The 54,197-nt window shown below is 44.0% G+C and carries 30 protein-coding genes (1 of these 30 cut by a window edge); 19 read left to right on the top strand and 11 right to left on the bottom strand.

All coding sequences use genetic code 11. The features are described 5' to 3' along the window. Positions 1-192: 192 nt before the first annotated feature. Together ACGHVY_RS19825 and ACGHVY_RS19820 are read left to right on the top strand one after the other, a co-directional pair. On the top strand, positions 193-3,324 hold the full coding sequence (locus tag ACGHVY_RS19825) for a SusC/RagA family TonB-linked outer membrane protein (RefSeq protein WP_390600937.1): 3,132 nt from the start codon (positions 193-195) through the stop codon (positions 3,322-3,324). A gap of 24 nt (positions 3,325-3,348) precedes the next feature. Beyond that, the gene (locus tag ACGHVY_RS19820; protein WP_390600935.1) at positions 3,349-5,427 is read left to right on the top strand and encodes a RagB/SusD family nutrient uptake outer membrane protein; all 2,079 of its coding nucleotides are present in this window, start codon (positions 3,349-3,351) and stop codon (positions 5,425-5,427) included. A 935-nt stretch (positions 5,428-6,362) separates the two neighbouring features. Here the strand turns inward: ACGHVY_RS19820 and ACGHVY_RS19815 are convergent. Both ACGHVY_RS19815 and ACGHVY_RS19810 read right to left on the bottom strand, forming a co-directional pair. Continuing rightward, a complete protein-coding gene (locus ACGHVY_RS19815; RefSeq protein WP_390600933.1) occupies positions 6,363-8,453 on the bottom strand; it encodes a beta-galactosidase in 2,091 nt (696 codons plus the stop codon). Positions 8,454-8,603: 150 nt separating this feature from the next. After that, positions 8,604-11,009 (bottom strand): family 43 glycosylhydrolase, encoded by a 2,406-nt coding sequence (locus ACGHVY_RS19810; protein ID WP_390600931.1) that lies wholly within the window; start codon positions 11,007-11,009, stop codon positions 8,604-8,606. Between the two features lie 242 nt (positions 11,010-11,251). On the opposite strand from ACGHVY_RS19810, the gene ACGHVY_RS19805 reads away from it, so the two are divergent. The 6 genes from ACGHVY_RS19805 to ACGHVY_RS19780 all read left to right on the top strand — a co-directional run bounded on the left by ACGHVY_RS19805 (position 11,252) and on the right by ACGHVY_RS19780 (position 21,743). Beyond that, the gene (locus tag ACGHVY_RS19805) at positions 11,252-14,128 is read left to right on the top strand and encodes a sugar-binding domain-containing protein (protein WP_390600928.1); all 2,877 of its coding nucleotides are present in this window, start codon (positions 11,252-11,254) and stop codon (positions 14,126-14,128) included. A gap of 134 nt (positions 14,129-14,262) precedes the next feature. Continuing rightward, a complete protein-coding gene (locus tag ACGHVY_RS19800) occupies positions 14,263-15,507 on the top strand; it encodes a rhamnogalacturonan acetylesterase (RefSeq protein WP_390600926.1) in 1,245 nt (414 codons plus the stop codon). 21 nt (positions 15,508-15,528) lie between these two features. Then, on the top strand, positions 15,529-17,052 hold the full coding sequence (locus ACGHVY_RS19795; protein ID WP_390600924.1) for a glycoside hydrolase family 28 protein: 1,524 nt from the start codon (positions 15,529-15,531) through the stop codon (positions 17,050-17,052). Beyond that, on the top strand, positions 17,003-17,578 hold the full coding sequence (locus ACGHVY_RS19790; RefSeq protein ID WP_390600922.1) for a DUF4450 domain-containing protein: 576 nt from the start codon (positions 17,003-17,005) through the stop codon (positions 17,576-17,578). The genes ACGHVY_RS19795 and ACGHVY_RS19790 overlap by 50 nt, the downstream gene beginning before the upstream one ends. Further along, a complete protein-coding gene (locus ACGHVY_RS19785; protein ID WP_390600920.1) occupies positions 17,575-18,978 on the top strand; it encodes a glycoside hydrolase family 28 protein in 1,404 nt (467 codons plus the stop codon). Before ACGHVY_RS19790 ends, ACGHVY_RS19785 begins: the two co-directional genes overlap by 4 nt. Beyond that, on the top strand, positions 18,978-21,743 hold the full coding sequence (locus tag ACGHVY_RS19780; protein WP_390600990.1) for a glycosyl hydrolase: 2,766 nt from the start codon (positions 18,978-18,980) through the stop codon (positions 21,741-21,743). The genes ACGHVY_RS19785 and ACGHVY_RS19780 overlap by 1 nt, the downstream gene beginning before the upstream one ends. 331 nt (positions 21,744-22,074) lie before the next feature. On the opposite strand, the gene ACGHVY_RS19775 is transcribed toward ACGHVY_RS19780, so the two are convergent. Beyond that, positions 22,075-23,247, bottom strand: coding sequence for a MalY/PatB family protein (locus tag ACGHVY_RS19775; RefSeq protein ID WP_390600918.1), 1,173 nt, complete (start codon positions 23,245-23,247; stop codon positions 22,075-22,077). A 68-nt stretch (positions 23,248-23,315) separates the two neighbouring features. Between ACGHVY_RS19775 and ACGHVY_RS19770 the strand changes: the two genes are divergently transcribed. From ACGHVY_RS19770 to ACGHVY_RS19750, 5 genes are all read left to right on the top strand, one after another. Continuing rightward, positions 23,316-24,104, top strand: a complete 789-nt coding sequence (locus ACGHVY_RS19770; protein ID WP_390600916.1) for a Cof-type HAD-IIB family hydrolase — start codon at positions 23,316-23,318, stop codon at positions 24,102-24,104. Between the two features lie 23 nt (positions 24,105-24,127). After that, positions 24,128-26,125 (top strand): tetratricopeptide repeat protein, encoded by a 1,998-nt coding sequence (locus ACGHVY_RS19765; RefSeq protein WP_390600913.1) that lies wholly within the window; start codon positions 24,128-24,130, stop codon positions 26,123-26,125. A 13-nt stretch (positions 26,126-26,138) separates the two neighbouring features. Then, a complete protein-coding gene (locus ACGHVY_RS19760) occupies positions 26,139-26,324 on the top strand; it encodes a hypothetical protein (protein ID WP_390600910.1) in 186 nt (61 codons plus the stop codon). Between the two features lie 170 nt (positions 26,325-26,494). Next, positions 26,495-29,020 (top strand): AsmA-like C-terminal region-containing protein, encoded by a 2,526-nt coding sequence (locus ACGHVY_RS19755; protein WP_390600908.1) that lies wholly within the window; start codon positions 26,495-26,497, stop codon positions 29,018-29,020. Positions 29,021-29,044: 24 nt separating this feature from the next. Continuing rightward, positions 29,045-29,659 (top strand): L-threonylcarbamoyladenylate synthase, encoded by a 615-nt coding sequence (locus tag ACGHVY_RS19750; RefSeq protein ID WP_390600906.1) that lies wholly within the window; start codon positions 29,045-29,047, stop codon positions 29,657-29,659. 93 nt (positions 29,660-29,752) lie between these two features. On the opposite strand, the gene nagB is transcribed toward ACGHVY_RS19750, so the two are convergent. From nagB to ACGHVY_RS19725, 5 genes are all read right to left on the bottom strand, one after another. Beyond that, positions 29,753-30,565 (bottom strand): glucosamine-6-phosphate deaminase, encoded by an 813-nt coding sequence (gene nagB / locus ACGHVY_RS19745; protein ID WP_175631196.1) that lies wholly within the window; start codon positions 30,563-30,565, stop codon positions 29,753-29,755. Positions 30,566-30,616: 51 nt separating this feature from the next. Beyond that, entirely contained in the window at positions 30,617-31,813 is a 1,197-nt protein-coding gene (locus ACGHVY_RS19740; RefSeq protein WP_308746629.1) for an FprA family A-type flavoprotein, read from the bottom strand. A gap of 58 nt (positions 31,814-31,871) precedes the next feature. Further along, entirely contained in the window at positions 31,872-32,849 is a 978-nt protein-coding gene (locus tag ACGHVY_RS19735; protein WP_308746630.1) for a TIGR01212 family radical SAM protein, read from the bottom strand. Positions 32,850-33,226: 377 nt separating this feature from the next. Further along, entirely contained in the window at positions 33,227-34,039 is an 813-nt protein-coding gene (locus ACGHVY_RS19730) for a LytTR family DNA-binding domain-containing protein (RefSeq protein WP_390600902.1), read from the bottom strand. A 3-nt stretch (positions 34,040-34,042) separates the two neighbouring features. Further along, positions 34,043-34,843, bottom strand: a complete 801-nt coding sequence (locus tag ACGHVY_RS19725) for a LiaF transmembrane domain-containing protein (RefSeq protein ID WP_390600900.1) — start codon at positions 34,841-34,843, stop codon at positions 34,043-34,045. Between the two features lie 363 nt (positions 34,844-35,206). On the opposite strand from ACGHVY_RS19725, the gene ACGHVY_RS19720 reads away from it, so the two are divergent. The 6 genes from ACGHVY_RS19720 to ACGHVY_RS19695 all read left to right on the top strand — a co-directional run bounded on the left by ACGHVY_RS19720 (position 35,207) and on the right by ACGHVY_RS19695 (position 47,061). Continuing rightward, positions 35,207-38,461: a TonB-dependent receptor gene (locus ACGHVY_RS19720; protein ID WP_308744655.1), complete on the top strand. Its 3,255-nt coding sequence runs from the start codon at positions 35,207-35,209 to the stop codon at positions 38,459-38,461. Between the two features lie 21 nt (positions 38,462-38,482). Continuing rightward, complete coding sequence (locus ACGHVY_RS19715) at positions 38,483-40,426, top strand: RagB/SusD family nutrient uptake outer membrane protein (RefSeq protein ID WP_308744656.1); 1,944 nt, start codon at positions 38,483-38,485, stop codon at positions 40,424-40,426. 15 nt (positions 40,427-40,441) lie between these two features. After that, on the top strand, positions 40,442-42,262 hold the full coding sequence (locus ACGHVY_RS19710; RefSeq protein WP_390600897.1) for a DUF5123 domain-containing protein: 1,821 nt from the start codon (positions 40,442-40,444) through the stop codon (positions 42,260-42,262). A gap of 107 nt (positions 42,263-42,369) precedes the next feature. Next, the gene (locus ACGHVY_RS19705; RefSeq protein ID WP_390600895.1) at positions 42,370-43,899 is read left to right on the top strand and encodes a pectate lyase; all 1,530 of its coding nucleotides are present in this window, start codon (positions 42,370-42,372) and stop codon (positions 43,897-43,899) included. 130 nt (positions 43,900-44,029) lie between these two features. Beyond that, positions 44,030-45,577 carry a pectate lyase gene (locus tag ACGHVY_RS19700; protein WP_308744659.1) on the top strand — a complete coding sequence of 516 codons (1,548 nt, stop codon included), beginning with the start codon at positions 44,030-44,032 and terminating at the stop codon, positions 45,575-45,577. A gap of 8 nt (positions 45,578-45,585) precedes the next feature. Continuing rightward, the gene (locus ACGHVY_RS19695; protein ID WP_390600892.1) at positions 45,586-47,061 is read left to right on the top strand and encodes a pectate lyase; all 1,476 of its coding nucleotides are present in this window, start codon (positions 45,586-45,588) and stop codon (positions 47,059-47,061) included. 66 nt (positions 47,062-47,127) lie between these two features. Here the strand turns inward: ACGHVY_RS19695 and ACGHVY_RS19690 are convergent, their stop codons facing one another. The 3 genes from ACGHVY_RS19690 to ACGHVY_RS19680 form a co-directional block, all read right to left on the bottom strand. Then, positions 47,128-51,732, bottom strand: a complete 4,605-nt coding sequence (locus tag ACGHVY_RS19690) for a two-component regulator propeller domain-containing protein (protein ID WP_390600889.1) — start codon at positions 51,730-51,732, stop codon at positions 47,128-47,130. Between the two features lie 108 nt (positions 51,733-51,840). Beyond that, positions 51,841-52,293, bottom strand: coding sequence for a hypothetical protein (locus tag ACGHVY_RS19685; protein ID WP_390600886.1), 453 nt, complete (start codon positions 52,291-52,293; stop codon positions 51,841-51,843). Positions 52,294-52,947: 654 nt separating this feature from the next. Next, positions 52,948-54,197, bottom strand: partial view of a pectinesterase family protein gene (locus ACGHVY_RS19680; protein ID WP_390600884.1) — the 3' portion only. The gene runs 499 nt beyond the window's last position; the window shows 1,250 of its 1,749 coding nt (coding positions 500-1,749); its start codon lies beyond the right edge, outside the window; the stop codon is at positions 52,948-52,950.

Genomic DNA, 54,197 nt, shown 5'->3' with positions numbered 1-54,197 from the left:
ATTTATACACAATGTAAATATATAGATATCCAATACATCATTATGTCATAAAACTTCTCCAAAGTCCTACATTTCAAGGACTTTTCATCTTAAAAACAAAGAGAAAAAATCGGAAGTCTTCAAAAAAAGACAGAAAGAAAATAAACAAGAAAGGATTTGCAAATCAATAAATTATAACTTAATAATTAAAGTATGAAAAGCAACAAAAAAGGTAACCACCTGTACGCCTGTAAGGATACTATCCGACGGCTATTTTTCTTCACTTTGTTCTCCCTTTTAATAGTTGGAGCCTATGCCCAGAATAAAACGGTCACAGGTACAGTTATTGACTTTACAGGAGAACCGGTCATTGGTGCCAGTGTATTGGTCAATGGCACTACAAATGGTACGATAACAGATTTGAATGGTAAATTTACTCTCTCTAATGTACCGGCTAAAGGTACGATAACAGTTACTTATATAGGATATAAGAAACAAGAAATTTCTGTCGCAGGAAATACCAATTTCAAGATTACGCTTCAAGAAGATTCGGAAACGTTGGATGAAGTAGTAGTTGTGGGATATGGCGTTCAGAAAAAAAGCGATGTAACCGGTGCCATGGCACGAGTCGGTGAAAAAGAACTGAAAGCAATGCCTGTCAAGAATGCCTTGGAAGGAATGCAAGGAAAAACAGCAGGTGTGGATATCACTTCCAGTCAACGCCCCGGTGAAGTAGGAAATATCAATATTCGCGGACAACGCTCTATCAATGCCGAACAAGGGCCGTTGTATGTTGTTGACGGCATGGTTATCCAAAACGGCGGTATTGAAAATATCAACCCTTCCGATATTGAAGCTATTGATATTCTGAAAGATGCTTCGGCTACGGCTATCTATGGTTCGCGTGGTGCAAACGGTGTAATTCTTGTCACTACTAAAAAAGGGAAACAAGGGAAAGTAACTTTGAACTATTCCGGTACTGTTACTTTTGAGACATTGCATGACGTAACAGAAATGATGTCTGCATCCGAATGGCTGGACTATGCCCGTATAGCTAAATACAATGCAGGTTCCTATGCATCCGCTACTCCGACCTACGAAGCTGACAAAGCAGCCTTCGGCAGTGTAGCCGCTTCCTGGAAAAATATCGAACAGGCATGGTCAAACGGTAATTACGACCCTTCAAAAGTAGGTTCTTACGACTGGGCTTCCCACGGCAAACAAACCGGAATTACCCATGAACATACATTAAGCGCATCCGGCGGTTCGGATAAATTCCAAGGGTATGCTTCATTCGGCTATATGGATCAGAAAGGTACACAACCCGGCCAGGCTTATGAACGTTATACCTTAAAGACTTCATTTGACTCAAACCCGGTGGAGTGGTTCAAAATGGGAACTTCCATTAACGCTTCCTACTCTACCCAAGACTACGGTTATAGCTTCTCTAAATCCGTAACCGGTTCCGGTGATTTCTACAGCGCATTGAGAAGCATGATTCCATGGACAATGCCTTATGATGAAAACAATGAATACATCCGCTATCCGAATGGTGATGTCAATATCATCAATCCTATTCGCGAACTGGATTATAACACCAATCAGCGTCGTACCTTCCGTGCATCAGCCAGCATGTACTCACAAATTGACTTCGGCAAAATATGGAAACCGTTGGAAGGCTTGTCCTACCGTATCCAGTTCGGTCCTGAATTCCAGTTCTATACATTGGGAATTGCCAACGCAGCCGACGGTATCAATGGCGATGGAAACAACGGCGCACAATATAAAAACGAACAGAAACGTGCATGGACATTAGACAACCTGATCTATTACAACAAGACATTAGGCCAGCATAATCTAGGGTTGACATTGATGCAATCCGCATCGGCTTACCATTACGAAATGGGAGATATGAGAGCTACCAATGTTGCGTCGGCAGATGAACTGTGGTATAATATGGGCTCTGCCGGTACACTGAATTCTTTCGGTACGGGTCTGACAGAGACTCAAATGGCATCTTATATGATTCGTCTGAACTATGGTTATAAAGACAAATACTTATTAACAGCATCTATGCGTTGGGACGGTGCTTCGCAATTGGCCGAAGGACACAAATGGGCGAGCTTCCCTTCTGCTGCCCTTGCATGGAGAATGGACCAGGAAGATTTCCTGAAAGATGTCAGTTGGCTTAATCAGTTGAAACTCCGTGTAGGTGTCGGTGTCACAGGTAATGCAGCTATCAAAGCCTATGCTACCAAAGGAGCAATCACCGGCCTATATTACAACTGGGGACAAAATGATTCTTCATTAGGTTATGTGCCTTCGGATCCATCACAGAAAACACCGGCTAAAATGGCGAACCCGACTTTAGGCTGGGAAAGAACGACCCAATACAATGTCGGTGTTGATTATGGCTTCTTTAACAACCGTCTTAGCGGTAGCATTGACGCATACAAGACCAAGACGAACGATTTGCTGTTGGAAATGACCATTCCTTCATTGACCGGTTACGTTTCCACTTATTCGAATGTAGGTAAGACATCCGGTTGGGGTATTGACCTGCAAATAAACGCAATCCCGGTACAACTTAAAGATTTCTCATGGAGTACAACCCTGACATGGTCTATGGATAGAAACCGGATTGACCAGCTATCTAACGGCAGAACGGAAGATGTAAACAACAAATGGTTTGTAGGAGAAGAAATCGGTGTTTACTATGACTGGGTATATGACGGCATATGGAAAACGGAAGAGGCTGAAGAAGCAGCCAAGTACGGACGTAAGCCGGGACAAATCAAAGTGAAAAATTTGAATAATGACGATAAGATAGATGCTAATGACGATAAAAAGGTTGTAGGTCATGTACGCCCTCGCTGGACAGGCGGTTGGAGCAACACTTTCAATTACAAGAACTTTGAATTATCTTTCTTCATTCTGTCACGCTGGGGATTCACCGTACCCCAAGGTGCTGTCACACTTGACGGCCGTTATATGCAACGCAAGGTTGATTACTGGGTAGCAGGAACAAATGAAAATGCAAGATACTACTCACCGGGCTCTAACGGTGAAGGGGCAGACACTTACAACAGTGCCATGAATTACCAGGACGGTTCGTATATCAAAGTGCGTAACATTTCATTAGGTTACAACTTTACTCCGAAACAATTGGGCAAACTGGGTATCAATAACCTGAAATTATATGTTCAGGCAATGAATCCATTCAATATCTATAAGGCATGTGATTTTCTGGATACCGATTTAGTGAACTATGACAACAATACCAAAACGTTCGGTTCACCCACTACTTTAAAGAGTTTTGTCATTGGTGTCAATATCGGATTCTAATAAACAATTAAAAGTAAGAACATTATGAAAATAAATAAATTATTATTCGCAGCTATACTAACCAGCGTTATGGGCGGTTCGTTCACTTCGTGCAGCGAATCATTCCTTGACGAAGAATTAAAGACCCAATATAGCACCGACCGTTTCAAGACACAGGAAGGTCTTGACGAGTTAGTAACCGGAGCTTATCAAAAGTTGAAATTCAAATTCAATTATATCTGGGGAATCCAATGTTATAACATGGGAGTGGACGAATTTACCGATGCCAACAATGTGATACCGGCATGGAATCATTACAGCCAGGACTTGAATTCTTCAGAAAATGCTGCTAACCAACCGATATGGGATAACTATTACGGATTGGTTGAACCGGCCAATATACTTCTCCAGAACTTGCCGCAGTATTACAATACAAGTTCGCCTACCTATAACACCCGTTTGGGAGAAGCCTATTTCCTCAGAGCTTATGCCTATTTCGAACTGGTGAAACAATTCGGCGGTGTACCCTTGAAACTGGAACCTTCTACAAGTGCGGAAACTTACTTCACCCGCAACTCGGAAGAGGAAATATACACTCAGGTAATATCCGACTTTGGAGAAGCATACCGATTGCTGCCGGAACAAGGAGAATCTGTCGGACGTATCAATAAATACGCAGCCGCCCATTTCCTGGCAAAAGCACATCTGTTCCGTGCTTCCGAATTATATAGCGGTTGGAACGGGAATTATGTATCTTCCGATTTGGACGCAGTTATCCAGTATGGTTCAGAAGTGGTAGACGCACATCCACTGTGTAAGGACTATGTGGAATTATGGGATTACCAGCAGCCGAACGGCGCAAACGAAAAAGTCAGCGAAGTAATTCTGGCTGCCCAATTCTCCAATGACGAATCAACATGGGGACGTTATGGAAACCAAATGCATCTTTATTATCCGTCTGTATATCAAGACCTCAGTGGTTGTAAGCGTGACATTTCCGGCGGACGTGAGTTCTCGTATGTCAGTGCTACAGAATATACCATGCAAGTGTTCGACCGTGTCAACGACTCCCGTTTCTGGAAATCATTCATCACTTGTTACGGAGCCAACGAAACAAAAAGTGCCCCGGAATGGACAGAAGAAGATATGCCTTATGCTCCGGCAGGTGTCAACAAGGGTGAAAAACGTTTCAAAGGCGGTGAGCTAGGTATAAAATACATCGTCAACAATCCGGGTGACAACCGATATGAAGAATATCCTAACGCTCCGGCATATACAGTATTGAAAGACGGAAAGATGTGTAACACATATACATATGTACGTTATTTCAAAGGACAATCCCATAGCTGGAACCTAAATGAAAAGACCGGCAACTATTACAATATTATCCCGCACAAGCGTTCGGTCGCTTTGTCTAAATTCCGTGACGGTTACCGTGTTTCTATCGCTTCACAATTTGGTACTCGCGACGCTATCATTGCCCGTTCGGCTGATGATGTGTTAATGGTTGCCGAGGCTTATATCCGCAAAGGTGAAGCTAGTTATGATAAAGCTATCGAGTGGATTAATAAGTTACGCGACCGTGCCGGCTATGCTGACAAAGAAGACCGCAGCAAGAATGTAGACGGCGGACAAGCCTATAAAAACAATCCTTACTGTTCAGGAAAAGGTGGCGGTCACTCTGACGAAGGTGCTATTTATTGGGACAAAAACACATACTATGAATCCAATAATATGGAAGATGCAGAGACTACGGCTTCAACCAAATCAGCAATGAAACTGAATAGCGTAGCAGACGTTTATAATTCTACAGTTGACACTCCTATTTATAATGAATTAGGCTGTACGTCCAATGCAGAAAAGATGATGTGTTTCTTATTAAACGAACGTACCCGCGAACTTTGCGGTGAATTACAACGTTGGGAAGACTTGGCCCGTACCAAATCATTGGATACCCGCTGGCATAAATTCAACGACGGTGCTACCCGGGGGATTGGCGAATTCAATCCAAGCAAACATTATTATCGCCCAATCCCACAGGCATTCTTAGACGGTATTACAAATGCAAGCGGCTCTGCCTTGACTAACGATGAAAAGAAAGCAATGCAGAATCCTGGATATTAATCTTAAATAGATATTGTCGATATTGCCACTTATGCTTCTTGAATATAAAGGCTTATTCAAGAAATATAAGTGGCAATTCTTTTTATTTGTAATCAACAATAGTTTGTATTACTAATAAACACTTTTGTTGATTTCTAATAAAAGCAATAGCATCCTACAAAATAGAATCAAATCTTCAATTATCTGTATCTAAACTAGCCAAAACTCTCTTACTGAATTTTTATGCAATAATCCGGTTTCAGCCGTTTCAGTTTTATTCGCAAACGCCTTGGCAGAAGGTGATAGCGGCTGAAAGCGAAAAAAAACATCCCCTGCGAGAATAGGTTGTAGCCAGGGGGGAGTGCTTTCAGCGCATTCAGCTTTTTCAGACTTGACGGTAGATCTATATATTCACCGTGGTAGGTATATATACTCACCGTACTGGATCTATATGCCCACCACGCGGGATATATAGATTCATCACCCGGGCAAAAGTGGGTGGCACGTGGGCTGAGGGCTGCTTACCTGTGGGCTGGAAATTATCGGCACGTGGGCTGGACAAAACAGAGCCTCTGTCTTGATGAAACAAAGGCTCTATTTGAGTGAAACAGAGGCTTCGTTTTGTTACAACAGAGCCTCTGTTGAAAGTAATTATAGCAAAAAGAAGGTAAAGTTATACACTTTTGCATTCAGGGGTGACTTCAGCCAAAAACGCCGATGAAAAGGGACTTTTTTGAAGAACTGAAAGCTGAAGGCGGTTTTTTACTTTTTATATTTGGTAGGAGATTTAGCTGTAACAAGTAGGAAACTTGACTGTAGCAAGTACTACACTCAATGAAATGATATAGGAGACTTGAGTAAGTCAAGTACATGGCTCGGCTTACTTCAGTACTGCTTTGATTCATCCCCGCATGGAAAAAACTATTCAAAGATAAGAATTATATGTTATTCTATATTCATATTGAAAAAACCAAAACGCCCGCCGTAGGAATTTCCGGGGTTCCTATCAATACTTTGCTACCTTTTGGCAAGTCGAAAGTATAAGGCTGGTCTGAATAGTTCAGAACAATTCCAAAGCCATTGCGGTATTCAAGGGTTACGCCATAAGGCAAATCCATTACCGGAATATCGAGTTGTGCATATAGTTTCTTCAACAGGTCTTTTTCCAATGCACCGTTGTGGCTATCCACTCCGACATAAGTAATCGTTCCTTTTCCCAATTTACGGAAAGTCACCGCAGGACTTCCTTCGTAAAATTCATTGGTATATGTCGCCCATACTTGTGCATCGGCCGGGGGATTCAGGATTTCTCCCCAGGTATTCCAGGAATACTCCTTTCCGTTCATGATAACAGTGCTGGGGTCTTCGGGAAGAAGCAAGTCATAGAAATTCATTTCGTTTCCTGTCAGCGGGGTAATCATAGAGCCGAAAGGGGCTTCCGGCAGACGGCCGTAACGGTCTTTCTGTGCAGTGCGACAGGTCAGGACGAGATTTCCGCCATTCTTCACATAAGCAATCCATTTATCTACCAGTTCTTTATCAGCTAATTGATAAGCCGGAGCGATGACAATCGGGTAATCCGACAGATTCTTGGCTTCTGAGATAAAATCGACAGGTGCTCCGAAGGATTTTAAAGTACGGTAATACTTTTCGATGTGTGCAAAAGTATCCCATGTGCGGTTCTGTTTCTGGCGTTCGATGCTCCAGAAGTTTTCATGGTTGAAAAGAATAGCCGTACGACGTGCGGTGTATGCGGCGGGTTTCGTTTCGCGGGGAGAATAGTGCTTGCGGAGTTCGCGAATCTCTTTTATAAAGGTTTCATATTCTCTCCCGCCGGGAGTTACGGTCACTCCGTCCGTACCTACTATCCCGTAATGATATTGCTCTGTGCCGTAGAGAGGCTGACGATAACGGTAGGTGCAGATAAAATCACTTCCACCGGCAAAGACACTCCACATCCACAGGCGGACTGCTCCCGGAAGCGGTTGGGGATTGATGCTGCCCCAGTTTACCTGTCCCGGCTGAAGTTCCATTACGCCGTAAGTTCCCTGTATCGGACGGAAGAAATCATTTGCCCACGCGATACGCAACGGATTGCCGACACGATACCCCCGACGGCCGATACCTTCATTATCTCCATATACCATATAGCGGGTGTAACTCTGAAAGTCAAGGGAAGGGCTGCCGCCGATATGCCCTTCGTCATAGTTCGGTATATAGTTGGTAGTTACCCATTGGTTCTTGGCGTATTTCTTGATTAGCAGGCATTGTTCATTCAGGAAATCATTGGTCTGTGTTGCCGCAAAACGACGGTAGTCCAGGATTTGATGATGATTCATAAACATCTGTACACGCTTGGGAAGGGTTATTTCATCAAAAGACGAATAGGCTTCGCTCCAAAAAGCCGTTCCCCATGCATCGTTCAATTGCTGTATGTTATTGTGGTATTTGGCACGAAGGAAATCGCGGAAGGCAAGTTCCGCTTTCAGGTTATAGTCGAATTGTACGGCAGGCTCGTTATCGAGTTGCCAGCCGATAATACGGGAGTCATTTCCATAATGCTGTGCCAGTTTCTCTATCATTTTATAAGATAGTTCCCTATACAGGGGGGAAGCAAATGATGCGTGCTGGCGGGCGCCGTGGTCGAGGATAGTGCCGTCTTCGTTCTTCAGCAGGATTTCGGGATATTTCCGGCTCATCCATACAGGCGGTGTGGCGGTAGAAGTACACATGATTACTTTCAAATCATATTTGGCAGCTAAAGCTACGGCTCTGTCGAGCCAGGCAAAGTCGTAACGCCCCTCTTCGGGTTCCAGTTGCGCCCAGGCAAACTCGGCAAAATGGGTAAACTCAAATCCCAGTTCATGCATTTTCTTAAAGTCACGCTCCCATTGGCTTTCATTCCAGTGTTCGGGATAATAATAGACACCTGTCAATGTCAAGTCCTTGTCATTAAACCAGGAAGAGGTCTGTGCTGTGGCTGAAAGGGTCAGCAGGCAGGCGGCACAAAAAGCTGCCAGCATTTTACTTTTTATCATATATTTCATAAATTCGATGAGGTTATCGGTGTGATTATTAGTTCAATATTAGTTTTATAAATGGAGAATTAGGCACGGATTACACGGATTTCACGGTTTTTCCTAAATATGTGTGCATATTGCAACAGCGTAATCCGTGTAATCCGTGCCTAAAAATCATCATTTCTCATAGATTTTCCATTCCCATAATCCGGCATCTCCCCTGCGGATATGAAGGCGAAGATAACGGGATTTGCCAATGCCGTCAGCTATATGAGGAGAGCGTACCTGTACTTTTCCTTGTTCGGCACACGTCTGCCAATGCTTTCCGTCCATTGATTTCTCCAGTCTCCACGTATGTCCTTCGGTGGGGCGGGTAAAGTAGAACTGACATTCACTGATGTTGCGGATTTCTTTCAAGTCCGCCGTGATATAGGGACTGCTGTCCGTATCGGCAGCCATCCAGCGGGTTCCATTTGATTCGTCAGCTACAGATGCAGCTTGATAAGTATGTGTACGCGTATAGCTTTTCACCGAGCCTTTATCCGGCAAAGGTTGGTTGGGCCGGGTTTCGATATTGACAACGGAAGTTCGGGGAGCTTTCTCGCTGGAAGCATAGAAATGAGCCTGCAAGGCGAGGTTCTTCCGTGCCTCTTGCGGAGTTGTCAGGTAGCCGACACCACGGATATCGGGGATTAAAGTCTTAATCGTTCCGTCGTCATTAAACTCCATGCGGTTGGCGTACACCTGGCGGGTAGTTCCGCCGTCCCCATATTCAAGATAGAGGAAGATATATTCATCCGTTCCCTCGTCATAGAACACATTGCCGTGTCCCGGTCCCCATACCTGGTTCTCGGGAGAAGAAAATAAAAAGATGTCGTTGCCTTCCGGCTTTACGAAGCCGGTAAGAGGGGATTCACGGCTCATCATATAGGCATTTGCATAATTCTGATGTCCGCTCAACGTATAAATATAATAATAGATGCCTTTGCGCTTGAACAGAACAGGGCCTTCGGAATATCCCTGACGGGGTGTTTTCAATGTCACCGGTTCACCTTCCAAATGAAGCCTGTCCGCGGAAAGGCGTGCCGCGTTCCGGCGACGCCAGTAAATATATCCTGTACCATCATCGTCAATAAAAGGTTCTCCGTCAATATCATCAATGAGAGCCGGGCTGTCGATACCGCCTTCTCCGGCGGAAGCTAAGAGTCCCTTACTGTCAGCCAAGAGCCCCTTACCGGGAGCAAAAAGCCCCTTACCGTCGGCAAAACGGAAAGGCCCGTCCGGACGGTCTGCCACGAGCACATATGTTCCCATTTTCTCGTCCGGCTTCACGAATGTAGTGTACAGATAATATTTGCCGTCCTGTTCAATCACTCTTCCGGGAGCCCAGTAACGGAAATACCCTTTCTTCTTTTCACCTTTATCATTCGTATATTCATATTCCTTCGACCAGTCGAATCCGCTAATATGGGAACCTTCAAAGCTCCAGTTCACAAAGTCCTTCGATTTCCATACGACAGGTGTTCCGGCACGGTTCAGACCGTAATCCAAATCGGTCGTTCCATACAGATAATATGTATCACCGAACTTGGCTACGGAAGGGTCTGCCACATTATCGGGAATCAAAGGGTTGTAGTTGCGGTTGGCTTTCAGCGCTTCCACTACGGAAATATCGACCGCAAAAGCTGTTCCGTGGCGGATACCCCGGGGAAAGGAAACCTGTTCGGAAACATCTTCCCACGTCTCGCCGTAATCCAGCGAACGGACAGCGCCATAACGGTGGTCACGGTATTTATCGAAATAGACATAGAGTGTATCGCCTACAAAAAGAGGAGCCGGGCCTTCCGCCCAGTATTTTCCTGTAATGGGTGCAGATACTTTGGTAGGGAATCCTTTCGCTATCTTCTTCGTGCGTGTAACACGCAGATTCTTTTCCGGCGGATTGGAATTTTCGTTCTTCACTACCATTATCAGGTCTTCATGCTTCGGGTCTTTCACAATGGCAGCGTCAATTACGCTGAAATCAGGATTGAAGAACATCTTTGTCTTTGAGAAAGTACGGAAGTCTTTTGTCGTCACATAATAAATGCGATGATTCAGTCCCTTCTCGCTTTCGCTGGTCGGCACTTCTTTGTGACGGCCGGGGATGGTGGTAGCCCAAAAGATATAGTAAGTCTGCGAAGGTTCGTCATAGAACAGTTCGGGCGCCCAACAATTATGGGCTTCCGGCTCATGCATCATCACCGGAATGGCTTGCTGTTCACTCCAGTGAATCAGGTCGCGGGAAGAGGCATATCCGATAATCCGGTCTGTCCAACTGGAAGTCCATACCATATGGAACGTTCCGTCCGGAGCCTGACAAATGCTCGGGTCACGCATTAATTTATCTTTACCGACAGAGGGTGTCAGATAAGAGCGCCCGCCATTCAGGGGCAGCCAGTTTAATCCGTCGTAACTGTATGCCAAATGCAGTCCGTCCTTACTGTCATTGATAAAAAAAGAAAAGAGATAGGCTTTCTCACCGGCAAAGATTGTCATTATCGACCAAAGACTGAGAGCTATCCAGACAAATACTTTTTTCATGGTTCCTTTTAAGATTAAAAAGTTTACTTCGCAAATATAGGGCATCCCGCAAACTCCTCAAAGACAAAGGGCATGGACAATATTTCAAATACATGTAGTTTTGTACACCAACCACCCGATAAGCCCATTTTGATACAATATTCTATGTATCTGTACATCTTTCTATTTACCAAACCTTTAAAAAGCCCTACTTTAGCGGCAGATTTTCAGAAGAAATGAAAAACATATCAATCCTATATATCATGAAACGACTTTTAGTAAGTATTGCTATCGTATTTGCCGCTATACTGACCGCAGTGGGGCAAAATCATTCTTTCAGCTTATCCGGCAAGTGGAACTTCCAGATAGACCGGGAAGATATCGGCGTCAGGGAACAATGGTTCAAAAAATCCCTCGACGACTCTATCAACCTGCCCGGCTCCATGCCCGAAAAGCTAAAGGGGGATGAAGTGACCGCCCGCACCCAATGGACGGGAAGCCTCTACGACAGTTCTTACTACTTCAACCCATATATGGAAAAATACAGGATAGAGGGACAAGTGAAACTCCCCTTCTTCCTGACTCCCGACAAACATTATGTAGGCGTAGCCTGGTATCAAAAGAAAGTTACAATTCCTTCCAACTGGAAAGGGGAAAGAATCTCCCTTTTCCTGGAACGTCCGCATATCGAAACCACCGTTTGGGTAAACCAAAAGGAACTCGGCATGCAGAACAGCCTTTGTGTTCCTCACGTCTATGACCTGACTTCTGCAGTCGCCCCCGGAAAGACGTGCCTGATTACTATCCGCATTGACAACCGCATCAAGGAAATCAACGTAGGCCCCGACTCCCACAGTATCACCGACCAGACGCAAGGCAACTGGAACGGTATCGTCGGACGAATCGAATTGCAAGCTACACCGAAAATACACTTTGAGAACATTCAGGTATATCCCGATTTGAGCAATCAGAAAGCGCTGGTGCGTATGAATGTACAGTCCGCTTCTTCCGCCAAAGGAGAAATCATGCTTTCTGCCGAGAGTTTCAACACGGACATCCGGCACAAAGTTGCTCCCGTACAGCAAAGTTTCAGTATCCGTCCGGGAGACAATGCGGTCGAGATGGAACTTCCGATGGGAAAGGATTTCCTGACATGGGATGAATTCAGCCCTGCACTCTATAAACTGACAGCCACGTTGAGCAACGGCAAACAGACGGATACAAGGCAGGTGCAGTTCGGTATGCGCGACTTCAAGATAAAAGGAAAATGGTTCTACGTGAACGGCAGAAAGACAATGCTTCGCGGCACGGTAGAAAACTGTGATTTCCCGTTGACGGGCTATGCGCCGATGGATGCAGCTTCCTGGGAACGGGTATTCCGCATTTGCCGCAGCTACGGGTTGAACCATATGCGTTTCCACTCTTTCTGTCCGCCGGAAGCCGCTTTTATCGCTGCCGACCTTGTAGGGTTCTACCTGCAACCGGAAGGGCCGAGCTGGCCGAATCATGGGCCGAAGCTGGGCAACGGACAGCCGATTGACAAGTACTTGATGGATGAAACGATTGCTTTGACGAAAGAATATGGGAATTATGCTTCTTATTGTATGCTGGCCTGCGGCAATGAGCCTTCCGGTCGTTGGGTGGCATGGGTAAGCAAGTTTGTGGATTATTGGAAAGCGACCGACCCGCGTCATGTATATACGGGAGCTTCCGTAGGAAATAGCTGGCAGTGGCAGCCTCACAATGAATTTCATGTGAAAGCCGGAGCACGAGGATTGAGTTGGGCAGGTGCGCGCCCGGAAAGTATGTCGGACTATCGCGCCAGGATAGATACGGTAAAACAGCCGTATGTTTCGCATGAGACGGGGCAATGGTGCGTATTCCCGAATTTCAATGAAATCCGCAAGTACACCGGAGTCAACAAAGCGAAGAATTTTGAAATCTTCCGGGATATTCTGAATGACAACCACATGGGAAGCCAAAGTTATGACTTTATGATGGCTTCGGGCAAACTTCAGGCTCTCTGCTACAAGCATGAGATTGAAAAGACATTGCGCACTCCCGATTATGCCGGATTCCAGTTGTTGGCTCTCAATGATTATTCCGGTCAGGGAACTGCATTGGTCGGTGTGTTGGACGTATTCTTTGAAGAAAAAGGATATATCAACGCAGAACAGTTCAGACGTTTTTGCAGTCCGACTGTGCCATTGGCGCGTATCCCGAAATTTGTATATGCCAATAACGAAACATTCCATGCCGACATCGAAGTGTCTCATTTCGGGGCAGCTCCTTTGCAGGAAGCAAAAACGGTTTATATCATTAAGGATAAGTTTGGGAAAGTATATGCTCATGGAAGTGTAGGTACTCACAATATACCTATCGGTAATCTCTGTTCTTTGGGTAGTGTAGATATGGATTTAGCAGAAGTCACTACTCCGCAGAAACTTAATCTGGAAATACGCATCGAAGGCAGTGACGCCGTGAACGACTGGGATTTTTGGGTATATCCCGCGCAAGTGGAATTGACGCAAGGTGATGTTTATACCACAGATACGCTGGATGCAAAGGCTTTATCAGTATTGCAGGAAGGTGGAAACGTTCTGATTACGGCAGCCGGAAAGATTCAATACGGCAAAGAAGTCAAACAATATTTTACTCCGGTATTCTGGAACACTTCCTGGTTCAAGATGCGCCCGCCGCACACGACGGGTATCTTCGTGAACGAATATCATCCGCTTTTCCGCCAATTCCCGACGGAATATCACAGCAACCTGCAATGGTGGGAACTGCTGAATAAAGCACAGGTGATGCAGTTCACCGATTTTCCGGCAGAGTTCCAACCGACTATACAGAGCATTGATACGTGGTTTATCAGTCGGAAAATAGGAATGTTGTTTGAGGCAAAGGTATTGAACGGAAAGTTACTGATGACCAGTATGGATATTACTTCACAACCGGAAAAAAGAATCGTTGCCCGGCAGATGCACAAAGCAATCCTGGATTATATGAATTCGGATGCTTTCCGCCCGTCAACGGTAATAACACCGGAGCAGATACAAACGCTGTTTACTAAAGTAGCGGGAGATGTGAAGTCTTACACCAAAGACTCGCCCGACGAACTGAAACCGAAGATTAACTAAACGGAAATTATCAGGCACGGATTACACGGATTACGCTGTTGCTTTACGTAAAGCATAATTCTGAAAACCGTGAAATCCGTGTAATCCGTGCCTAATATTATCCAATAAACCAATATACATTAATTTATATTATAATGAAAACTACTATCATAGGCTTACTACTTCTGGCAACGATAACTGCCAATGCCCAAGAAGGAGAAGAAGTCCGAACCTACCAACTGTCGGACGCACCACGATATAGCGAGGAGACGGGATACGGATACGACCTCGTCGCCACCCCCGAAAAAGGAAATAAAGCGCCTTTCTTTTTCTCTGTCCGCGTACCGGACGGAAACTATAAAGTGACGGTACGTCTCGGAAGCAAGAAGCAGGCAGGAGTGACAACTGTACGGGGAGAATCCCGTCGCCTGTTCGTTGAGAATCTGCCGACAAAGAAAGGCCAGTTCATAGACGAGACGTTTATCATCAACAAGCGGAATCCCCGCATCTCCGAGAAAGAATCCGTGCGCATCAAACCACGCGAGAAAACCAAATTGAACTGGGATGATAAATTGACACTGGAATTCAACGGTGATGCACCCGTATGCCAGAGTATCAATATAGAACCTGCCGACCCATCGGTTATCACTGTTTTTCTATGCGGTAACAGTACGGTAGTAGACCAGGATAACGAACCGTGGGCCAGTTGGGGACAGATGATTCCCCATTTCTTCGGAACAGATGTCTGCATTGCCAATTATGCGGAATCCGGCGAATCAGCCAATACCTTTATCGGAGCAGGACGCCTGAAAAAAGCATTAAGCCAAATGAAGAAAGGCGATTATCTCTTTATGGAGTTCGGACATAACGACCAGAAACAGAAAGGGCCCGGCAAAGGAGCGTATTACTCTTTTATGACCAGCCTGAAAACATTCATTGACGAAGCCCGTGCACGTGGAGCACACCCCGTACTGGTCACTCCCACCCAACGCCGGAGTTTTGACGCAACCGGACATATCCGCGACACGCACGAAGACTACCCGGAAGCCATGCGCTGGCTTGCCGCCAAGGAGAACGTGCCATTGATTGACCTCAACGAAATGACCCGCACGCTCTATGAAGCCCTCGGCCCCGAAACGTCCAAACGTGCTTTCGTACATTATCCGGCAGGCACTTATCCGGGACAGACCAAGGATTTTGCCGACAACACCCACTTCAATCCTTACGGGGCTTATCAGATAGCCCAATGTGTGATTGAAGGAATGAAGAAAGCCGTTCCCGAACTGGCGAAATATCTGAAAATCGACCCGGCATACAATCCGGCACACCCGGATGATGTGAATACTTTCCACTGGAACGAATCACCTTTCACAGAAATAGAGAAACCGGACGGAAATTAAAGAATCCCAATATTGACCAATATGAAAAGTAAAAGCATCTTTCCCCTACTTCTAGCAGGCACGTTTTTTATAGCATGTACTCCAGCCAAACAGGCAGGAAGCAACAGCTTCGAATGGGGACAGGTTCCGCAGCAACCGGATTTGTCGTGGGCGGACAGCGTAGGAAGCCGACAAACTCCCGGAAACAACCATCTTTTATCCGCCAATTCTTTTGGCGCAGTAGCAGACAGCACAGTGCTCAGCACGGAAGCTATCCAGAAAGCAATCGACAGTTGTGCCGTCTCCGGCGGGGGAACCGTCACTCTCCAGCCCGGATATTATCAGACCGGTGCACTGTTCATTAAAAGCGGTGTCAACCTGCAACTGGACAAAGGCGTCACCCTACTCGCCAGCCCCCATATCCAGCATTATCCCGAATTCCGCTCACGAATTGCGGGTATCGAGATGACATGGCCGGCAGCAGTAATAAACATTGTCAACGAGAAGAACGCCGCTGTCAGCGGAGAAGGGACTTTGGACTGCCGGGGAAAAGTCTTTTGGGACAAATATTGGGAAATGCGCAAAGAATACGAAACGAAAGGGTTGCGCTGGATTGTAGATTACGACTGCAAACGTGTGCGGGGTATTCTTGTGGAACGCAGTTCGGATGTCACCTTAAAAGGATTCACCCTGATGCGTACCGGCTTTTGGGGATGTCAGATTCTTTATTCCAACTATTGCACCATAGACGGACTGACGATTAATAATAATATAGGCGGTCACGGCCCGAGCACGGACGGCATCGACATAGATTCTTCCTGCAACATTCTGATAGAGAACTGCGATGTAGACTGTAACGACGACAATATCTGTATCAAATCGGGACGGGACGCGGACGGTTTGCGGGTGAATCTTCCTACGGAGAACGTGGTGATTCGCAATTGCATTGCCCGCAAGGGCGCCGGACTTATCACCTGCGGCAGCGAAACTTCCGGCAGTATCCGGAATGTATTGGGCTATAACCTCGAAGCTGCCGGCACTTCCGCCGTGCTCCGTCTGAAAAGCGCCATGAACCGCGGTGGGACAATCGAAAACATTTACATGACTAACGTAAAAGCCGAAAACGTCCGCCACGTACTGGCAGCAGACTTGAACTGGAACCCCAGTTACAGTTACAGCACTCTTCCCAAAGAGTATGAAGGCCAGGAAATCCCGGAACACTGGAAAGTTATGCTGACTCCGGTAGTACCCCCCGAAAAGGGATACCCACGCTTCCGCAACGTATATGTATCGCGGATTAAAGCCGAGAACGTAGACGAATTTATCTCTGCTTCGGGATGGAACGACTCTTTGCGTCTGGAAAATTTCTATCTTTACGCCATCGAAGCACAGGCTAGGAAACCGGGTAAAATCTGCTATACGAAGAATTTCAACCTGTCGGAGATTACATTGGACGTAACAGAGAAAGACGCTATCGAACTAAAGGAAAATGAACAAAGTAATATCAAATTCAACTATGCTGAAACAACTCCTGACCATCGTACTGCTGGGAATCTTGCTCATTGATGCGCAAGCACAGTCTCTGACGCCGCCTGCCGGTACTTTCAAGCTGGGAATATCGAAAGGAAACGAAAGCCACTGGCTGCAACCTAAGGAAAAGACACCGGGGATTACTTTCCAATGGAAAGCCTTGCCCGATACCCGTGGATTTATACTGGAAATAGAGGTAGCTTCCTCTCCCAAGGCCGATGCTTTATTCTGGAGCTTCGGCGATTGCCGGCCGGATTCGGACGTGAATGTGTTTAGTGTGGAAGGACAGGCTTTTACCTGCTATTACGGAGAAAGCATGAAATTACGGACTGTACAGGCGGTCACTCCTACCGACGATATCCGCCTGAGCAACGGGCACAAGGACGAAACTCCCCTGATGCTTTATGAATCGGGAAAACGAACCGACCGCCCCGTACTGGCGGGACGTTGCCCGCTCGTTCCCGGCAGCAGGATTTATTTCTGCTTCTATGAGCAGAATGAGAAGGCGGATTATAACTACTATATGTTACCGGATATTTTTGCCCAAACCGACAAAAAATGAAAAAGATATATTTACTATTCAGTCTCTTAGTGGGTTGCATCTACAGCCATGCAGCCATCTACAACGTGAAGGATTTCGGAGCCAAAGCGAATGGAAAAACAATTGATTCCCCCGCCATCAACAGCGCGATTGAAGCAGCCGCACAAGCCGGTGGCGGTACTGTTTACCTGCCTGCCGGAGAATATGCCTGTTATTCTATCCGACTGAAAAGCAACATTCACCTCTATCTGGAACAAGGCGCACGCATTGTTGCCGCCTTTCCCGGGAAAGAGGAAGGATATGATATCGCTGAAGCGAATGAACATAATAAGTACCAGGATTTCGGTCACAGCCATTGGAAGAATTCCTTGATTTGGGGAATCGGACTGGAGAATATAACCATCAGCGGTTCCGGACTTATCTACGGTAAAGGCTTGACCCGTGAAGAAAGCCGGCTGCCGGGTGTAGGCAACAAGGCTATCAGCCTGAAAGATTGCCGGAATGTGACGCTCAAGGATTTGTCCATGCTTCACTGCGGACATTTCGCCCTGCTCGCCACCGGAGTAGACCATCTGACTATCTTGAATCTGAAAGTAGATACCAACCGCGACGGATTCGATATTGACTGCTGCCGGAATGTGCGTATCAGCCAATGTACGGTAAATTCTCCCTGGGACGATGCCATTGTGCTGAAAGCCTCTTACGGGTTAGGACGTTTTCAGGATACGGAGAATGTGACTATCAGTGATTGTTATGTAAGCGGTTTTGACCAGGGAAGCGTAATGGACGGAACCTGGCAACTGGACGAACCGCAGGCTCCCGACCATGGTTACCGTACCGGACGCATCAAGTTAGGTACTGAAAGCAGCGGCGGATTCCGTAATATTGCCATCACTAATTGTATCTTTGAACATTGCAGGGGTCTGGCATTGGAAACCGTAGACGGGGGACGTCTGGAAGATATTGTTATCAGTAATATCACGATGAGGAATATTGTCAATGCTCCTATTTTCCTAAGACTGGGCGCACGTATGCGTAGTCCCGAAGGCACGCCCGTAGGCACAATGAAACGTATCCTTATCAGTGATATCAATGTGTGGAATGCCGACAGCCGATATGCTTCCATTATCAGCGGTGTGCCGGGTGCTTGTATCGAGGATGTCACTCTCCGTAATATTCACCTATATTATAAAGGTGGATACAGCGCGGAAGACGGTAAACGTGTTCCGCCCGAACAGGAGAAAGTATATCCCGAACCGTGGATGTTCGGCACTATTCCCGCCAAAGGATTTTACGTCCGCCATGCACGGAACATAACTTTCGACGGTATCCGCTTCCATTTTGAACAGCCGGACGGACGACCGCTCTTTGTAACCGATGATGTAGAAAAGATAGAATATTATAATACGCCGAAAGAATGATGAATAAGAAACAATTGATATTCCTCTGCCTGCTTGCAACAGGCGGAGTCATACAAGCGCAACAGTGGCCGAACGTTCCAGCAGAAGCGCGTCCCGGCACCCGATGGTGGTGGCTGGGAAGTGCCGTAGACGAAAAGAACCTGACATACAATCTGGAAGAATATGCACGTGCCGGCATGGGTGCGGTGGAAATCACACCTATCTACGGCGTGCAAGGGAATGACGCAAACGAGATACAGTTCCTCTCTCCCCGCTGGATGGAAGTGCTCAAGCATACACAGGCGGAAGGTAAACGCACAGGTGTTGAAATCGACATGAATACCGGTACCGGATGGCCTTTTGGCGGGCCGGAAGTCAGCATTGAAGACGCAGCGACCAAGGCAATCTTCCAAACCTACGAAATAGAGGGCGGCAAAGAGATTGTACAGGATATTAATGTGACTGACCCTAAGCAACAACTTTATTCCGTATTAAGCCGGGTGATGGCTTATAATGAAAATGGCCAGTGTCTTAATCTGACTTCTCATGTAAAAAAAGACAAGTTGCAATGGAAAGCCCCTGCCGGCAAATGGAAAGTGGTAGCCCTCTACGTTGGAAAGACACGGCAGAAAGTGAAACGGGCAGCACCGGGCGGGGAAGGATATGTCATGAACCACCTGTCAAAGAAAGCTGTCAAGAACTATCTTTCCCGCTTTGACCGTGCATTCAAGAGTAGCAAGACAAGCTATCCGCATACATTCTTCAACGACTCTTACGAGGTGTATCAAGCAGACTGGACAGACGATTTCCTGGAACAGTTTGCCCGCAGACGGGGATATAAACTGGAAGAGCATTTCCCTGAATTTCTGGATGAAAGCCGTCCCGAAGTCAGCAGACGCATCTTGTCCGATTATCGGGAGACGATTTCCGACCTGTTATTGGAAAACTTCACCTGTCAATGGACAGACTGGGCACACAAAAACGGTAGCATCACCCGCAACCAGGCACATGGTTCACCGGGTAATCTGATTGATATTTACGCAGCCGTAGATATTCCCGAATGTGAAGGCTTCGGACTGTCACAGTTCCATATCAAAGGATTGCGGCAGGATTCACTGACCAAGAAGAATGATTCGGACTTGTCTATGTTGAAATATGCTTCTTCGGCCGCACATATTGCAGGTAAGACCTATACTTCTTCCGAAACATTCACTTGGCTGACGGAGCATTTCCGCACTTCCCTGTCACAATGCAAGCCGGATATGGACTTGATGTTTGTTTCCGGTGTCAATCATATGTTCTTTCATGGGACGCCTTACTCTCCGAAAGAAGCCGAATGGCCGGGTTGGCTGTTCTATGCGTCTATCAATATGAATCCGACGAACAGTATCTGGCGTGACGCTCCTTCTTTCTTTAATTATATCACCCGTTGCCAGAGCTTTCTGCAAATGGGACGACCGGATAATGATTTCCTGATTTATCTTCCGGTATATGATATGTGGAACGAACAACCGGGACGATTGTTATTGTTCACCATCCACCACATGGATAAACTGGCTCCCAAATTTATCGACGCCATCCACCGTATCAACAACAGCGGATATGACGGGGATTATATCTCCGACAACTTCATCCGCAGCACCCGTTTCAAGGACGGGCAGTTGGTTACTTCGGGCGGAACGGGTTACAAAGCATTGGTAGTGCCTGCCGCCCATCTGATGCCGGATGATGTGCTGGCGCATCTTTTAGAACTGGCCAAGCAGGGAGCTACTATCGTATTCCTAGAAAACTATCCGACGGATGTACCGGGATATGCCCGACTGGAACAGAAACGTAAGAGTTACCAACGTACGCTCCGCCAACTTCCGTCTGTCTCTTTCTCCGAAACAACTGTCACTCCGGTTGGAAAGGGAAAGATTATCACAGGAACGGATTATGCGCGCACATTGGCCAGTTGCCATATTCCTTGCGAGGAAATGAAAACAAAATTCGGCCTGCAAACTATCCGAAGAGTTAATGACACGGGACATCATTATTTCATCTCTTCCCTGCAAGACAAAGGAGTGGATGGCTGGATTACCTTAGGAACGAATGCAACCGCAGCCGCCCTCTTCAACCCTATGACCGGGGAATGTGGAGAAGCACTTATCCGTCAGGCAGACGGCAAGACACAAGTTTATCTACAACTGAAATCCGGCGAATCGGTTATCCTGCAAACTTATCAACAGCCTTTAAAAGCGTCCAAACCGTGGAGATATATAAAGGAACAACCTTTCAGCCTCAGCCTTGACCATGGCTGGAAACTACACTTTGCCGAAAACAAACCGGAAATTCAGGGTGCATTCGATATAGACCGCCCGTGTTCATGGACAAACATCAATCATCCGGCAGCCAAAATCAATATGGGAACCGGAGTGTATTCATTGGATATAAAACTGCCTGCCTTGAAAGCTGACGATTGGATACTTGACTTGGGCGATGTACGCGAAAGTGCCCGTGTCCGCATCAACGGACAGGAAGCGGGTTGTGTATGGGCAGTGCCTTATCAGTTGAGAGTAGGTCATCTGCTGAAATCCGGGAAAAACCACATCGAAATAGAAGTCACGAACCTTCCTGCAAACCGAATAGCAGAGCTGGACAGACAGGGAGTGCAGTGGCGCAAGTTCAAAGAAATCAATATTGTCGATTTAAACTATCGCCCGGCTAATTACGGGCATTGGAGTCCCTTGCCTTCCGGCTTGAATAGTGAAGTGCGGTTGATTCCGGTAGATTTTATGCAGAAGTAAGTGTTTATCTTTATTTGATTTCTCAGCTTCTTAATCCAAAAAACAAGCCCCTTTTCCGAATTTCGTGGAAAAGGGGCTTATTTTATAAAATCAAGTTGCAGTTTGCTTCTTTAATTCTCATGCAAAACAGTGTATAGTTCTTTTCAAACCCTATAATAAACAGCAACTTACGGTCATCTATATTCTCTAACTTTTTTATGCCTATGAGAAAACATTCTCATCGTAATGAGAAATAATTCTCAATGGCATGAGAAAAAGTTCTCACTACGATAAGAATTATTTCTCATTTCGGTGAGAATTATTCCAATATAATAATCCCATCCTAAAGGAATTACTTTAAGCTTATTACCGCCCGCTCCAACTGCTTCAAAGCCCGTTCTAACGTAGCACGCGGACAAGCAATATTCAACCGCATGAAGCCTTCGCCTTCCTTACCAAATGTTGTTCCGTCGTTCAATGCCAAATGAGCATCTTCTATGAAAAGACGGTTCAATTCTTCCTGATTTAGTCCTAATTCGCGACAATCTAAAAAGATAAGATAGGAAGCTTGCGGACGAATCATCTTGATGGCAGGAATATACTCTTTCAGATAGTTTTCGGTAAAGTCTACATTTTCCTTGATATAAGCAATCACCTGATCAAGCCATTCCGTACCATGACTATAAGCAGCCGCTACACTCAGGTAAGCAAACAGATGCCCTTCACTGAACTCGCTTGCTTCCATATATGTCTGGAAACGGTGACGAAGCTCCTCATTTTCTATGATAGCATAAGAACTTGCCAGTCCCGGCATATTAAACGCCTTGCTCGGAGACATAAAGACAAGTGAATTCATCCGTGCCTTTTCTGAAATAAGAGCGAACGTAGGATGCTTGTAAGGCGGTAAAGTCAAGTCGGCATGAATCTCGTCAGAGATGATTAATGTACCGCTTTCATGGCAAATATCGGCTATTTGAGCCAGTTCCTCTTTTGTCCATACACGTCCGCCCGGATTATGAGGATTACTTAAAACAAGCAGTTTGCAGCCCTGAATATCTTGGCGGAAACGGTCAAAATCAATATGATATTGTCCGTCTTTCAATACTAACGGGCTGAATACGACTTCGCGTTCATTCTTCTGAGTTACCAAAAAGAAAGGATGATAAACAGGCGGCATCACCATGACTTTATCCCCTTTCTGCGTAAAGCAGTGGATAGCAAAGGCCAATCCACGAACAATGCCGGGAGTGAATGTCAGCATCTCTTTGCTTACCGTCCATCCGTGGCGTGTCTGTAACCAGTTGATAATAGACTCCGACCATTCTTTACAGGCAAATGTATATCCGAGCACTTCATGCTCCAGGCGTTTTTTCAAAGCGTCTATCACAAAAGGAGCTGTACGGAAATCCATATCGGCTACCCACATCGGAATCAAGTCCTTGCGTCCCCAACGACCTTCCACTCCATCCCATTTAACGGAGTCTGTACCGCTACGGTCGATTATTTCATCAAAATTATATTTCATACTGCATGATGTTGTTATGTTATGTGAGACAAAAGTAGTACTTTTGTATTCAATTCAAAAAGGAATTTATGACGAAAGCATTATTTTTTGATATAGACGGAACGCTTGTCAGTTTTGAGACTCACCGTATTCCGACTTCTACCATTGAGGCATTGGAAGCCGCCCATGCAAAAGGGCACAAAATATTTATCGCTACCGGACGCCCGAAAGCTATTATCAACAACCTTTCCGAACTACAAGACCGGAATCTCATAGATGGATACATAACCATGAACGGGGCTTATTGTTTTGTCGGTGAACAGGTTATTTACAAAAGTGCCATCCCCCAAAAGGAAGTAAAAGCAATGGCAGCTTTCTGCGAAAAGAAAGGAGTGCCTTGCATCTTTGTAGAGGAACATAATATATCTGTTTGCCAGCCCGATGCTATGGTGAAAAAGATATTCTATGATTTCCTGCATGTGAATGTTATCCCGACTGTTTCTTTTGAAGAAGCGACCAGCAGGGAGATTATACAGATGACACCCTTTATCACTGAGGAAGAAGAAAAGGAAATCCGCCCGTCCATCCCGACTTGTGAGATAGGTCGCTGGTATCCGTCCTTTGCCGATGTAACCGCCAAAGGGGATACAAAGCAAAAGGGGATTGATGAAATCATCCGTTACTTTGATATTAAGTTGGAAGATACAATGTCATTCGGAGATGGTGGAAACGACATTAGTATGCTTCGCCATGCCGCTATCGGAGTAGCTATGGGACAGGCAAAAGATGATGTAAAGGCCGCCGCCGATTACGTGACGGCTCCCATTGACGAGGATGGAATCAGCAAAGCGATGAAACATTTCGGAATCATTGAATAAAAGGATTTACAATACTTACAAGAATGAGCGTAGACACCAACAACGCTGAGTTTCAGGATGCCCTGAGCTTGATTCAATATACACGCCAGTCGGTTTTTCTGACCGGAAAAGCGGGGACAGGGAAATCTACATTCCTGCGTTACGTCTGCGAGAATACGAAAAAGAAACATGTCGTACTTGCTCCGACGGGTATTGCCGCAATCAATGCCGGGGGAAGCACGATGCATAGTTTCTTCAAACTTCCTTTCTATCCGCTATTGCCGGACGACCCGAACCTCAGCCTGCAACGGGGACGCATCCACGAGTTTTTCAAATATACCAAACCGCACCGGAAGTTACTGGAACAGATAGAGCTGGTAATTATCGACGAGATTTCAATGGTACGGGCAGATATCATTGATGCCATCGACCGTATCCTGCGCGTATATTCCCATAACTTACGTGAGCCTTTCGGTGGAAAACAGTTGTTATTGGTAGGCGATGTATTCCAGTTGGAACCTGTCGTAAAGAATGACGAGCGGGAAATATTGAACCGCTTCTATCCTACTCCCTACTTTTTCTCTGCACGAGTGTTCAGTCAGATAGATTTGGTGTCTATCGAACTGCAAAAAGTTTACCGGCAGACTGACCCTGTTTTTGTCGGTGTCCTTGACCACATTCGTACTAATACCGCCGGAGCTGCAGACTTGCAACTGTTGAATACCCGATATGGAAGTCAGATTGAAGAATCGGAAGCAGACATGTATATCACGCTTGCTACTCGAAGGGATACGGTAGACTCAATCAACGAGAAGAAACTAGCCGAGCTTCCGGGAGAACCGATTACTTTTGAAGGAGTAATCGAAGGAGATTTTCCCGAAAGTAGTCTGCCTACCTCACAAGAGCTTGTGCTAAAGCCCGGTGCACAGATTATCTTTATCAAGAATGATTTCGACCGTCGTTGGGTAAATGGTACGATTGGTGTCATTGCCGGTATTGATGAGGAAGAAGAAACGATATACGTTATCACTGACAACGGAAAAGAATGTGACGTGAAACGGGATTCATGGCGCAATATCCGTTATCGCTACAACGAAAAGACGAAAGAGATTGAGGAAGAAGTACTGGGCAGTTTCACCCAATATCCTATCCGATTGGCTTGGGCTATCACTGTTCATAAAAGCCAGGGACTGACTTTCAGCCGGGTAGTCATTGACTTCACAGGCGGAGTATTTGCCGGTGGACAAGCATATGTCGCACTCAGCCGCTGTACCTCATTGGATGGTATCCAACTCAAAAAGCCGATTAACCGAGCAGATGTTTTCGTCCGTCCCGAAATTGTGAACTTCGCGGGACGCTTCAACAATCGACAAGCCATCGACAAGGCCTTGAAACAGGCACAAGCCGATGTGCAATATGCCGCAGCCGCACGCGCTTTCGATAAAGGGGATATGGAAGAGTGCCTGGAACAATTTTTCCGCGCCATCCATTCCCGCTATGACATAGAAAAACCTGTCCCCCGCCGATTAATCCGCCGGAAACTCGGTGTCATCAACACCCTGAAAGAGCAGAATAAAAAACTCAAGGAGCAGATGAAGGAACAGCAGGAACGTCTGCGCCAATACGCTCATGAGTATCTGTTAATGGGTAATGAATGTATTACTCAGGCACATGACGCACGTGCCGCCCTTGCCAATTATGACAAGGCGCTCAGCCTCGACCCGAACTACGTGGATGCCTGGATACGAAAAGGAATCACGCTCTTCAACAACAAAGAGTATTTTGATGCGGAGAACTGCTTCAATACGGCTGTAAATCTTCATCCGGCAAATTTCAAAGCTGTTTATAACCGGGGAAAACTCCGATTGAAAACGGAAGATACGGAAGGGGCCATTGCCGACCTGGATAAAGCGACAAGCCTGAAACCGGAGCATGCCGGTGCACATGAACTATTCGGTGACGCTTTGCTGAAAGCAGGAAAGGAAGTGGAAGCTGCGTTACAATGGAGAATCGCAGAGGAACTGAAGAAAAAGAGAAAGTAATAAATCTATATAAATGAAAAAGACGGAAACCGACCGTTTTCTTCCTCACCGACCAACACATCGTTCCTCACCGAGGAAAGCCCCGTTCCCCACCGAGGAAAAGGTCGTTCCTCACCGAGGAACGAATCCCCCACTTACAACGCCTTGGAGAGCCATTGTCTACTTTGGAGAGCTATACGTAAATATATTTACAGTTTAAGTTATCATCCCCTACTCTCTATTCTCAACCGTCCCAAATACAATCCCGTACTTTGGATTCTGCTAATTTAAAAATAAGAATCCCTAAAAAAAACTCTTTTATCCCTTATTATCAAAAAATTTTATTAGTTTTGCTCCTTGCATATTATCAGACTCTTAAAATAGAAGCAAATGAAAAAAGGTTTGAAAATCGCAGCTATCACCGTAGGAGTAATTATCATTCTGATGCTCCTTCTTCCTTTCGCCTTCCAAGGTAAGATAGCCGATATCGTAAAGACAGAAGGCAACAAGATGCTCAACGCTCAATTTGACTTTAAGAAACTCAACATTAGCCTGTTCCGTAACTTCCCGCAGGCTTCTGTCACTCTCGAAGATTTCTGGCTGAAAGGTACAGGAGAATTCGCTAACGATACCCTTGTACAAGCCGGAGAAGTTACTGCTGCCATTAATCTATTCTCACTTTTCGGAGATAGCGGCTATGATATTTCTAAAATCTTTATTGAAGATACCAAGCTGCACGCCATTGTATTACCGGACGGGCAAGTCAACTGGGATATTATGAAACCGGACACGACCGCAACTGCCGAAACGCCTGCCGCTGAGGAAGAAGAATCTTCTCCTTTCAAAGTGAAATTACAACGTTTCGTCATCAAAAACATGAATCTGGTCTATGATGACCAACAAGGGAAAATGTATGCTGATATCCGCGACTTCAACGCTATCTGCGCAGGAGACTTGGGAAGTGAACGTACTACCCTGAAACTGGAAGCGGAAACTAAATCCTTGACTTACAAGATGAACGGGATTCCTTTCCTGGCAAATGCCAATATCTCCGCAAAGATGGATGTAGATGCCGACCTCGCCAATAACAAATACACATTAAAGGATAATACGATTCGTCTTAACGCCATCCAAGCCGGCATCGACGGTTGGGTAGCCTTGAAAGACCCGGCTATCGACATGGATTTGAAACTTAATACGAATGATATCGGTTTCAAGGAAATTCTTTCGTTGATTCCTGCTATCTATGCGACTGAGTTCTCCAGCCTGAAAACAGACGGAACCGCCACCCTTACCGCAACAGCCAAAGGTATCCTGCAGGGAGACACCGTTCCTTCATTCAATATTGATATGCAAGTCAAAAATGCCATGTTCCGCTATCCGGCTTTACCAGCAGGTGTGGACCAAATCAATATTAGCGCTAACGTTCAGAATCCGGGTGGAAATATTGACCTGACTACCGTTGATATCAATCCGTTCAGCTTCCGCCTGGCAGGAAATCCGTTCAGCCTGACTGCTAACGTGAAAACTCCAATCAGCGACCCGGACTTTAAAGCTGAAGCGAAAGGTATTCTCAACTTGGGCATGATTAAGCAGGTATATCCGCTTGGAGACATGGAATTGAACGGAACAATCGACGCCGATATGCAAATGTCAGGACGTCTCTCCTACATCGAACAGGAACAGTATGAACGTATGCAGGCTGCCGGCACTATCGGACTGACAGACATGAAACTGAAAATGAAAGATATGCCGGATGTAGAGATTAAGAAGTCCCTTTTCACTTTCACTCCGAAATATCTCCAGTTGAGCGAAACGACTGTCAATATAGGCAAGAACGACATTACTGCCGACAGCCGGTTTGAAAACTACATTGGTTACGTACTGAAAGGTACTACTTTGAAAGGAACACTGAATATCCGTTCCAACTATTTCAACCTGAATGATTTCATGACTGCTTCCGCAGATGAAACTGCTACACCGGATGCAGCGGCTACCGATTCCGTACCTACTTCCACCGGAATTGTTGAAGTGCCGCGTAACATTGACTTCCAGATGGATGCCAATCTGAAACAGGTATTATTCGACAAGATGTCCTTCAACAATATGAATGGCAAACTTATCGTAAAAGACGGTAAGGTAGACATGAAGAATTTATCCATGAGTACTATGGGCGGAAACGTGGTTATGAACGGATATTATTCGACCGCCAACGTGAAGAAACCGGAACTGAAAGCCGGATTCAAACTGTCGAATATCGTCTTCGCTCAGGCTTATAAAGAACTGGATATGGTGCAGAAGATGGCTCCTATCTTCGAAAACCTGAAAGGTAATTTCTCCGGCAGCATCAATGTATTGACAGATTTGGATGCAACCATGAGCCCTGTACTGGATACGATGCAGGGAGACGGCAGTCTTTCTACCCGCGATCTCAGCTTAAGCGGAGTGAAAGCAATCGATCAGATAGCCGATGCAGTGAAACAGCCAAGCCTGAAAGACATGAAGGTAAAAGATATGACACTTGATTTCACTATCAAAGACGGACGTGTAGAAACGAAACCGTTCGATATCAAGATGGGTGATTACAATCTGAATCTCGCAGGCAGTACAGGGCTTGACCAAACCATTGATTATACTGGAAAAATCAAGCTACCTGCATCCACCGGGAATATCTCCAAACTGATGACTCTCGACCTGAAAATCGGTGGTTCGTTTACCTCACCAAAAGTCAGTGTCGATACCAAGAGCATGGCAAACCAAGCTGTTGAAGCGGTAGCTGATGAAGCTATCAGCAAACTTGGTCAAAAACTTGGTTTGGACTCTGCCGCTACTGCCAATAAGGATTCCATCAAGCAGAAAGTAACGGAAAAGGCTGCTGAAAAGGCATTGGACTTCTTAAAGAAGAAACTTAAATAAAGAACAAGGGAAGGAGAAGAGGTTATGCTTCTGAAATTATATGATAAAAATAATAACCCGCAGGATTTACAACGAGTAATTGACATCCTGAACGACGGCGGGCTTATCATCTATCCAACTGATACGATGTATGCCATCGGTTGCCACGGTCTGAAAGAGCGTGCAATAGAACGGATATGCCGAATCAAAGAGATAGACCCTCGCAAAAACAACCTGTCTATCATTTGTTATGACTTGAGTAGTATCAGCGAATATGCCAAGGTAGACAATAGTGTGTTCAAGCTTATGAAGCATAACCTTCCGGGGCCATTCACCTTTATCCTGAACGGTACGAACCGCTTACCCAAGATTTTCCGTAACCGGAAAGAAGTCGGTATCCGTATGCCGGACAATAACATTATCCGTGAGATTGCCCGGTTGCTCGACGCCCCCATTATGACTACTACCCTGCCTCATGACGAACATGAGGATTTGGAATACATGACTGACCCCGAACTTATAGACGAAAAGTTCGGTGATATAGTAGATTTGGTCATTGACGGGGGAATCGGGGGAATAGAACCCTCGACCGTAGTAAAATGCACAGAGGACGAGCCGGAAATCGTACGTCAAGGGAAAGGCTGGCTGGAAGAAAACTAATCTTTTCTCCTGCTGGAAATTCTATTATAACAAAATGGGCTGCAATCAATCAAACACCGATGCAGCCCATTTTTTATAGAGTTTATCCTCTCCTTATTTTATCAAGGATTCCGGATCCAAATGAGTAGATTCAATATCTTTAAAGTAACGATAAGTACCTACTTTCAGTTCAACAGTAGCAGCATCGTCACAAACGATAATACCTTTTTCATGCATCTGCAAAGCACTGATAGTCCACATCTGAGTGATAGCGCCTTCTACAGCGTGATACAAAGCACGCGCCTTGTTATGCCCGTTCACGATAATCATCACTTCTTTTGCAGAAAGTACAGTACCCACTCCCACTGTCAATGAAGTCTTGGGAACTTTGTTGATATCATTATCAAAGAAACGAGAGTTGGCAATGATTGTATCCATTGTCAATGTCTTCTGACGAGTGCGTGAAGTCAGGGAAGAACCCGGCTCATTGAATGCGATATGTCCGTCAGGTCCGATACCACCCATAAACAAGTCGATACCACCGTAAGACTTAATCTTTTCTTCGTAACGTGCACATTCCGCATCCAAGTCAGGAGCATTACCATTCAGGATATTTGTATTCTCCGGTTTGATGTCGATATGGCTGAAAAAGTTATTCCACATAAAAGAATAGTAGCTTTCCGGATGTTCTTTCGGCAATCCCACATATTCATCCATGTTGAATGTCACTACATTTTGGAAAGAAACGATACCTTTCTTATTCAAGTCAATCAACGCTTTGTACATACCCAGAGGAGAAGATCCGGTAGGGCAGCCCAATACAAATGGTTTTTCGGGAGTCGGATTGGCAGCCTTTATTTTTGCAGCAACATAATGTGCAGCCCACTGAGATACGGACTGGTAGTCCGGTTGAATAATTAATCTCATAAGTCGATTGTTTTATAGGTTAGTAATAAATATATTATCTCATTCACTGTATTAACGGTCTTTCTTCAAGCGCTCCGCCATTGCACGCGCCAGATTTTCGCATTGAGTATAAGTAATGTCTTTCATCGCCTGCTTCATCTCCACCGGATCACCTATCAACTCAAATTTGCTCTTTTCCGCAAACTCAGCCAGACGCTTCACAGCAGCACCTGCCCATGTGAAAGAACCGAAATAGCCTAAATAGCGACCTTTCACCTCACGCAACAGAATCTTCGAAAGTAATGCTTCCACTTCCGGGAAAATCTGATTGCTATAAGTAGGCGAACCTATGATTAATCCCTTGTAACGGAAAATATCTGCTATAATATAAGAAGGATGACTCTTCGTCACATTGTGCATAACGATATTCTTGACTCCCTGCGCCGAAAGTTCCGCCGCAATAGCCTCAGCCATTTGTTCTGTATTTCCATACATACTTCCGTATGCAATAACTACCCCCTCATCTGCGTCATAACGGCTCAAGCGGTCATAGATACCTATCACTTTAGCTATATTTTCTGTCCATACCGGCCCGTGAGTAGAGCAAATAGCAGAAATAGGAAGTCCGCCCAGTTTCTGCAACGCTTTTTGCACAGGGCTTCCGTATTTACCTACAATATTAGAATAATAGCGAACCATTTCTCCCCAGTACTTGTCTACATTCATACGGGTATCCAGAAAACCACCGTCCAGCGTACCGAAACATCCGAATCCGTCACCGGAGAAAAGAATTCCATCCGTTTCGTCAAATGTCATCATCGTTTCCGGCCAGTGTACCATCGGAGTCATATAAAAACGCAGTTTATGACGTCCTAAAGCAAGGAAGTCTCCGTCCTTCACCAGATATTGTTCCCCGGTCACGCCATAAAAACCTTCAATCATACCGAATGTCTGCTTATTCCCCACGATAATAATTTCAGGGTAATGTTGCTTTATCAGTCGGATAGAACCGGAGTGGTCAGGCTCCATATGATTTATAATCAAATAATTAATAGGACGTTCTCCGATCACTTGCTTAATCTTACGCAAGTAAACTTCAAAATAACAGATGTCCACCGTATCCACCAATGCCACCATTTCATCATCAATCAGATAAGAGTTATATGAAACTCCATAGGGCAATGGCCACATCGCTTCAAATCGGTGCTTATTCCGGTCATTTACTCCCACATAGTGGACATTTCCTTTAATTCTTGTTTTATGTTCCATTCTTCAGTTACATTAAAAAGTCTCTCTCACCACCCGATATTCCCCAAATAGATATTTATCAGGTAGTAAATTTATCGTCTGCAAAAATAATCCTTTTTTCTGAATCCCTATACTTCTTGCCTTGATAAGCATCCCTTTCTTTCATTCTTTTTTGTAAACGTGCTACAAATTCATAATTTTTCAGCCCCCAGTCCGGAGCTATTAATAAATCTTTAGGAGATTGGGAGACAAAACGCTCCACTACTATATCGGGACGAAGATGCTCTACATAGTCAATCACTAAATCGATATACTCGCTGACCTCTGTAAACAAATGAAAATCAGCGGGATTCTCAGCATACTCATGAGCCATACGCGTGCCGCGAATCAGTTGCAACTGATGAATTTTCAGAGTGCTCAACGGCAGTTCTGAAAGTATCTCCGCCTGTTCCACCATCGTATCATGTGTTTCTCCCGGAAGCCCGAGGATAATATGCCCACCTGTCAGGATGCCACAGGCCGCAGTCCGCCGGACAGTTTCCACAGTATCCACGTAAGTATGCCCCCTGTTTATACGTTGTAACGTCTTATCGCAAGTACTTTCAATACCATATTCCACCATAAGAAAAGTATGCCTGTTCAATTCTTCCAAATAGCGCAACAAGCCCTCCGGCATACAATCCGGACGTGTCCCTATTACCAAACCTACAACATCTTCTACTTTCAGCGCCTCTTCATATTTACGCTTCAGTCCTTCCAATTCCGCATAAGTATTGGTATAAGCCTGAAAATAGGCCAAATACTTCATATCCGGATATTTATGAGCGAAAAAACATTTCCCCTCTTCCAGTTGGGTAGCGACAGATTTCTCTGTCCGACAATAATCCGGGTTAAAAGTCTGGTTGTTGCAATAGGTACAGCCACCCCACCCTTTCGTCCCGTCCCGATTGGGACAAGTGAAACCCGCATTCAACGAAATCTTTTGTACTTTGTAGGGAAAATACTTTCGCAAGAAGGTCGGAAAATCATTATATAAGATATGTGTAGACATCTTCATTCTGTTATTTTACTATTTAATCAACAAACATAAGAAAAATCAGTGAGTTACGGAAAGATGCCCCAAAATATCTTCAATATATTAAAATAATCATAAAGTCCATAAGATAAATTAATAAATATGGTAATTTAAAAATCTATTTAATTAGCTTTGCCTTGATTTTAGGCATTGACGGGAGGATACTTGTGAAAGTCTTGTGCAATTTATTCCCCAATTATGATTTCATCTCACCATACCCCATGCAACTCTCGTCAATAAAATTATCCTTTTTATATTCTTAAGAATATAAAAAGGATTTTTTATTCAACAATGTATGATATACAAGTTCTCCTTCAAACCAATGAGCCCAAGATTTAATCTTTATCAAAAGAAAGAATTTATAATCCCAGTCTTTCTTTCAACAATCGATAACCGGAAAGGCTCACCCGAAGTTTAACTCCGTTTTTCAGTAATAACTGATAGGTTTCCTTTCCGAAAAGTTCGACACGGGAAATCTGTGTCACATTGACAATAGTCGAACGATGAACACGGACGAAAGTTTCAGGCGGAAGATGTGTTTCGAAATACTTCATCGTCTGTTCCTTCAGATATTCCCCGGAAGGAGTTATCAACATCACATAGTCTCCACAAGCTTGTATGTAAATCAGTTCTTCCGACTTTACCAGATGAATTTTAGAGCCATCCTTTACTGTGATACGGTCAATTAACTCAATCGGTGGTTCAGTTTGCTGTTCAGCCACCTGATGTACAACCAGTTCTTTTTCAAGTTCCCGGTTCAAGACTTCTTCTTTAGCTACAATCAAGCGATACCATAGAGTCACCGCAATCAAAGCCGGTAGTCCGAATAATAATCGGAAAGGTACTGTTTCGGCAAAAGGGATATAAGATACACCCGTAATTCGCACCATAATATCATACACCATAAAACTACCTGCCAGCCAGAGCAAACTTCCAACCAATATCATAATGATATCCGTCTGAAACAGCGAAACAAGTCCGATGACAAACCAAGCCAGATAGGCAATAGCTGCCAGCCAACCAACCGTTGCTATTCCGTCCACCAAAGCGGGAATATAGTCGACTCCGGTATACCAACACACCAAGGCAACCTGGAATGCCACTAAAATCAACACCAATGCCAGCATCGGAATCCAACGATAAGGATAATCTATAATCGGATGTGCCTTCATATGCTAACCTTTCACTTCCAGGCCACCGAAAGAAATCGTACCCCGAATCACTAATATACTATCTTGGTTAACATTCCCATTTTGCCAACGTTTGTCATCACACCCGCCAAAAAACGCATTACATTTAAACACAACTTTCCAATCGGAAGGCACATAAATTTCAATTCCGCCCCAACTGCAATCCAAGTCGATATATGTTTCTCCCGATGCAATATGGGTATGGCGCAAGTCAATAGTCGTTCCGCCGAATGAGGTACGTACTTCGGCTCCTCTGAAAAGTTCATCAAGCACTACGTGGCGTGCAGCACCCCACACATTTTCCGAACGCAAAAAGCCATCGACCGAATCGGACTGTTGTTGTTCACCCTCAATGTTAACATCGGAGCTGCTTTGTTTCATCTTCATCCCCATCAAATTCCGCTGGTGATGCATAGCATGATGACGTGCCCATTTCGCTCTCTTATCCCTGCTGGGTTTGAAGAAAAACAGAATACCCGCTATAATCAGCGCAAAAGGCCATACCATTGCCTGTGAATTCTCAGGCAACCATGAAAGTCCGCCTATCAAAAAATAAACACCTATTAATAAAAGGACGATTCCACCGATGAAATGACGCCGAATCATTGAATAGATACCTATTATAATAAGGAGGGAATGCCAGGAGACGATAATATCAAATACCTCATTAGTAATCCATCCCATATTACGGGCAAACAACAATACTCCGGAAATAATAAAAAGCGAAGCTATCAGTATTTTACCGGAAAAGCCTCTAGCAGGTGAAAATGTTTGTTTCTCTTCCATCGTCTTTATATTTAATTGATTGATGGTTCAAAGATACGCCATTTCCCAACGCTTCTACAGTCTTTTCTGCCGATTTAGGGTTAAAAAGCCGGTGAATACCGGATAAAAATCGATAAATTCAGCAATAATAATCTATCGTACTCAAAACATATTTCCACTAATATTCCCTCATCAGAAGCACCCACGGGTTATTTTAATCCCAAATTGTCTACCTGACGACACTAAAAAACAAAAAATACAAGGTGAAAAACAAATATTGCACATAACTATATCTACATTCTCATACTTTTGTAGCGATGAATAAACTCTTTTAAAAGATTTTAAAATAATAAATAATAACCATAAATTATAAACATTCAAAGTATGTCTAACAAAGTGAAAAACATGCGCTCTTTATTGCTCATATTATTCTCGGCAATATCGCTCAGCGTATCTGCGCAAACGATTACTGTCACAGGTAACGTGAAAGACACCAACGGAGAACCTATTATCGGAGCCTCTGTTGTAGAAAAGGGGAATACGACTAATGGTACGATTACAGACCTAGATGGCAACTTTTCTATCAAAGTCGATGGAAAAAAAACTCTTGTGATTTCATATATTGGTATGAAAACGCAAGAAATTGCTATCCAAGGAAAAAAATCTATTAATGTGACCATGCATGACGACTCACAAGCATTAGATGAAGTAGTCGTTATCGGTTATGGTACAGTAAACAAAAGAGATTTGACGGGGTCAGTAGCTTCAGTAAATTCTAAAGACCTAGCTGTGGTACCTGTGTCAAGTGCAACTGAAGCACTTACTGGTAAACTTGCTGGTGTCAATATCACGACAACGGAAGGTTCTCCTGATGCAGATATTAAAATCCGTGTACGCGGAGGTGGTTCTTTGTCACAAGACAACTCACCACTCTATATAGTAGACGGATTTCCAGTCTCAAGTATAAGTGATATAGCTCCGTCTGAAATTCAAAGTATCGACGTTTTGAAAGATGCATCTTCTACTGCAATTTATGGTGCCCGTGGCGCCAACGGTGTTATCATTGTTACTACCAAAAGTGGTAAGGAAGGCAAAACACAAGTAGATTTCAATGCATCTTTTGGTTTCAAAAAAGTAGCCAAAATGACTAAAATACTCAGTCCTTACGATTATGTGGCTTATCAACGTGAGATAGGCTCTACTGCAAATTACGGTAATTATGCAGACCTAGATCTTTGGAAATCTTTCCCGGGAGAAGACTTACAAGACGAGATATTCGGCCGTACTGGTAACCAGCAACAATACAATGTAAATATAAGTGGCGGTAGCAAACAAATTAAATATAGTGTAAGCTACGCTCACAATGAAGAAAAAAGCATTATGCTTGGTTCCGGTTTTAACAAGGATAATGTAAATGCTAAAATTAATGCAGAATTGAATCAATGGATGACTCTTGATTTCAATGCACGTTTCAGTTACTCTTCTATTGAAGGATTAAGCGGTGGTGCAGATACAAACGAAAGCAATGCCGCCAACTCAATTGTTGCAAATGCCATTACTTTTCGACCGATAGATGCTTTAAGCAATGGTGACTTGGAAGATGAAGAGAACAACTCAACAACAAGTGCAACACCATTAGAACGCTTATTAGCAACAGAGAAACAACGAAAGACATTCAACCAGAATTATAACATCGGTTTAAATTGGAAACCTTTCAAAAATTTCACATTCCGTTCTGAATTTGGTTATGGGTGGAAATATGATGACACTGAGCAATACTGGGGTACAGATGCCGTATCAAATTCCAAATATGGATATAACGGACGCCCGCAAGCCTATTTATTGAGAGAGACATCTAAAAACTGGAGAAACGCAAACACCTTAACTTACGAAAATAAGAAACTTTTCAACGGTCGTGACCGCATGAATGTTCTGATTGGACATGAAGTAAGCAGTAGTTGGAAAAATTCCATTGAAAACGTATCAGTATCTTTTCCTACATCAATGGGGTTTGACGATATGAAAGCGAATATGGGTGCAGGTACTGCATTACCGACACAGTCGACTCTTGGTGCTAAAGAAAATATGCTCTCTTTTTTCGGACGTATCAATTATACCATGATGGACAAATACTTACTAACGGTTACAATGCGTGCTGACGGCTCCAGCAAATTTGGCAAAGGTAACCAATGGGGAATGTTCCCTTCTGCCGCTTTAGCATGGCGTTTATCAGATGAGACATTTATGGAAAGCACTAAAGATTGGCTTTCCGCATTAAAAATCCGTTTAAGTTTCGGTACTGCTGGTAATAATCGTATCAACTCGGGACTATTGGCTACTACTTTCTCTATGTCGGACAACTCTGCACGAGCCCCCTTCTTCGGTGAATCAATGGCTAACATGTTACAGCATACAACTACACTTTATAATCCTAATCTAAAATGGGAAACAACCGTTACGCGTAACTTGGGCGTTGACTATGGTTTTTGGAACAATCGCATTTCGGGTTCTCTGGATGTATATTGGAATACAACAAAAGATCTGTTGATGCAGGCGGAAGTACCCTCAAGTACTGGCTATTCATATCAATACCAAAACTTTGGTAAAACGTCCAACAAAGGTATCGAGTTCACAGCTAATGCCGTCCTGGTAGATCAAAAGAAATTTGGTTTGAACTTTAACTTTAATATCGCTTACAACCGTAGCCGTATCGATGAATTGAATACCGACAACCCGTGGCAAGATTATAAATGGGCAGGTAGCAATATTTCCAAATATGAAGTCTTCCGAGTGGAAGAAGGCGGACGATTAGGTGAAATCTGGGGATATCGTGCCAACGGTTTCTATACGGTGTATGACCCAAAAACCAATCCAAATGGTGATTTAGTGTGGAAAGGTGGAAACTGGGTACTACGAGACGGACTTAAAGACAACAGTGCTTCCGTAACAGGCGGTACTTACAAACCCGGGGGATTAAAGCTGAAATGTGATGAAGACGGTCAACCTATCAAAGAACGTCTGGGCAATACTATTGCTCCTGTTATGGGAGGATTCGGTTTTGACGGTCATATCGGAAATTTCGATTTCAACTTCTTCTTTAACTATTCGGTAGGTAATGTGATTCTGAATGGGACCAAACTTCTGTCATCTTTCCAGACGGGAAGCAAAAAAGGGTATAATCTGAATAATGATTTTGCTTTAGGCAATCGCTATTCCTGGATTGATCCTGCAACCGGATTAAATCTTTCAGCAGAAAGCACCGCCGTGAAAGAAGCATATGGTGACATGATGACTGCCGGATTACGTCTGAATGAACTGAACCGGAACGCACAAATCTACAACCCGGCTTCAATGACACAGGCACAAATATACGATTATGCAGTAGAAGATGCTTCTTTCCTACGAATCAACAATATAACAATAGGTTATACATTGCCCAAAACATGGGTGAAGAAAGCTTTCCTGCAAAATGTCAGAATATATCTGACAGGATACAACTTGTATTGTTGGACAAACTACAGCGGTTCAGATCCGGAAGTAGACACCATGAGCAAGAAAAATGCAATGAACCCCGGTATCGACTATGCAGCGTATCCTAAGAGCCGTACATTTGTTGGTGGCATTAACGTAACTTTCTAACTAAATCAAATTAACGAATTTATGAAACATATATATAAATCTGTATTTTTGGCTACCGGACTGTTGTCTTTGACTGCATGTTCCGATTTCCTTGACCAGTCATCTCCTTCTGAGATGAACGACAAAGTGGTATTCAACAACGAATACTACACAGAACTTACGTTGAATAAAGTATATGGCGGACTGACGCAAGACAAAACCTATTCTCAGTTCATGCCTATCCAAGCCGGACTAAACACCGACTGCGAATTAATAGACGGATTGGGGAGCGATGCTCAAAACACAACTCATCAACGTGGTGTGTTCAATTACAATGCTTCTCCCGGATTTGCAGATTTGGAAACCGTATGGAATAATATGTACGGAGTAATAGAAGATGCCAACCTAGTAATAAACGGAGTGGACAATAGCTCCCTTATTGAAGAGGGAAATGAATCAAGAGCTACCATGCTACGTTTCAGAGCAGAAGCCAAGACATTACGCGCAATGATTTACCTTGACTTGATCCGCTTGTTTGGAGACGTACCTTATAAAGTAGAAATCTCCAAATCCGACCTGAGTAATGCTTATTTAGGAAAAACGGATCGGGATGTTATTATGGAAAACTTGATTGCGGATCTGGAAGAATCTATTCCTGACCTGCCTTGGGCCGGCGAACAGACAACAGAACATGTCACACGTGGTTATGCACATGGTCTGTTAGCCAATATAGCATTAACACGTGCCGGCTGGTTTATCCGTGAGTCTGCTAAAGAGGGTTATATTACTGCGACAAAAAATTCGGATGACAACTATCCAACGCAACGTTGTGACGATGAAACCAGAAAGAAGATGTACGAATTGGCAGAGAAGCATTTATCTACTATTATCAATAGCGGAAAACATGCATTGACAAGTACTCCTGACCAATATTGGCTGGACATGAATGTGGGAAATTTACAAACCAGTACACCGGAAAATTTATTCGAGATTCCAATGGGTATTAATAAAAGCGGGGAATTAGGATATACTGTAGGTTTCCGCGTAAATGGTCCTACTCCCGATTATGGCAAGAAAGGAAATTCTACCGGTACTCTGAAACTGACAGCTCCCTATTTTTATTCTTTTGACAGAGACGACACACGCCGTGACTTAACTTGTGCCACTTATCAGTTAGAGAACAAAAGTTCATACACAGAAGCAATGTTAGGAAATGCCCCTTTCGGTATCTACTGTGGAAAATGGGATTATCGTAAGATGGCAGGTAACCCAACTTGGTTGGAAGCGGTGCTGGCCGGTGATGAAAAAGCTAAAATCAGCTCCGGAATCAATGTAGTAAAGATGCGTTATGCATACGTATTATTAATGTATGCAGAAGTAGTCAACGAGTTACATAAAACCCAGACTGCATACGGAACAGATTTAGACGGAAAGAATTGTACGTTATCTGCTTATGACGCTCTACTGCAAGTACATCAAAGAGCCTTTACCGACCAGAATGCAGCAGCAACAAAACTAAATCAACTGATTGCCGATAAAGGTTTCTTTGAAGCTATCGTACAGGAGAATGCCTGGGAACTGGCAGGTGAAGGAGTCCGCAAATTCGACTTGATTCGTTGGAATCTGTTAAGTGACAAGATTGATGAATTTAAATCAACTTATGAAGCCCACATCGGAAATGATGATGGAACAGGAACCAAGTGGCCGCAAAAGATTTACTTCAATTATAAGAAAAACAGTGATAAGGCTTATAAAGAAATCGACCTGTCTTCGATTACCTGGTATGAAACACCGGCAGATACAAAAGCTTACGAAGCCAACAAAGACAGTTTTGGTAAAATAGACACCAAACAAAAAGATACTAATCTGCCCTCTATCAGTAGCGGGTTGAATACACCGATAAAGAATCGTTATCTGTTGCCGCTTTATTCAAGAACCATATCTACATCAAACGGCACTTTGAAAAACTCCTACGGATATAACTAAAAAAGGAAAGAACATATGAAAAACTTAAAATATATCATTAGCGCAGGAACCTGTTTACTCCTGACAATATTCCTCTCTACATCTTGTACCGATGGTAACGACTGGGAGGTTATAGAAGCCAATCGACTGTTTGGTCCAACACAAGGCGATTTCAGCCTAACAGCCGATGACGAGATTGCCCAAATCGAAATAACGTGGAAAGGCGTAAAAGACGCACAAGGATACGTATTAGAAATCAGTACCGAACCATTGTCAAATGACATTGCATTGGGTGAAGCAGCCGGAAGTCAAGTTTTCGGCAATGATGGAGAAAAAATATCAAGTCCGTTAACGGTTAAGGAATTACTTCCGGAGACGAACTACTATGCCCGTATCAAAGCAGTAGGTTCAAATAAGGAATCCTATTGGGTTTACGCAGAAAAGTCCGTTAAAACAACAAAAGAGCAATTATTGGAAATACCGACTGAGAATGCGGGAGATATCACCAAGGAATCTATTCGCGTTTCTTGGACGGAAGGTTGTAATGTAACAGCATTACGCATCAGTTCAAACAGTGCCTCTACTCCATACGAAGAAACTTTTATATTAGAAGAAGCTGACAAAGAGGCTTGTTCATTCCTTTTTGAAGGTTTATCATCTCTTACAGAATATACCATTGAATTGCTGAACAACGACATTATTCGTGGTACTATTAAAGTAACGACAGCACAAGGTGAAATGATTGAGGTCACAGTAGATGAACTCACTCATAATAGTGCTTCATTCTCATGGGCAGAAGTCGCAGATGCGTATACGCTTGTTCCGGGTGAAAGTCCGACGGCAGATGGTGCAGAAGCTTTCCCGGCAGGTTCGGCTACTACATTCACTGCTTCAAATCTGAAAGGTAGTACTACTTATACATTCTCGGTTATTAAAAATGGGGCGATTATCGGTTATGCAACATTTGAAACAGAATATGAAGCTCCAGCAAATGCTATAGATATTGAATCTTTTGAAGCATTCAAAAACGCGATAACAAACGGAAACGGTGATATAGCTCTGAATCTCATTTCTGATATTACACTAAACGAAGAAGTTATCGTTCCTGCAACAACCACCTCGTTAACCATTTTCTGTACTAGTACAACCCCTATACGATACACAAAAGCAGATAAAGGAGACTTAGTTGTGGCAGCAGATGCTTCTTTGACAAAGATTGAGTTTTACAACATATACTGCATAGACGAAACGACTAGCGGTTATTTGTTGAATGTGAAAAACTCATTCCAAGTGAATGACATTACTGCCAATCGTTTAAGTTTGTCCAATTTCCGCGGCATTATCCGTACACAAACGACTGCTAATGCTACAAAATTCGGCACGATTACCTTTAACAATTGCGTTATCACCAATATCGGTAGTTATGGTATTCTTAATACAAAAGTGAGCGGAGTAGAACTGGCAAAAATCAGCATGGCTAACACAACAGTCAATCAAACATCTTCCGGTTCTATGTTTACATTACTACAAACACCAGAAATTACTATCGATCGTTGTACATTCTATAACTTAGCTAAAGGAAAAACTGTCATTGATACCAACAAAGTAAAGGCCGGTTCTATCACTATCACAAACACTCTTGTAGGTATGACTGAGGCTACTAAAGGATATGAAGGCCCAACTCTAAAATTCAGTGATTCTTTCACAACTAGTGATTGTAGTTTTGGTTCTAAAAATACTTGGGGAACAGCCTTAGACATTTCATCTGCAGATCTGTTCACAGACCCAGCAAACGGTAACTTTACTGTGAAAGAGGCTAAATACAAAGTATACGGTGATCCCCGTTGGAATAAATAATAAACAAATTAATCTAAGAAAACATGAAAGATAATATATTTTCAATTTGTGAAAGTTTGGCAATAGGCGCATTTTTAATAACGTCTTGTGCTGACATAGATCCTAAAATGACAAATGATACATTACCACTACTTCCTAATGAAGTAGAACAAGGTACTATTGTCCAATTAGATTATGGTGAATTATTAGCTTTCCCTGGTGCAGAAGGACATGGAAAAAATACAGTAGGCGGACGTGACGGTTCGGTTTATCACGTAACCAAACTAACAGACGACGGAACAGAAGGCACATTCCGTTGGGCCGTTTCACAGAAAGACAAAAGGACAATTGTTTTCGATATAGCAGGTACCATCCATCTAACCAGTGAACTAAAGACAACAAACGATTATTTAACTATTGCTGGACAGACATCTCCAGGAGGTATTTGTATCGCAGGTTACCCGTTTATAATAAACTCAAATAATGTTATTATACGCTTTATCCGTTTCCGTCCGGGAAATGTCGACATTGACTGTGACGGTTTAGGAGGCAGTGACAAAGAAAACATTATTATTGACCACTGTTCCACCAGTTGGTGTACAGATGAATGCTTATCAGTATATGGTATGGTAAATTCTACCGTACAATGGTGTTTAGCTTCACAAGCTCTACGTGTCGTTCCCAGTAAGCAAGAAGGCAATAAAGTAAAAACACATGGATTTGGTGGAAACTGGGGTGGTCGTTTCGCTACTTACCATCACAATATGATTGCCCATTGTGAAAGCCGTGTTCCACGCCTTGGCCCGCGTCCTACCACATTGAAATTGGATGAAAAAGTAGACATCCGTAATAATGTATTCTACAATTGGGCAGGTGAAGGATGCTATGGTGGTGAGGCACAGAATGTAAACATCGTAAATAACTACTACAAACCGGGACCTGCAACAGCAAAAGCATCCGATAAAGTAAAATACCGTATTGCTAAAATTGGTATCTATGCAAAAGATTATGATAATGGAGCGGATTTTGAACCCTTCAAAGGAATATGGGGAACATTCTTTATTGATGGTAATCTCATGAATGGAAATGAAGAGGTTACAGCAGATAACTGGACAAACGGTGTCTACGCCCAACAACAATCAGACAAAAGTAACGACTTTTCATGGGATAATAACAAAGATAAAATCAGAAAAGAAACTCCCGTTACTAAGTCAAACGGTGTAACTACCCATAGTGCAGAAGTAGCCTATACCAAAGTACTATCGTATGTAGGAGCCTGTAACTATCGTGATGCAGTTGACAAACTAATCATAGATGACGTAAACAAAGGAGAAGCTACGCAAACATCAACAACTGACAGTAATGGAGAACCTACAGACAACAAACCGGGTTACATCAATGACCCGTATCAATTCTGGAATGGAAATCCATATCCTGCATTAACTGTCGATACCAAACGTAGTATAACCGACACTGACGGTGACGGAATACCTGATGAATGGGAAATAGCCCACGGTCTAGATCCTAATTATGCTTTAGACGGAAATATGCGCACTATAGATATACATGGCAAATATTCTAATCTTGAAATGTATATGAACAGTCTGGTCAAAGATATTATGGACCAATGTATAGAAGGCGGTAATGTAGTTGAATAAACAACTAATGTCACCCCGTTAACATAAGACAAGAAGGAGAACCTTCGTCTGAAAAAGATGAAAAGAGAATGTGTTTACAGATTTACCACATTCTCTTTTCATTTTAAAGTAATTTTACAACAATTATATCATGAATAAAATATTACCAACAGTAATTCTAGGTCTTTTCGTAACAGCCTGTTCAAATACTGACCCAATAACGTCTCCCCTTCTGCCTGAACAAGAACCGGACAACAGCCAGCTAGAAAGTCAACTTCCCGACCGAAAACACACCCCAGCCTTTCCGGGAGCTGAAGGAGCAGGTAAATACACAACCGGCGGAGCAGGCGGAATTGTATACACCGTCACAAAACTCACCGATGATGGTTCAGAAGGAACATTACGTTGGGCGGTAGAAAAGAGTGGAACAAGAACAGTTGTATTTGCTGTAGGCGGAGTTATTCCGTTAAAAAAGAAATTATCTATTAAAAATGACAATATCACTATCGCTGGACAAACCGCACCCGGTGCAGGTATCTGCCTGAAAAACTATACACTTAATATTTCTGCAAACAATGTCATTATCCGGTTCATTCGTTCACGGATGGGGGCAGACATCCAGCAAAAAGGAGATGACGCAATGAACGGATTCCAGTCAAGCTACCCAGGCAAGCAAAACATTATTATAGATCATTGTTCCATGAGTTGGAGTACCGATGAATGTGCATCATTCTATGGAAATACCAATTTCACTCTCCAATGGTGTATCATCAGTGAAAGTCTTACGAACTCTATTCACGAAAAAGGAGCACATGGCTATGGAGGAATATGGGGAGGCACTCCGGCAACTTTTCATCACAATCTGATAGCCCATCACAGCAACCGCACTCCACGACTTTGTGGAAGCCGTTATTCCAACCGTGAAGACATGGAAAAAGTAGACATATGCAATAATGTCATCTATAACTGGACTAATGAAGGAGCTTATGGAGCACAAGGCGGCTCATACAATATTGTAAACAATTACTACAAACCCGGTCCTGTCAACGTAGCGGAGAAAGTACATTGCCGCATTTTCACAGCTTATATAGACGATGGAACAAATAATCAGAAAGCAGGAACCTACGGAAAATTTTACTTGAACGGAAACATATATGATTCTTCCCTAAGTGATTTATCAACCAGTCAATTAACAGAAATTAAGAATGCCAACAATGACAATACTTCTCCTACTGCTTTCTATGTAAAAGATAACGTATATAAAGTTCCGGCTGAAAAGTTGCTGGTTTCTTCCCGTTTTAATATTTTAGCAGATTATTCTTTCATTCAATCTGCTAACGAAGCTTATCAGGCTGTTTTAAAATATGCCGGTGCCTCTAATATCCCAGACATAATAGACAAACGAATTGTAAAAGAAGTGAAAGAAGGCAATTATACATATAAAGGTTCCAATGGTGGAATATACGGCCTGATAGACACTCCAGCTGATGTAGAAGGATGGAATGAATATGTAGAAACCCATTCACCGCTAAAAGATACTGACGGTGACGGAATACCCGATGAATGGGAAAAGAAGAATGGTTTGAATTTTAATGATAAAAAAGATGGTAACCAATGCGTTCTTCACGAAAAGTATACGAATCTGGAAGTATATCTTAATAGTTTAGTCAACACATTATACCCGACACCTAATAACTAAATTACAAAATGAGAAAATTCATTTTCAAGCCCTTATTATTAATTGCTCTATTTTTATCTCCTCAGATAATAAATAGTCAAAGTAAAGGTTATCCTACCCCCGACCGTTCTAAAATAATAGCTTTCCCTGGCGCAGACGGCGCCGGGAAATACACCAGCGGCGGAGCTGGTGGTGCAGTCTACACAGTAACTTCACTAGCCGACGACGGTTCCGAAGGAACCTTTCGCTGGGCTATCGGTAAGGAAGGCTCCCGCACCATCGTCTTTGCCGTAAGCGGAACCATTGAACTTCAGCAACCATTAAGAGTCAATAATGGCGATGTCACCATAGCCGGACAAACCGCTCCGGGTGATGGCATCTGCCTGAAAAACTATACTTTCTCTATTCAGGCAGACAACGTAATTGTTCGTTTTATCCGATCACGTATGGGAGCCGACATCAAACAAAAAGGTGATGATGCAATGAATGGCACAAAAGCTCACAAGAATATTATCATCGACCATTGTTCTATGAGCTGGTGCACAGACGAATGTGCGACTTTCTACGGTAACAGCAACTTCACTCTTCAATGGTGTCTTATCAGCGAAAGTCTCGCCAACTCCATCCACGAAAAAGGAGCACACGGCTATGGTGGTATTTGGGGTGGACAGCCTGCCACTTTCCATCATAACTTATTGGCTCATCACACCAACCGCACTCCCCGCCTTTGCGGAAGCCGCTATACCGGCAGACCGAAAGATGAAAAGGTTGAATTATTCAACAATGTGATTTACAATTATGGCAGTGACGGTGCTTATGCTGGTGAAGGTGGTTCTTACAACTTCATCAATAATTACTATAAGCCCGGCCCTTTCAGTGCAACGAAAGCCTCTTTCAAACGTCTGTTCACTGCCTATGCAGACGATGGCAAGAACAAAAACGCAGCAGGTGTTCACGGTGTATTCTATTTCAACGGCAACTATATGGATCCAACTTGCTCAAAGCTGACGGACAAGCAAAAAGAAGCTCTATACAAAGTGAATATGGACAACTCTTACGGTCTGGTCATCAAAAAAGACTTTGCAACCGAAAAAGAAGTACTATCCAAAAAAGCATTTGATATAGCGGAACATACTTCCCTGCAACCGGCAAAGGAAGCCTACAAAGACATTCTCCTGTTTGCAGGCGCTTCCTATCGCCGTGATGCCGTAGACCGGCGTATTGTAGAAGAAACCCGTAAAGGAACTTATACCCATGAAGGTTCTCACGGAAGTACAAACGGAATGATCGACCAACCGTCCGATGTGGGCGGATGGCCTGAATACAAATCAGAACCGGCTCCTCTAGATACAGATGGTGACGGCATACCCGACGAATGGGAAAAGAAACATAATCTGAATCCCAACGATTCGTCTGACGGTTCCAAATATACTTTAAGTCAAGAATATACAAACCTGGAAATATATATGAACAGTCTGGTCAATCATTTATATCCTAAAAAATAGAATAAACAAGCATATAAGAGGGGGAAACTTTTAACTGAGTTTCCCCTCTTCTTATACCATATATTATTATCTTCCCACCTTTTCCTTATACTCCGTCGGCGTCATCCCCACCTGCGCCTTAAAGCACTTACTGAAATAACGCGGGTCATTGATTCCGACCATATACGAAATCTGCGTCATATTAAACTCTCCGGTCTCAATCAGTTGCGTAGCACGTTTGATACGGATTTCCTTGATAAACTCAATAGGTGCCAGTCCGGTAAGCGTTTTCAGCTTTTTGAAAAACACCGAACGGCTGACAGCCAGTTCGCGCACCAAATCATCCACCACCAGTTCGCCATTATCCATGTTCTGCTCCATCAATTCCACCAGCTTATCCATAAACTTACGGTCATTGGGAGACATATCAGGCACAGTCGGTTGAGCTTGCGATTGCGGTTGAGATGTCGGTTGCGGTTGAGGTTGCGATTGAGATTGCAGTTCCTGCCCCGTTCCAACTTTACTTTCTTCTCCAGATACTTCACTCGAAGATGCAGGCAATTCCTCGGAAGCGGCAGCCATATTGATATGCATCAGGCTCTCCCGATAGAAAGTTTGCAGCTTCTTCCGCTGCATCAGCAAGTTTTCCACACGGGCTTGCAGATACGTGGCGCTGAAAGGCTTCGTTATATAATCATCCGCGCCATACTCCAACCCTTCCAGTTTGCTTTCAATCGTTGTCTTGGCAGTAAGCAGAATAATAGGTATATGGCTCGTCGTCATATCCGCACGTAGTTCCCTAGTCATCCCGATACCGTCTTTCTCCGGCATCATCACGTCACTGATAATAATATCCGGCAAATACTTCAATGCCTTGCTCCAGCCTTCCAGTCCGTCGGCAGCCTCCACCACCCTGTACATCGGACTGAATATACTACGCAGGAATTGACGCAATTCCTGATTATCTTCCACCAGCAGCATTAACTCCTTGGAGTTATCTTCCGCCACCGATTCCTCTACCGAAGACGATTCTTCAGTTCCCGGCCCGTCTGCCGACACCAAAGTTTCAGACTGGAGCGACGCATTGGCTATATCCACCACCTGCCCCATTCTAACCGGAGTTTCCGCATCCTCAAGGATAAATTCCACTTCTTCGTCATAATGCTCTTTCCCTTTCAGGAAATCAACCTTGAAACAACTTCCTTCCCCCAGACGGCTATCAACAGAAATTGTAGCTTTGTGCATCTCCACAAGCTCCTTCACCAGCGAAAGCCCGATTCCTGTGCTAGCCTGATTGAAAAGATTCCTGTCCACCAGATTCTCAAAACGGACAAACAACGATTTCTTCTTATTCTCCGCAATGCCGATACCCTGATCCTGCACACCGACAGAGACGGTATTCTCATCTTCGCGGATAAAAACCGTAATCATCTTCCCGTTCGGCGTATACTTAAAAGCATTGGAAAGCAGATTAAACACAATCTTCTCCAATTTATCCACATCCACCCAAAGATAAAGATGCTGTTTCTCCGTCTCGAACAGAAAATCAATCCGATGTTCCTCGGCAACGGCTTCAAAGTTATCCATCACCTTACGAATAAAAGACACCACATCCACACGCTGTACCTGCATCTTCATCTTCTTGTTCTGAATCTTGCGGAAATCCAGAATCTGATTGACAAGACGGAGCATACGGTTCGTGTTCCGCTCTACCACCACCAACTGCTCACGGGCATCCTCCGGCAGTCTGTCATTCTTCAGGATTTGTTCTACGGGGCCGGCTATCAGCGTAAGCGGAGTGCGGAGCTCATGAGAGATATTAGTAAAGAAACGCAGCTTTATATCCGAAATCTGTTGCTCTACGGACACCTCATGTTTCAACCGATAAATAGTAAACAGGATATAAACAGCCACAAGAATGATAATCAGAATAAACAACACATAAAGCACATAAGCCACCGGAGTTTCCCAGAAAGAGGGAAGAATGACAATACCCAGCGTACGCTCATTATCCACCCACACACCGTCGCTGTTCGTAGAACGGACACGAAGCACATACTCCCCTTTCGGAAGATTCGTATAGGCCACATTACGCTGCTTGTCGGCAAATGTCCACTGTTTTTCAAATCCGTCCAGAATATATGCATACTGCACATTCTGCGGGTTGGTATAATCGAGTGCCGCAAACTGAACGGAGAAGATATTCTCTTTGTGCGAAAGCACCAATTGTTCCGTATCATCAATATCCACCTGCAACAGCGATTGCCTGCCGGGCACAATTTCCTCATTGGATACCATCAATTTGGAAAACACGATAGGCGGGACATAACTGCTCTTACGAATAGAATCCGGATTGAAGATAAAGACTCCGCCACTGGCTCCGAAAAGCATACTGCCGTTCGTTGTCAATGCGGAAGCCGCCTCGCTAAAGCGTACGGGGAAAGTAATACTACGTTCATCATAGCTCTCGAACCGTTCTTCGGACGGAATGAACTTACAGATGCCATTCTCCGTACTTATCCACAAGTTCTGTTTATTATCCTCGCGGATAGAAAGCAACACATCCGAAGGAAGTCCGTCCTGCACCGAATAAGATTTAAACGTTCCGTGACCGTCCTCACTGATAGAAACCAATTTGTTGAGTCCACCGCCAAAAGTAGCCAGATAAAGTTCTTTATTCTTAGTCGGAATAACCCAGTGCACATCATTATTACTCAGACTTAGCGTATCATTCGGCATACGGGAGAAGTGGTAGAACTGTACATCTTCCGGCTTCTTGAAATTCTCGTCGAAGGCGACAGCACCCGTCGTCGTTCCCACCCACAGGCGACCGTTATTGTCGGAAGTGATAAAACGAGCCTTGTAGCAGGGATCGATAGGATACCCTTTCAGGTTGTTCCGATGATTGATAAACAAGACCTTACCGTCCTCATTCTCCGTGATATAATTGATACCGCCTGCAAAAGTAGCCGCCCAGATTCGTCCGTTATGGTCTTCGTACACGCAATACACATTGTTGTCACTCAAACTATACACATCATCTTCATGGTGAAGATAACGGGTCAGCTTATACGACATTCCCGAAGGAGAAGTTGCATCGGCACGGATAAGCCCGTCCCCTTTTGTCGCAATCCAGATACTCCCTTTCGAATCCTGAATGACAAAATAGGCCGTTCCCTTCATGGGAGTGCCGGTAGTGGAGACAATGCCGCTTTCCGTCAGATATCCCTTATAGATTCTGTCGGCATCATACAAACGGAGTATACCGTCCTTCACACCTACCCAAAGATTTCCCAATTTGTCTTCACAAAGGGCACGTATTTCATTATGAATCGACTCGTATTCCTGCGGCACGGGAGTCATCATCGAAAAAGGTACATTGCGATAAGTCACCTTTTCCAAACCTTTGGAATGGGTACAGAGCCACAGATTGCCTTGCTTGTCGGAGAAGGCCGAATGAATCTTATTGGAGAAACGCCAGTCACGGCTGCCCAGCCCGTTATAAAAAGGAACCAGCCGCTTCTTTTGAGGATCGAAATAAGAGAAACCACCCCCGTAAGGATGCACCCAAAGATAACCGTTCACATCTTCATGAATATGAAAAGCCGGACGGGAACGTTCGGGATTACTGTATTCGATAAGAATCCGCTCACACGTCACCACCCCGGTGGCCGGATTGAAATGAGCCACCACGCCCGGTTCTTCCTGCTCGAACCAGACTTCCGAGGAACGGTCTACATAAGCGGAGAGAATCGGTTTTGCCGGTAAATCCCTGCAAGTCAAAAATGAATAATGTACCGTTGCTTTCGTTTTCAGATTATAAGTAAAGAAACCGTCCGAATCGGTAGTGACCACCGACAGTTCCGGTGCAACCATATGAATGGAAGTGATCCGTCCTTTGGTTGGAAGCTCAAGCAGTGTAAATTCTCCGCTTCCTTTCCGGTATAGCCAGATACGACCGCGATCCGAAGCAAAGCAGATATCCTCATCACGCTCTTGTACGGCATAAAAGGCCTGGTTCATTCCGCCGAACTTTCCTTTAGTCTCCGTAAAATAAGAAACAGGTGTTTTTTCTCCGGGACAAATCATGCCGAGTCCGTTGTCTGTCAGCAACCAGTCATTACCGGCTTTATCCTGATGAACTTTAAAAACGTGTGAGGAAGGAAACAATTCCGTTTTACCGGAATAAATATCCCATGTCAGACGATTATTCTTGTCCGGATGGGTAAGGATACGAATCGCCCCGTCGTTTTCAGTCAACAGCCAGACGGTTCCATTCGGCATCACTTCGATAGTATGTATGTTGAATGCGCTCCCCTCCTCACCGGTAGCCGGCACTTGTTCGAAAGTTTCCGTTTTGGGGTCGAAACGATGGACACGATTATCATAAGTCAACAACCAGAGAAAACCGTAACAGTCCTCGTACATACGGTCTACACGATTATTGGTCAGACTGATGTAATTTCCCTGACGTGCCTTGTATGTCTTGAATGTATATCCGTTGAAACGGTTGATTCCATCCCAGGTGGCAAACCAAAGGTTGTCTTTATGATCCTGAAGGATATTCATCACCGTATTCTGTGACAATCCGTCTTCTGTGGAATAATGGGTAAAAAAACTGTTTGTCTGCGCCTGTACGGCCGTCCAGACTAGTAAACTCGAAATAGCCAGATATAAGATTCTTTTCATCATCGATTATGCCCTTAATAATTAATGGTGCTTATAACGAACGGACAAATATAAGAAAATAACAATAGTTTGGCATTATCTTTATCAGCTATTTAACAGAATCGGAGGAGATTACTTAGATGAGAAGCGCCTTCTCCATCCCCGTACTACCCAGTCAGTTATTCGGGATGCCAGCGACTCGTCCAGGTTTGAAATGATTACTCTCTCAATGGCATGAACCCGCTCCAGTTCTGCATCAATCACTTCCGACATCTTTTCTAATTCGTTAATCCTTTCTTGTTGTTGATTGATTTGTATTTCCTGCAATTTGATGACTTCATGATATATTTTGTTCATTGCAGTCTGATTATAACTAAACATTTCCAAATCGTCCAGATAATCTGCCGAAATCCGACATGTCTTTCGCCAAATCAAATATTCTTCAAGTATCTTACCGTCTACCAAAACTTCGTCCCCTCTTTTACGAGTTCCTTCAAATTTTTCCAATTCTATCCAAAGGCGAATGGTTTCTTCCTTTATTCCATACTTTTGGGCGGCTGCTTCCAAGCTTATTAATCCTGACATAGTGTTTGTTTTTTAAGTGTTTAACAATAAGGAGTATATAACAGTATATCGAATGACAGAAGAAGCATTCATGCTTTCAGATTCCCAATCGGCAGGGCGAATTGGTTGGGTCATTCTAAGGGTTATAAAAGACCGACCGGATATAAGAAAGGCATGAATGCTGCTGTATCATATATCCATCTTCAGGCTAGCTACACCCTCTACAAGATAATGATAACAACAGACACCCACGCCAATCATTTATATATAACACATCTTCTACGAATATGTTGATATACATCCGTTCACGTGGAGTATCTGTCGTATCATCCCTCTGTATAAAATTAGCTATTTTGAAGATGAGAGATAATACGTTTTTACTCCATTTAGAAATAAAAACCGCTTTCCGCCTGTTCATCTCGCTGATGGGCAGAAAGCGTGCGACAAAGATATATATATTTTTTTAATACAAGAATAATACAGAGTAGAAATAATGTGCAAATGTCTGTACCTTTGTAGTACTGAATCAATATAGTCATGATACATACTGTACCTAATCCTAAAATGACCGTTCATGAAGTTGAAAAGTTTCGTGACAACTTCCGCAAGTGTGTATCCGATAAACCCACACTTAAAGAAAAAAAGCAATAGAAAATAATATCCTTTCGGGTACAGTCAACGTTTTACATCCAGCAACTTATTTCCATCTTCCGCAGGATTCCAACCATCATCCCCTGCCAGAACTGTTTTTATCTCATATCCTTTCAGATTCTTCAACTGACGGGCGAAAGCAGCACGCGCTTTTGGGTTGGCTCCCTCGCCACGGCTCTCATATTCGGCGTAAAAGGCAGTTTTCTCGTTCTCCTTTTTACCCCAGTTATTCCAACCTTCGGGAAGAATGTGTTTTCCCAGTTCGCAACGGATAAATACAGCCTGAGCATACGGACGCCAGGGACGGGAAAGATATACTTTTGTGGCTTCCGGTTCTGCGGTGAGCTTGCAGTCGTAAAAGACGTAACCGTACTTTTTCCCTTTGTCGGTAGAAGGAGCAGTCACATAGCCGTCACGCTTGCTGTGAATATGGCAGCGGTTGAACACAGCGGTAGACCAGCCGAAGATAAAATCGACGGTTCCTTCGATGTAGCAGTCTTCGTAATATTGGCGGCTTTGTTTGCTGTAAGTGTAGAGGGTATCTTGGAAACCTAAGAAGCGGCAATTCTTGAAATATGCACGGTCGGCAGAAACAAAGCAGGCGACGGCTTGCCCTACGGGACCGGATGAGTTTTCGAATGTGATATTCTCGGCATAAAAGTCCGGAGCATAGATATAGCAACCGGACGAACCGGAAGTTCCCATGTTTTCACCGAATACGTTTTTCTTATTGGCGAAATCGTCATTAGTCAGTACTGCGCCATCCTCTCCTATCAAGGAGATATTAATCTTGCTTTCAGGGATGATAATCTTTTCTTTGTAAGTGCCTTTGCGGACCAGAATCGTGGTACGGATATTTTTACGGAAGTCGGGGACGGCATTGATTGCTTCCTGCACGGTAAAGAAATCACCGCTGCCGTCTTGGGCTACCACATATTCGTAATGACGGATATATTTTGCCAGTTCGGGGATTTCCCTGCCGATGGCATCAACAGCCAAACCTGCGATGATTCGCGCTCCGTAGACATTCAAATGAGTATTGTCTTCGCGGCCTTTCGGGAAAGCCGGAACCTGATTGGGAGCGACAAACATAAACAGTTTTTTCGATTCTACCGGTCCAAGCTCTTGCACCAGGTCATGAGTGATTTTATTCATATCAACAAACACAACTCCGAGTTCTTTCGCAACATTACGGGGAGAATCCAGATAAGCACCATGAGTATCGAACAAGACCGTTCCTTCTTTGGGTTGCTCTTTTTCCCCCGGTGTCCGGC

The organism is Bacteroides sp. f07 (assembly GCF_042854785.1).
Taxonomy (GTDB): Bacteria; Bacteroidota; Bacteroidia; order Bacteroidales; family Bacteroidaceae; genus Bacteroides.
This window is presented reverse-complemented; position numbering and strand designations above follow the sequence as displayed.

Bases quoted from the DNA above. Each gene is read 5' to 3' on its own strand.
- ACGHVY_RS19685 (WP_390600886.1), bottom strand. From the start codon at position 52,293: ATGTCAGGATTAATAAGCTTGGAAGCAGCCGCCCAAAAGTATGGAATA.
- ACGHVY_RS19695 (WP_390600892.1), top strand. From the start codon at position 45,586: ATGAGAAAATTCATTTTCAAGCCCTTATTATTAATTGCTCTATTTTTA.
- ACGHVY_RS19820 (WP_390600935.1), top strand. From the start codon at position 3,349: ATGAAAATAAATAAATTATTATTCGCAGCTATACTAACCAGCGTTATG.
- ACGHVY_RS19765 (WP_390600913.1), top strand. From the start codon at position 24,128: ATGAGCGTAGACACCAACAACGCTGAGTTTCAGGATGCCCTGAGCTTG.
- ACGHVY_RS19740 (WP_308746629.1), bottom strand. From the start codon at position 31,813: ATGGAACATAAAACAAGAATTAAAGGAAATGTCCACTATGTGGGAGTA.
- ACGHVY_RS19770 (WP_390600916.1), top strand. From the start codon at position 23,316: ATGACGAAAGCATTATTTTTTGATATAGACGGAACGCTTGTCAGTTTT.
- ACGHVY_RS19720 (WP_308744655.1), top strand. From the start codon at position 35,207: ATGTCTAACAAAGTGAAAAACATGCGCTCTTTATTGCTCATATTATTC.
- ACGHVY_RS19730 (WP_390600902.1), bottom strand. From the start codon at position 34,039: ATGAAGGCACATCCGATTATAGATTATCCTTATCGTTGGATTCCGATG.
- ACGHVY_RS19710 (WP_390600897.1), top strand. From the start codon at position 40,442: ATGAAAAACTTAAAATATATCATTAGCGCAGGAACCTGTTTACTCCTG.
- ACGHVY_RS19800 (WP_390600926.1), top strand. From the start codon at position 14,263: ATGAAAACTACTATCATAGGCTTACTACTTCTGGCAACGATAACTGCC.
- ACGHVY_RS19760 (WP_390600910.1), top strand. From the start codon at position 26,139: ATGAAAAAGACGGAAACCGACCGTTTTCTTCCTCACCGACCAACACAT.
- ACGHVY_RS19735 (WP_308746630.1), bottom strand. From the start codon at position 32,849: ATGAAGATGTCTACACATATCTTATATAATGATTTTCCGACCTTCTTG.
- ACGHVY_RS19750 (WP_390600906.1), top strand. From the start codon at position 29,045: ATGCTTCTGAAATTATATGATAAAAATAATAACCCGCAGGATTTACAA.
- ACGHVY_RS19790 (WP_390600922.1), top strand. From the start codon at position 17,003: ATGCTGAAACAACTCCTGACCATCGTACTGCTGGGAATCTTGCTCATT.
- nagB (WP_175631196.1), bottom strand. From the start codon at position 30,565: ATGAGATTAATTATTCAACCGGACTACCAGTCCGTATCTCAGTGGGCT.
- ACGHVY_RS19785 (WP_390600920.1), top strand. From the start codon at position 17,575: ATGAAAAAGATATATTTACTATTCAGTCTCTTAGTGGGTTGCATCTAC.
- ACGHVY_RS19705 (WP_390600895.1), top strand. From the start codon at position 42,370: ATGACAAATGATACATTACCACTACTTCCTAATGAAGTAGAACAAGGT.
- ACGHVY_RS19755 (WP_390600908.1), top strand. From the start codon at position 26,495: ATGAAAAAAGGTTTGAAAATCGCAGCTATCACCGTAGGAGTAATTATC.
- ACGHVY_RS19775 (WP_390600918.1), bottom strand. From the start codon at position 23,247: ATGAAATATAATTTTGATGAAATAATCGACCGTAGCGGTACAGACTCC.
- ACGHVY_RS19815 (WP_390600933.1), bottom strand. From the start codon at position 8,453: ATGAAATATATGATAAAAAGTAAAATGCTGGCAGCTTTTTGTGCCGCC.
- ACGHVY_RS19780 (WP_390600990.1), top strand. From the start codon at position 18,978: ATGAATAAGAAACAATTGATATTCCTCTGCCTGCTTGCAACAGGCGGA.
- ACGHVY_RS19810 (WP_390600931.1), bottom strand. From the start codon at position 11,009: ATGAAAAAAGTATTTGTCTGGATAGCTCTCAGTCTTTGGTCGATAATG.
- ACGHVY_RS19700 (WP_308744659.1), top strand. From the start codon at position 44,030: ATGAATAAAATATTACCAACAGTAATTCTAGGTCTTTTCGTAACAGCC.
- ACGHVY_RS19715 (WP_308744656.1), top strand. From the start codon at position 38,483: ATGAAACATATATATAAATCTGTATTTTTGGCTACCGGACTGTTGTCT.
- ACGHVY_RS19805 (WP_390600928.1), top strand. From the start codon at position 11,252: ATGAAACGACTTTTAGTAAGTATTGCTATCGTATTTGCCGCTATACTG.
- ACGHVY_RS19825 (WP_390600937.1), top strand. From the start codon at position 193: ATGAAAAGCAACAAAAAAGGTAACCACCTGTACGCCTGTAAGGATACT.
- ACGHVY_RS19795 (WP_390600924.1), top strand. From the start codon at position 15,529: ATGAAAAGTAAAAGCATCTTTCCCCTACTTCTAGCAGGCACGTTTTTT.
- ACGHVY_RS19725 (WP_390600900.1), bottom strand. From the start codon at position 34,843: ATGGAAGAGAAACAAACATTTTCACCTGCTAGAGGCTTTTCCGGTAAA.
- ACGHVY_RS19690 (WP_390600889.1), bottom strand. From the start codon at position 51,732: ATGATGAAAAGAATCTTATATCTGGCTATTTCGAGTTTACTAGTCTGG.